Annotated in this window: 40 protein-coding genes, 1 tRNA gene, 1 other RNA gene and 3 pseudogenes (1 of these 45 only partly in view); 6 read left to right on the top strand and 39 right to left on the bottom strand. The window is 47.0% G+C overall.

Annotated features, from left to right (window positions below; all coding sequences use genetic code 11):
• Window positions 1–660 precede the first annotated feature (660 nt).
• From tnpB to pheA, 13 genes and pseudogenes are all read right to left on the bottom strand, one after another.
• Window positions 661–1779 carry an IS200/IS605 family element RNA-guided endonuclease TnpB gene (gene tnpB, locus DW965_RS10435; protein WP_117802548.1) on the bottom strand — a complete coding sequence of 373 codons (1119 nt, stop codon included), beginning with the start codon at window positions 1777–1779 and terminating at the stop codon, window positions 661–663.
• Between the two features lie 5 nt (window positions 1780–1784).
• Window positions 1785–2197 (bottom strand): annotated as a pseudogene (tnpA, locus tag DW965_RS10430) (IS200/IS605 family transposase).
• Window positions 2198–2520: 323 nt separating this feature from the next.
• Window positions 2521–4077: an ABC-F family ATP-binding cassette domain-containing protein gene (locus tag DW965_RS10425; protein WP_117802549.1), complete on the bottom strand. Its 1557-nt coding sequence runs from the start codon at window positions 4075–4077 to the stop codon at window positions 2521–2523.
• 258 nt (window positions 4078–4335) lie between these two features.
• Entirely contained in the window at window positions 4336–5214 is an 879-nt protein-coding gene (locus tag DW965_RS10420; RefSeq protein WP_243036585.1) for an HAD-IIA family hydrolase, read from the bottom strand.
• Window positions 5156–5884, bottom strand: a complete 729-nt coding sequence (locus DW965_RS10415; protein WP_117805100.1) for a glycerophosphodiester phosphodiesterase — start codon at window positions 5882–5884, stop codon at window positions 5156–5158. The genes DW965_RS10420 and DW965_RS10415 overlap by 59 nt, the downstream gene beginning before the upstream one ends.
• 320 nt (window positions 5885–6204) lie before the next feature.
• Window positions 6205–7623, bottom strand: coding sequence for an ABC transporter substrate-binding protein (locus DW965_RS10410; RefSeq protein ID WP_119198361.1), 1419 nt, complete (start codon window positions 7621–7623; stop codon window positions 6205–6207).
• A 53-nt stretch (window positions 7624–7676) separates the two neighbouring features.
• Complete coding sequence (locus tag DW965_RS10405) at window positions 7677–8489, bottom strand: carbohydrate ABC transporter permease (protein ID WP_416388118.1); 813 nt, start codon at window positions 8487–8489, stop codon at window positions 7677–7679.
• A 101-nt stretch (window positions 8490–8590) separates the two neighbouring features.
• On the bottom strand, window positions 8591–9418 hold the full coding sequence (locus DW965_RS10400) for a carbohydrate ABC transporter permease (protein WP_117802586.1): 828 nt from the start codon (window positions 9416–9418) through the stop codon (window positions 8591–8593).
• A gap of 55 nt (window positions 9419–9473) precedes the next feature.
• The gene (locus DW965_RS10395) at window positions 9474–10628 is read right to left on the bottom strand and encodes an ABC transporter ATP-binding protein (protein ID WP_117805076.1); all 1155 of its coding nucleotides are present in this window, start codon (window positions 10626–10628) and stop codon (window positions 9474–9476) included.
• A 611-nt stretch (window positions 10629–11239) separates the two neighbouring features.
• Complete coding sequence (locus DW965_RS10390; protein WP_119198359.1) at window positions 11240–13426, bottom strand: RNA degradosome polyphosphate kinase; 2187 nt, start codon at window positions 13424–13426, stop codon at window positions 11240–11242.
• Between the two features lie 13 nt (window positions 13427–13439).
• On the bottom strand, window positions 13440–14981 hold the full coding sequence (locus tag DW965_RS10385) for a Ppx/GppA phosphatase family protein (RefSeq protein ID WP_055228686.1): 1542 nt from the start codon (window positions 14979–14981) through the stop codon (window positions 13440–13442).
• Window positions 14982–15064: 83 nt separating this feature from the next.
• Window positions 15065–16393, bottom strand: a complete 1329-nt coding sequence (locus tag DW965_RS10380) for an ATP-binding protein (RefSeq protein WP_055228687.1) — start codon at window positions 16391–16393, stop codon at window positions 15065–15067.
• 76 nt (window positions 16394–16469) lie between these two features.
• Window positions 16470–17600: a prephenate dehydratase gene (gene pheA, locus DW965_RS10375; RefSeq protein WP_055222099.1), complete on the bottom strand. Its 1131-nt coding sequence runs from the start codon at window positions 17598–17600 to the stop codon at window positions 16470–16472.
• Between the two features lie 412 nt (window positions 17601–18012).
• Here pheA and pyrB point away from each other — a divergent pair, with 412 nt between their 5' ends.
• Window positions 18013–18933, top strand: a complete 921-nt coding sequence (gene pyrB, locus DW965_RS10370; RefSeq protein WP_022462762.1) for an aspartate carbamoyltransferase — start codon at window positions 18013–18015, stop codon at window positions 18931–18933.
• A 19-nt stretch (window positions 18934–18952) separates the two neighbouring features.
• Window positions 18953–19390: an aspartate carbamoyltransferase regulatory subunit gene (locus DW965_RS10365; protein WP_022462761.1), complete on the top strand. Its 438-nt coding sequence runs from the start codon at window positions 18953–18955 to the stop codon at window positions 19388–19390.
• Between the two features lie 60 nt (window positions 19391–19450).
• Here DW965_RS10365 and DW965_RS10360 read toward each other — a convergent pair whose 3' ends face one another.
• Together DW965_RS10360 and DW965_RS10355 are read right to left on the bottom strand one after the other, a co-directional pair.
• Complete coding sequence (locus DW965_RS10360) at window positions 19451–19990, bottom strand: MFS transporter (protein ID WP_119198358.1); 540 nt, start codon at window positions 19988–19990, stop codon at window positions 19451–19453.
• A complete protein-coding gene (locus tag DW965_RS10355) occupies window positions 19984–20631 on the bottom strand; it encodes an MFS transporter (protein ID WP_119198357.1) in 648 nt (215 codons plus the stop codon). The genes DW965_RS10360 and DW965_RS10355 overlap by 7 nt, the downstream gene beginning before the upstream one ends.
• A 194-nt stretch (window positions 20632–20825) precedes the next feature.
• Between DW965_RS10355 and DW965_RS10350 the strand changes: the two genes are divergently transcribed.
• Complete coding sequence (locus tag DW965_RS10350; protein WP_119198356.1) at window positions 20826–21110, top strand: autorepressor SdpR family transcription factor; 285 nt, start codon at window positions 20826–20828, stop codon at window positions 21108–21110.
• On the top strand, window positions 21094–21726 hold the full coding sequence (locus DW965_RS10345; RefSeq protein WP_119198355.1) for an SdpI family protein: 633 nt from the start codon (window positions 21094–21096) through the stop codon (window positions 21724–21726). Before DW965_RS10350 ends, DW965_RS10345 begins: the two co-directional genes overlap by 17 nt.
• 140 nt (window positions 21727–21866) lie before the next feature.
• Here DW965_RS10345 and nadC read toward each other — a convergent pair whose 3' ends face one another.
• The 4 genes from nadC to DW965_RS10325 form a co-directional block, all read right to left on the bottom strand.
• Window positions 21867–22721, bottom strand: coding sequence for a carboxylating nicotinate-nucleotide diphosphorylase (nadC, locus tag DW965_RS10340; protein WP_022462757.1), 855 nt, complete (start codon window positions 22719–22721; stop codon window positions 21867–21869).
• Window positions 22687–24063, bottom strand: a complete 1377-nt coding sequence (locus DW965_RS10335) for an L-aspartate oxidase (protein ID WP_117510300.1) — start codon at window positions 24061–24063, stop codon at window positions 22687–22689. Before DW965_RS10335 ends, nadC begins: the two co-directional genes overlap by 35 nt.
• Window positions 24064–24103: 40 nt before the next feature.
• Complete coding sequence (nadA, locus tag DW965_RS10330) at window positions 24104–25012, bottom strand: quinolinate synthase NadA (RefSeq protein ID WP_117510301.1); 909 nt, start codon at window positions 25010–25012, stop codon at window positions 24104–24106.
• A gap of 380 nt (window positions 25013–25392) precedes the next feature.
• A complete protein-coding gene (locus tag DW965_RS10325; protein WP_242991186.1) occupies window positions 25393–26607 on the bottom strand; it encodes an AI-2E family transporter in 1215 nt (404 codons plus the stop codon).
• 275 nt (window positions 26608–26882) lie between these two features.
• On the opposite strand from DW965_RS10325, the gene DW965_RS10320 reads away from it, so the two are divergent.
• Window positions 26883–28037, top strand: a complete 1155-nt coding sequence (locus DW965_RS10320; RefSeq protein WP_022462754.1) for a DUF4317 domain-containing protein — start codon at window positions 26883–26885, stop codon at window positions 28035–28037.
• Between the two features lie 94 nt (window positions 28038–28131).
• Here the strand turns inward: DW965_RS10320 and DW965_RS10315 are convergent, their stop codons facing one another.
• The 19 genes and pseudogenes from DW965_RS10315 to DW965_RS10230 all read right to left on the bottom strand — a co-directional run bounded on the left by DW965_RS10315 (window position 28132) and on the right by DW965_RS10230 (window position 46169).
• Complete coding sequence (locus DW965_RS10315; protein ID WP_022462753.1) at window positions 28132–28554, bottom strand: flavodoxin; 423 nt, start codon at window positions 28552–28554, stop codon at window positions 28132–28134.
• Window positions 28555–28645: 91 nt separating this feature from the next.
• Window positions 28646–29200 carry a DUF3793 family protein gene (locus DW965_RS10310; protein WP_055228382.1) on the bottom strand — a complete coding sequence of 185 codons (555 nt, stop codon included), beginning with the start codon at window positions 29198–29200 and terminating at the stop codon, window positions 28646–28648.
• Window positions 29201–29218: 18 nt separating this feature from the next.
• Complete coding sequence (locus DW965_RS10305; protein WP_022462751.1) at window positions 29219–29509, bottom strand: DUF2325 domain-containing protein; 291 nt, start codon at window positions 29507–29509, stop codon at window positions 29219–29221.
• A 364-nt stretch (window positions 29510–29873) separates the two neighbouring features.
• Window positions 29874–31961 (bottom strand): heavy metal translocating P-type ATPase, encoded by a 2088-nt coding sequence (locus tag DW965_RS10300; RefSeq protein ID WP_119198354.1) that lies wholly within the window; start codon window positions 31959–31961, stop codon window positions 29874–29876.
• Window positions 31962–32058: 97 nt separating this feature from the next.
• Window positions 32059–32370: a DUF6110 family protein gene (locus tag DW965_RS10295; protein ID WP_022462749.1), complete on the bottom strand. Its 312-nt coding sequence runs from the start codon at window positions 32368–32370 to the stop codon at window positions 32059–32061.
• Window positions 32371–32546: 176 nt separating this feature from the next.
• Window positions 32547–32708 carry a hypothetical protein gene (locus DW965_RS21295; RefSeq protein WP_330421108.1) on the bottom strand — a complete coding sequence of 54 codons (162 nt, stop codon included), beginning with the start codon at window positions 32706–32708 and terminating at the stop codon, window positions 32547–32549.
• Window positions 32681–33001: a transcriptional repressor gene (locus DW965_RS21290; RefSeq protein ID WP_330421107.1), complete on the bottom strand. Its 321-nt coding sequence runs from the start codon at window positions 32999–33001 to the stop codon at window positions 32681–32683. Before DW965_RS21290 ends, DW965_RS21295 begins: the two co-directional genes overlap by 28 nt.
• A gap of 33 nt (window positions 33002–33034) precedes the next feature.
• Window positions 33035–33169 (bottom strand): FeoB-associated Cys-rich membrane protein, encoded by a 135-nt coding sequence (locus DW965_RS10285; protein WP_022462747.1) that lies wholly within the window; start codon window positions 33167–33169, stop codon window positions 33035–33037.
• Between the two features lie 97 nt (window positions 33170–33266).
• Complete coding sequence (gene feoB, locus DW965_RS10280) at window positions 33267–35417, bottom strand: ferrous iron transport protein B (protein WP_022462746.1); 2151 nt, start codon at window positions 35415–35417, stop codon at window positions 33267–33269.
• A gap of 115 nt (window positions 35418–35532) precedes the next feature.
• Window positions 35533–35754 (bottom strand): FeoA family protein, encoded by a 222-nt coding sequence (locus DW965_RS10275; protein ID WP_022462745.1) that lies wholly within the window; start codon window positions 35752–35754, stop codon window positions 35533–35535.
• 19 nt (window positions 35755–35773) lie between these two features.
• Window positions 35774–35983, bottom strand: coding sequence for a FeoA family protein (locus tag DW965_RS10270; protein WP_022462744.1), 210 nt, complete (start codon window positions 35981–35983; stop codon window positions 35774–35776).
• A gap of 233 nt (window positions 35984–36216) precedes the next feature.
• Window positions 36217–38391 carry a M3 family oligoendopeptidase gene (locus DW965_RS10265; RefSeq protein WP_117802555.1) on the bottom strand — a complete coding sequence of 725 codons (2175 nt, stop codon included), beginning with the start codon at window positions 38389–38391 and terminating at the stop codon, window positions 36217–36219.
• 16 nt (window positions 38392–38407) lie between these two features.
• Window positions 38408–39004, bottom strand: coding sequence for a Maf family protein (locus tag DW965_RS10260; RefSeq protein ID WP_118666840.1), 597 nt, complete (start codon window positions 39002–39004; stop codon window positions 38408–38410).
• 180 nt (window positions 39005–39184) lie between these two features.
• Window positions 39185–39535, bottom strand: an RNA gene (gene rnpB, locus DW965_RS10255) — RNase P RNA component class A.
• A 91-nt stretch (window positions 39536–39626) separates the two neighbouring features.
• Window positions 39627–41282, bottom strand: a complete 1656-nt coding sequence (locus DW965_RS10250; RefSeq protein WP_055267351.1) for a nucleoside kinase — start codon at window positions 41280–41282, stop codon at window positions 39627–39629.
• Between the two features lie 117 nt (window positions 41283–41399).
• Window positions 41400–42098, bottom strand: a complete 699-nt coding sequence (locus tag DW965_RS10245; protein ID WP_117510306.1) for a tRNA (adenine(22)-N(1))-methyltransferase — start codon at window positions 42096–42098, stop codon at window positions 41400–41402.
• A 22-nt stretch (window positions 42099–42120) separates the two neighbouring features.
• Window positions 42121–43263 (bottom strand): RNA polymerase sigma factor RpoD, encoded by a 1143-nt coding sequence (gene rpoD / locus DW965_RS10240; protein WP_022462739.1) that lies wholly within the window; start codon window positions 43261–43263, stop codon window positions 42121–42123.
• Between the two features lie 105 nt (window positions 43264–43368).
• Window positions 43369–45146: pseudogene (dnaG, locus tag DW965_RS10235) on the bottom strand (DNA primase).
• A 16-nt stretch (window positions 45147–45162) separates the two neighbouring features.
• Window positions 45163–46169: pseudogene (locus DW965_RS10230) on the bottom strand (deoxyguanosinetriphosphate triphosphohydrolase).
• Window positions 46170–46372: 203 nt separating this feature from the next.
• Here DW965_RS10230 and DW965_RS10225 point away from each other — a divergent pair.
• Window positions 46373–46457 (top strand) — tRNA-Leu (locus DW965_RS10225).
• Window positions 46458–46582: 125 nt separating this feature from the next.
• Here the strand turns inward: DW965_RS10225 and ilvA are convergent.
• Window positions 46583–46919, bottom strand: partial view of a threonine ammonia-lyase gene (gene ilvA, locus DW965_RS10220; RefSeq protein ID WP_055219017.1) — the 3' portion only. It continues 875 nt past the right edge of the window; 337 of the gene's 1212 nt are visible here — the last part of the coding sequence; the start codon falls outside the window, past its right edge; the stop codon is at window positions 46583–46585.

The raw sequence follows: 46919 nt of genomic DNA, 5'->3' as shown, positions 1-46919 counted from the left end.
ATACTAGCTAATTTATCCCTTTTACTGTTTTAAAGGATCTTTCGATCGTTTTGAATTACTTATTCAGAACTTTCGAGGATGTGTTTCACTGTTTAATTATCAAGGATCTTTGCTGTTCCGACTCGGATCAGCTCATTTATTTTATCACAGAACTTTTCGTTTGTCAAGAACTTTTTTAATTTATTTTTTGAAGCTCTTTCGAACTTCTTTGCTGTTCTCTCGATCAGCAACTCGTTTATTTTAGCAAACTCATTTACTTTTGTCAAGAACTTTTTTCAAGTTTTTTGAAGCAGTTTTTGCAACCCGCGGCAGCCACCCGGCTCCGAACTAGGTTTTTCTGTTTCAAAGAAACTCATTCGCATCAGCTCTCGCTGACAGCTTAGTTATAATAACACCGCCCAAAGCAAAAGTCAACACCTTTTTTCGAATTTTCTTATTTTTAGAAAAATATAGTTAATTCTGTATATTCATTCTTTTATCTAACTACTTGTTAAATGCAAAAAATCAACAGAAAACACTTTCTGTGACATCCTCCACCACCTGTAGAGGTGGGGGCTTCCCTAACCTCGGTAGGTTTGGTTCTCGTTCGATAGCACCAATGTGCTAAGCATAGGCGAGCTATCCCCGTGTGTCCCACGGTTTTATTATATTACGTTACGGTCATGCCACTACCAGCCGCATTCCCTCATTTCTGATATTAACAGCCGCATTTACATCTCTGTCGTGATGGGTTCCGCACTGCGGACAATCCCACTCTCTGACCGCAAGTTTTCTTGTCTCTGCGTTCCTGTAACCACAAACTGAACAAATCTGACTGCTGGCGAAAAATTTGTCCACCTTCACAAGTTTTTTACCCTGTTCCTCAAGTTTGTATTTCAAGAACCCTGTGAACATTCCCCACCCGTTATCTGAAACAGATTTTCCAAAGTTCAGCATCTGTGACATTGCTTTCATATCTAGGGATTCTATACATACACAATCATAAGCATTTGCTAGCTGCCTTGACAGCTTATGCAGAAAATCCTTTCGTTGACTGGAAACCTTTTCGTGGAGTTTTGCCACCTTGATTCTCTGCTTGCTACGGTTGTTCGAACCTTTCTGCATTTTGGAAAGTCTGCGCTGCTCCCTCACTAATTTTTCCTCTACATTCCTGTAATACTTCGGATATGCAGGTTCATTCCCGTTGCTGTCACGATATAATTCATGCATGGAAAAATCTAACCCCAGAAAACTCTGCATCTCTTTTTCCTGTACTTGATTTTCATACTCAAAAAGAATACTTGCATAATATTTTCCGCCTGGTGTCTGGCTTACTGTTACAGATTTTAATTTGTATTCTTTCGGAACAGCTCTGTGTTGTTTTAACCGGACTTGGCCGGCTTTCGGCAATTTCAAATATCCATTCAATATGGCAATGTTTCCGTTGATACAGATCGTTGAATAGCTCTTTTTATTCTGTTTTTTAGATTTAAACTTTGGAAAACCTGTCTTCGGCTGTTTGAAAAAATTCTGAAATGCCGTATCAAGATGCCGAAGCGATTGTTGTAATGCGACACTGTCTACTTCCCTCAAAAATGCGTATGCTTCTGTTTTCTTCATTTCAGCCATTTCTTTTGCACAAACCGTGTAAGTTACCGCGGTTTTGTCCTCCTCATACTGCCTGATTTTTCTGGCAAGCCAATGGTTGTACACCATTCGGACACAGCCGAACGTTCTGGCAAACAAAACTTTCTGCACATCATCGGGGTATATTCTGAATTTATATGCTTTGTTTGCCATGTTGGTCACTTCCTTTTTCGATCCGTTTGTCCCTGACTTTCAATGTATTTTTTGATTACTTCCATCGGGCACCGCCCGTTGTGAGCAGGCAAAAACTCTGGCTCCAGAAATGTTCTTTCCATAATTTTTGCTTTATCTGTGGAAATTCTTTTTTCAGAAGTCTGCTGCTTGCACTTTTATATGCGTTTATGAACTTGCTTATTTCTGTATTTGGATGCGCCTTGAAAAGTATATGCACATGGTCTTTATCGTGATTCCATTCTTCAAGGGTGATATTGTAATTTGGAGCAATATACGCAAAGATCTCTTTTGCCCTGCCGGAAATTGCGTCATCAAAAACCTGTCTGCGGTACTTAACCACAAGAACAAGATGATAGTGCAGTAAAAACACTGAATGTGCATTATTATCCAAATCCATTGTATTTCGACCCCTTTCTGCCATTCGACTGATTCTATTATACCATGATTAGAACCCACTATCAAGAAGGTAACGGACGCAATTCATCTCCCACCTTAGAGGTCGGAGTCTTCTTGCTGAAAGAGGATAAAAGTCCGTTTTCTGCTGACTTTTCTTCTTATTATTAGTCAAGCGGATATTCGCAATCCGTTTCGCTACTTGCTCATAACCGAATAACTGCTTCGCAGCTTATCAGGAGTGACTTGTACCACTCCTGATACAACAAGTCCCAACCCACTGCTTATTGCTCCACGCAATGGAAGCAGGGGACTTGCTTGATTCGATTAAATCACTTTCGTCGTCCACTCCGAGCAGTCCCATACGCTGGTTGCCAGGCCATCATAAAATTCCGGCTCATGGCAGACCATAAGAACAGTTCCTTTGTACTCTTTCAGTGCGTTTTTTAACTCCTCTTTTGCGTCTACATCGAGATGGTTGGTCGGCTCATCGAGGACAAGAAGATTGGTTTCGCGATTGATCAGTTTACAGAGGCGAACTTTTGCCTGTTCTCCTCCTGAGAGCACACGCACCAGGCTTTCAATGTGCTGTGTGGTAAGACCGCATTTGGCAAGCGCCGCACGGACTTCATACTGAGTATAGGATGGAAATTCTTCCCAGATTTCCTGGATACAGCTGTTGGTGTTTCCTTTTGGCATTTCCTGCTCGAAATATCCGATTTCCAGATAGTCGCCAAGCTCCACGTCTCCGCCAAGGGACGGGATCAAACCGAGGATACTCTTTAAGAGTGTTGTTTTTCCAATTCCGTTGGCACCGGTGAGCACGATCTTTTCGCCACGCTCGATCGCAAAGGTCAACGGTCTGGAGAGCGGTTCTTCATAGCCGATCACAAGTTCTTTTGCAGTCACAACGAAGCGGCCCGAAGTGCGCGCAGTGCGGAAATGAAATTCCGGCTTTGGTTTTTCTTTCGCAAGCTCGATCACATCCATCTTATCCAGCTTCTTCTGCCGTGACATAGCCATGTTTCTGGTTGCCACACGGGCTTTGTTTCGTGCCACGAAATCCTTCAGTTCACTGATCTCCTGCTGCTGACGGTTATAGGCAGCTTCCTTCTGCGCTTTTTTGACCGCATAAACCTCCTGGAAGTGATCGTAATCACCAACATAACGATTCAGCTCTTTGTTTTCCATATGATAGATCAGATTGACAACACTGTTCAGGAATGGAATATCGTGAGAGATCAGAATGAAGGCATTTTCATACTCTTCAAGGTATCGTTTCAGCCAAGTGATATGTTCCACATCCAGGTAGTTGGTCGGCTCATCCAAAAGAAGGATGTCCGGTTTTTCCAAAAGTAATTTTGCCAGAAGTACCTTCGTTCTCTGTCCGCCGGAAAGTTCGGTGACATCGCGTTCGAGACCGATCTCTTCAAGACCAAGCGCACGGCCAATCTCTTCTATTCTGGAATCCAGAATATAAAAATCATGTGCATCCATCATCTCCTGGATCACGCCGAGTTCTTCCATCATTGCATTCAGCTCGTCCTCGGAGGCATCGCCCATGGAATCGCAGATCGTGTTCATCCGCTCTTCCATCTCGTACAACCAGGAAAAAGCACTTTTTAACACATCACGGATCGTCATACCTTTTTCCAGAACGGTATGCTGGTCCAGATAGCCGACACGGACGTTTTTTGCCCACTCAACCTTTCCCTCATCCGGCATCAGCTTTCCGGTGATGATGTTCATAAAGGTTGATTTTCCCTCGCCATTTGCACCTACCAGACCGATGTGCTCCCCCTTTAGCAGGCGGAACGATACATCTTCAAAAATCGCACGGTCGCCGAAGCCGTGGGACAGATGTTCTACATTTAAAATACTCATGCATAAATTCTCCTTCTTCTGTTGTATTGGAATTTTCCGATCTCCTGACCGTTTTCTTTTTCATATTATAGTCTGAATCATTATATAGGGAAATTCCCTCTTTTGGCAAGCTTTTTCTATACCGTCCCAGGCTTTTATCCCGTATCCGGAAAGTATCCTTTTCCGCAACAAAAAAGAAGAACTCCTTCGGAAAAAGGTTCTCCTCTCAGAATTCTTCTTTCTGTTTTTTTGTTCCAAAACCATAACCGTTTCGGAATTTTAAGAACATTTCTTTTTTTGTCCGTACACCCACTCCGAATACATTTCTTTTACGGATGGATACATATACTCCACAAGATACTGCGAGTTCTGCATTTCTTCACGTGTAGATTCGCCGGAAAGCACAAGTGCTGCAGAAATGCCCGCCATGTTGGCGCACGCAATGTCCGTATAGAGACGATCTCCCACAAGAACAGCCTCATCGCGCGTTCTGCCTGTCATATCAAGTGCCATCTCAACCATCCGTATGCCTGGTTTTCCGATATAAGTCGGCATACGCTGGATCGCATGACCGATCATCTCGCAGATGGAACCGCAATCCGGCACGTAGCCGAATTCAATCGGACAAACATAGTCCGGGTTCGTTGCAGCGTAATCGAGCTCCGGGCGCTCTGTCAACAGCCGACAGATATCCGTCAGTTTTTGATACGTCAGTTCATTGTCATAGCTTGCAAGCACACATGCAATTCCTTCTTTCTCCGGATCGTGGGTGGTACACACACCGAAGCTCTCCAATTCCCGGATCAGAGAGTCCGTTCCCAGCACATAGACGGGACGGGATCCATATTTCTGCTTCAGATAATGCGCTGTTGCAACAGAAGCCGTCAGAAAGTTCGCGCTTGTTGTCGGGATGCCCAGCTTTGCAAATTTTTTCCGGTAATCTGCTACGCTCATCGTCGTATTATTTGTGATAAACACATAATCTCCGCCGTACTCGGACAGTCCGTTTAAAACCGGTCTGCTCCCGGAATCAGACGGTTCCCCACGCAGATGGTTCCGTCGATATCCAAAAGGAACAGCTTTTTTTCTCCAATCGGTATCACTTCGCGTTGCGGCAGGAAACGGCCACATCCGGATAATTAGTGATGACTGCGTCAACACCGGCCTCCATCAGACGCTCGATCTCCGCCTTATCATTGACCGTCCACACATGCACCGCAAGATCGCTTTCCACATACTGCTGAAGAAAGTCTGCCATCTGCACATGAAAGGTTGCCGGATGAAGAGCTCCTGTTCCGATTTTTTTCGCATAATTCACGACATCATAAATAATATCTGCGTAGAGGATGCCGGTGCTGGCTTTCGGATCCAGTTCCAGAATTTTTGCAATGCTGTAATGGTTAAAGGAAGAATAAATCACGCGATCTTCCATCCCCATCTCTTTTGTCAGCTCGAGTACCTTTTTTTCCAGGTCTTTATACCAGAAAATACCGGTTTTCAGCTCTACATTGATCGTCATTCCCGTTGGTTTTAATGCTTCATATACTTCGCGAAGCGTCGGAATTTTTACATCCTGATACTCCGGATGTGTCTTATTAAAGTTCAGGATCTTTAATTCCGCAAGCGTATAATCTTTGACAAATCCGCTTCCGTCACTGACCCGGTCGATTTCCTCATCGTGGACAACAACCATCTCGCCATCTTTTGTCAGCTGTACATCCAGTTCCACACCGTCTGCTCCCTGCTCTGCTGCAAGAAGAAACGCTTCCAGTGTATTTTCCGGTGCATATGCACTGGCTCCTCTGTGTGCCCATACTTTTGTTTTCATCTCGTATCTGTCCTCCATTTTCCGTTCCCATTTCCAAATCTGCACTCTTTTCTATCTTTTGTCCCGACTGCAGCTTTTTTCCTTTTATCGTAAGCCTGAAAACAAGTGAAAAAAGCGGTGCTGATTTTTTTACATCTTCTGCGGGATTGCTATAGATTCGGAAGCGCGCCGGATTTTTGTCTCCGACGCATTTCCAGTCATATCTGAAAAATCATTTCCGTAACTCGGATCTTCCCCTTCATAGAAACCGTTCAAACACGCTTTGGGAACTCGTTTTTCTTCACTATAGGACGAAATCTTATTTTTGTAAAGCCTGTCTCTTATTCATTTACCAGATTATAGTCCTCGATGGAGCTGTTGATCTGGGAAGCCATTGATTCTACTGCTTTCTCCGGAGTCTCGTTTCCGTTGATCATATTCTCGATTTCTGTTTCCACAATCTGTCTTGCCTCCGGGAATACAGAGAGAAGTGCGCCGGCGTACTGCGGCTTGGAATCGTGCAGCTGGTCGATTGCGGTCTGGAACTGCGGATACTGTGCTACATTATCTTTAAAGGTCTGCTCCTCATCAGCAGCTGTTGTTACCGGGAAGTAACCCGTCTCGGCATTCCAGTATGCCTGAGATTCCGGGGAAATCAGGAATTTAATAAATTTCCAGGTAGCTGCTGCTTTCATATCATCGTTGTTGTTCAATGCCCAGAGAGAGGCTCCTCCGATGGAAACACCGCCCTCATCGCCGTCCTTGATTGTCGGGAAATATGCGGTTCCAACTTCGAAGCTTCCATTGACATCCTGTAAAATCTGCTTCAGAGATGCGGTAGAGCCAAGGGTGATCGCTGCTTTTCCGGAAGTAAAGTCTGTCGTTGCGGTATCACTTCCGGCACGGCCTACGTTTGGTGCAACGTCGGCATCGTTCAGGGCTTTCCACTCATTTAAGATGTTGAGCGCTCCGCCGTTGGAATCAAATTCAACTGCAGTAGCAGCGGCATCACGGCCATTTCCATTATCCGCATAGGAAAGTCCCTGTTTACAGAGCCACTGTTCGAAATACCATCCATAGATGGAGAGTGCCAGCGGTTCACCGGCTCCGCCCTTTGTTTTCAGATCATCACCGATAGCAAGAATTCCTTCCAGGCTTGTCGGAACCTCAGTGATCCCTGCTTTTTCAAACATATCTTTGTTGTAATACAGAATCGGTGTGGACGAATTGAATGGCATCGAGTACAGCTCATTGTTTACCGTATAATAAGCAGCGATATTCGGCTCGATCTGGGAAATGTCATAGCCATCTGCATTAATCAGCTCCTGCATCGGAATGACCCAGCCGGAATCAATCATAAAGCGTGTTCCGATATCATAAATCTGTACCAGGTCTGCTCCCATATTTCCGATCTGTGCACTTTTCAGTTTGTTAATCGTATCATCATATTCTCCCTGATAAACCGCCTCAACGGTAATGCCATCGGTATTCTCTTCATTGAATTTATTGACAAGATAATCCATTGCCTCGCCATTGACACCGCCCATGGAATGCCAGAAGGTAATCGTGGTTCCCTTCGTATCCTGGTTTAAATCCGGTGCTTCTGCGCCATCTGCCGTACTTCCTGCCTCTGTGCTGGCTGTGGTTTCATCTGTTGTCGCACTCTGTGCCTCACTCGTTGTTTTTCCGCCTCCGCATCCGGTAAGCGCCATAGCTGCCATAGAAGCCGCAAGAATCGATGCAATCACTTTTTTCTTCATTTTTTTCTCCTCGTTTTTCATACAGTTTTCTATTCTTTTTTCTGTCACAGGAATCAGCCCTTGACTGCTCCTGAAAACATTCCTTTGATTAAGGCCTTCTGGCCTACGATAAAGATGGAAATGGATGGAATGATAATCATTACCACGCCCGCCAGCATCAGGGTAATCGACTGTGCATCGACGCTGTTCAGCATACTGATACCAATCTGTACGGTACGCTTGCTGTCCGAACCTGTAACCAGCAGCGGCCACATGTACATATTCCATGCATTGATAAAGGTGTAAACCGCCATTGCTCCCATTGCTGACTTTGTCAGCGGCATCAGGATTTTTACGATAAACCGCAGATTCCCGCAGCCGTCCAGCTTCGCCGATTCATAAAGAGAAACCGGAAAAGTCATGTAGAACTGGCGGAACAGGAAAATTCCCATTGCAGAGGTAAGAGAAGGCAGAATCAGAACAATATAGGTATCGAGCAGTCCGAGACTTCCTACCGTCAGATAATTGGAAATAATGGTTGCCTCACCCGGCACCATCATGGTCGCCATGACCAGCATAAACAGAATATTTTTCCCTTTGAAATCCAGGAAAGAGAAGGCAAATGCCGCAAGAGAACACGTTACAATCTGACCCAGCGTAATGCTGCCCGCAACCAAAAATGAGTTCAGGACAAAGCGTACCAGCGGAATTTTATGAAATGCTTCCACGAAATTTTCCAGCGTCGGATGTTTTGGCACGATGTTCATTGCCATTGTGTAAAGCTCGCCGGACGGCATAAACGCTACACTGATGGTATAAAGCAGCGGAAACAGCATAAACAGACAAACGATCAGGTTCATGGTAACCAACGCTGTTTTCTGAAGCATTTTCTTTCTTTTTGCTTTTGCATTCATTGCCAGATGCAGTGCCTGCAGCTCCTCTGCAGAATAAGTTTTTGGTCCGGCAATCGTAGTTGCTATTGTAGACATCAGTATTTTACTCCTCTCTTTTCCATGCGGAACATAACCAGGGTAAGCGCCATGACAATCAGAAACAAAACAACGGACTGTGCGGCTGCGCTTCCAAACCGGTAATTAAAAAACGCATCACGGTATATCGAATATACAATCAGGTTCGTGGATTCTCCCGGTCCTCCCTGTGTCAGGATTTTCACCTGTCCGAATGACTGGAATGCCTGAATAATGTTAACAACCAGTGTGTAGAACATGATCGGAGAAAGCCCCGGCAGTGTCAGCTTAAAAAATTTCTGTACTGCATTCGCTCCATCTACAGAAGCACGCTCATAAATCGAATCATCAATGTTTCCAAGTCCCGCCGAAAAATACAGGAAATTGATGCCACTGTTCAGCCATGCCGTAAGGACAGCCACACAGATCAGCGCATATTTCGGATCACTGACCCAGTTAATGCTCACATGCAGCAATTTGTTTACGATACCGATCGTGGGATTTAAAATAATCTTGAAAATCATGGCGCCTGAGCTCGATGCTACTGCCATTGGGAGTGCATAGGAAGTACTGAATACCCGGATTCCCGGGAAAGCCTTGCTGCAAAGAACTGCTCCCAGAAGGCCAAGCGCCATACTTCCGACTACAACAATCGCCACAAATTCCAGTGTAACCCAGAGACCGTTGTAAAAGGATGGATTCGATAATAAGCTTTTATAGTTGTCCAGTCCCACATACAATTTCGCTTCTCCAAGCTTGTTTGTCTTATACAGGCTCAGATAAATGGTTTTAAAAAACGGATAAAACAGAAAGATGCTAAAGATCACCATACTCGGGATTAGATACATATAAACTTCTGCTTTTTTACACTTTTCGATTACTTTTTTCACTTCTTGCTCCTTCTTATGCTGTTGCACGTTCTTCTTTTTCAACCGGCAGAGATAAAATATTTTCTTCTGTAAACGGATCAAAGATCTGTGCTTTCTCCATATCTGCATACAATGTAATGCTTTCCTTTACAGTAACCGGCACCTCGGAAGGCACTCTTGCTGTAATCAGATTTTTTCCGGTATTCATATGCAGATACGCTTCTGCACCGATCATCTCCCGCAGGTCAACAAATGCCTTCAACTGATTCTCTTCGTAACAGATCCGATGTGCGGAAGCGGTTGTTTCGTCCTGTAAATCCTCCGGTCTCAGACCTAAGATCACCATTTTTCCGAGATAAGCGCGACGAAGCACCATTTCGTTCTCTCCTTTTGCACGAAGGGTAACTCCTCCGTCTGCCTCCAGATAAACCGCTCCGTTTCTTTCCGTCACCATCGTTTCCATAAAATTCATACTCGGAGCTCCGATAAAACCGGCCACAAATTTGTTTGCCGGATGGCGGTAAATCTGCCCCGGTGTATCCGCCTGCTGCACAACACCGTCTTTCATAACAATAATTTTTGTACCAAGCGTCATCGCCTCCGTCTGGTCATGTGTAACATAAATCACCGTCGTTTTCAGTTCCTTATGTAATTTTGCCAGCTCCACCCGCATCTGTGCCCGCAGCTTCGCATCCAGATTCGAAAGCGGCTCATCCATTAAAAATGCTTTCGGCCGTCTCATAATTGCGCTTCCAATCGCAACTCTTTGTTTCTGACCGCCGGAAAGGGCTGCCGGTCTCCGGTCAAGTAAATGCTCAATTCCAAGCATTTTAGCTGCCTCATGTACCTTTTTATCAACTTCATCCTTGGGCTGTTTCCGGATTTTCAGAGAAAACGCCATGTTTTCATATACCGTCATATTCGGATAAAGCGCGTAGTTCTGAAATACCATCGAAAGATCGCGATCCTTTGCTTCTACATAATTACAAAGCTGTCCATCAATCCAAAGCTCCCCGCTCGTAATCTCCTCAAGACCGGCAATCATCCGAAGCGTCGTCGATTTTCCGCAGCCGGAAGGTCCAACAAAAATCACAAACTCCCGATCCGGTATTTCAAGCGAAAAATCCTGAACCGCATAATGTTCCTTATCATAAGATTTACAGACATTCTTCAACACAATATTTGACATTCGTTTTTCTTCCTCCTCGTCTTGTCGAGATTCATTATACCTTTCCTTCCGTAAAGCCCACTACCACCGCTTTGTAAAATACCCGTTAATAAAATAACCGGTTACTTTACAAAAAATGTCCACATTTTCCCTTATCTCCGTCTCCATCCCCTTCTTTTCCAGCCACTCTTCCAGATCACTCTTTGTAAAATCCCCGAAAATCACCCGCAAAACCAATTTTCAAAACAAATTCTGAATAGCCATTCCTTTTCCCAATACCCAACAGATTATTTTTGACACAAAAAAACGCCGCAACTCTCAAAGCTGCAGCTCTTTCTCATCACAACATACCATATTCTTCTTTCATGTCAACGCAGTGGGCGCTCCCGCTCCCACATCCGTGTCCGTCCTTCACACAGCCCCGTAACGCACACAAGGGTGATGCGCATTTGCAGGGAGCGTGTAATTCTTAGGTTCTGGCATTTTGCGTTATGCGCCAAAAATCAACTGTCTGAGCGACAGCGAGTTTTGATTTTTGGCGCATGGTTTTAGCAAAATGACAGAGCCTTAGAATTACTAGCTCCCGAAACCGCGCATCACCCTTGTGTGCGTTACGGGGCGTCCGTCCAAACCTATTCCACCGGTTCCGCCGGCACAAACACCCTGCTGTTTTCCTGTTCTTTTGGTTTTTCCGCTCTTTCCGTTGCCTCCCTGCAGAAATACTCCTGTGAATTCACCAGCGTCTTTCCGCGCTTATCCGGCTTTGTATACGTTCCGTCTGCCTGTAAAATACTGGCTTTCACATTATCCTTCATCTGGATATCAAGAATATGCATTACTTCTTTCTTGATCTGCTCATCCTCAACCGGGAACACAATCTCCACCCGTTTTTCCAGATTTCGCGGCATCCAGTCCGCGCTTCCCATAAACACCTCTTCATTTCCACCACTGTAGAAGTAGAAAATCCGCGCATGTTCCAGGAAATTGCCGACAATCGAGCGAACGGTAATATTCTCGCTGACACCCGGGATTCCAACCTTCAGACAACAGATTCCCCGGATAATCAGGTCAATCTTTACTCCGGCTGCCGAAGCACTGTAAAGCGCCGCAATAATATCGCGGTCGCATAACGAGTTCATCTTCGCAATAATATGCGCTTTCTGTCCCTTCTTCGCGTGTTCCTCCTCCATAGCAATCAGATGCAGGAATCTGTCTTTCATCCAGAGTGGCGCAACCACCAGTTTGTTCCAGTGATCCGGCTCCGAATAGCCCGAAAGCATGTTAAATACTGCTGTTGCATCCTCACCGATCTTTGCATTGCATGTCAACAGGCCACAGTCCGTATACAGCTTTGCCGTAGAATCGTTATAGTTTCCCGTGCCAAGATGTACATATCTGCGAATGCCTGTCTCCTCGCGCCGAACCACCAGTGTAATCTTACTGTGTGTTTTCAGTCCCAGAAGACCATAAATCACATGGCATCCCGCCTTTTCCAGCATCTTCGCCCAGACAATATTGTTTTCTTCGTCGAACCGTGCCTTTAATTCCACCAGTACGGAAACCTGTTTGCCATTTTCCGCCGCCTGAGCCAGTGCTGCAATAATCGGAGAATTGCCGCTCACACGGTACAGTGTCTGTTTGATCGCCAGTACATCCGGATCCTTTGCTGCCTGTTGTACAAATTGCACGACCGGATCAAACGTCATATAAGGATGATGCAGCAGGATGTCGCCTTTTCGGATGTTTGTAAAAATGTCATCCTCATTCATCAGCGCCGGAACTGCCGCCGGAATATATTTCGGAATTTTATACTCATCAAAGCCGTCGAGCCCATACATTTTCATTAAAAACGTCAAATCGAGCGGTCCCGGAATCCGGAACAGGTCGTCTTCATCGATGTCAAACTCTTTTTCCAGCATCTTCAGGAGCCGCTTATCCATCTTATCTTCCACTTCCAGACGGATCACTTCGCCCCACTGACGTTTTTTAAGCTGCTTCTGGATCTCTTTTAACAGGTCCGAAGCCTCATCCTCATCGATCGAAAGATCTGCATTTCGCATAACACGGTACGGATGCGCGCAGACCACATCGTAGCTTAAGAACAGCTTTCCAATGTTCCGCTCGATGATCTCCTCCAGAAGAATCACATACCGCTGTCCCGTCTTTTCATCCTGCGGAAGCAGAATAAAACGCGGCAGTACCGAAGGAACCTGAACCGTCGCAAATTCCAGTTCTTTCTCCTTTTCCTTCTCCTTGCCTTTCTTCTCTTTCTTATCCTCCGCACGGCTCAGAAGCGAATCCTCTTTCTTATGCACCAGTGCACCGATATTCAATGTTTTGTTCCGGATCAACGGGAACGGGCGGGCCGAATCCATGGCCATCGGGGTCAGAACCGGGTAAATGTTTTCCTCAAAATAGGAATCCACATACTCCGCCTGCTCCTTCGTCAGCTTCTCGTGCTCACTGATAATCGTAAGGCCAACGTGCTCCAGAGACGGAACCGCCGAGCGATTGTACGTATTGTACTGCAGCTGCACTAGCTCATGCGTCCGTTTGCTGATCTCGGTAAGCTGCTCCTTCGCATCCATGCCGGACAGATCCTTTTTCGTATAGTTTGCATGCACCTGGTCTTTTAGTGAAGCCACACGGACCATATAAAACTCATCCAGATTGGAGGAGGTAATGCTGATAAATTTCAGACGTTCAAACAGCGGAATACTCTTATCCCGCGCCTCGTTTAAAACACGCTCGTCGAAGCTGATCCAGCTCAATTCCCGGTTTCGAAAATATTCCGGTTTCTTATATGGTGTTACATCCATCTTGTTCGCCTCCTTACATCTGCCGTTTCATCTTAATAATCGGCTGTATGCTGAATACCTCATTGAAAAAATCTAATTTATCCTGGCACAGTCCCTGCTCCAGTGTGAAATCACGGTCAACCGTCAGAGACAAATGCAGTTCTCTCTCCTTTAAGACAGCGCGGATCGACTGGATTTTCTGCAGGTGACTCCGATCTAGTGCATTCGCCAGACGGACGATTGCTGTCAACTCCGATACGGTCAGATACTGTTCTGCACTAAGCGACGATTCCATCACCAGCTCATCGTAGGATGGAAGCACTGCCGTATTGTATTTTGCAATCAGTGCGACCATCTCCCGTTCAATATGGGACAGTCCGATGATTTCGTTTGACATGATAATATTATAGGAAGAATCCGCGACATTATTAAGGCTGATGTATTTTCCGACATCGTGCAGCATCACCGCCATCCGAAGCAGCAGCCGCTCGCGTTCTTTCATGCCGTGCATCTTTTTCGTCGCATCAAACATGGCAAGCGCCGTCATCTCCAGATTCTGGACGTGCGGCCGGTTTACTGCATACCGTTTTCCGATGTTTTTTGCCGCCATCAGAATATCATTTTCAAAGTTGTGGCTTCCTTTTTGCAGTTTCATCTGCTCCGCATATTCGTATGCGATGCCGCGCGTCATATGCACGCCCGGGATCCATACATGCTCTGCCTCCATCATGTCAATCAGACATTTGTAGATCACGGCGGACGGGTACATCAGCGAAGCATTCTCCAGCGGGATGCCAAGCTTGACAGCCAGCTCCATCGGTGACTGACGGATGATCTTTTCATACCAGGTGTTGAAATTCTCACGGGAAATGATTTTTGTCGTTTTCTCCTCGATATTCTGGTAGACACTGTCGGTGAAAACATCGCCGATCAGCATGATATTTTCGATTTTGCGGTCTTTCAGATACATCTTCTTGAAGCTCGACACTTCATTCCAGATCAGTTCCTCGACCATCTCCTCGTAGTGTTCCGTCTCGCTCTGGATTCCGGCGAGGCGCTCACGGACACGAAGACTACCCATACGGATATTCTGTGTCGTCACAAGGGCGTCCTTATCAAACAGGGAAATCTGAAAACTGCCGCCGTCGAGGTCGAGAATCGCAGTTCCCTTTTCAATGACCTTGTTGAAATTGTCCTCCATCGCCGCAAGCGCCTTGTAGCCAAGGAAACGTTGCTCCGAGTTAGAGAGAACCGTGACGGAAAGACCGGTCAGCTGACGGATTTTTCCAAGGACATAGAGGCTGTTCGCCGCCTCACTGATTGCGCTCGAAGCCATGGCGCGGTAAGCATCCACGCGGTAGCCCTCCATGATCCGCACGAAATCTGCGAGCACGCGGCAGAGCTCCTCTTCCATTTCCGGGCGGATTTTCCCCAGCGTGTACGTATCTTTTCCAAGCTCCATCCGATGGCAGATCTTATCCACGCTTCGGATACCCTGCTTTTTGGAGATCTCGAAAATCTCCAGAATGACGTCGTAGCTGCCGATATCAATGGCAGCAAATGTGGAATACTGCATATACGCTTCTCCTCTTTCTTTTTCAAAGGATATCCCAAAAATCCCGCTCCCAATACCAAGCGGACTTTTTGACCTTTTTCTTTTTACTGTTTTCCGAGCAGATAATCGATAAACTGCTGTGCGGTACGGCCGGAAAGACCGCCGTGGGACAGTTCCCATTTATTTGCTTCTGCTAAAAGCTCTTCCTCGCTTAACTTCACGCCGTAGCGGTCTGCCAGAACGGAAACGATCTTCTGGAACTCTTTCTTATCCGGCGCACCGAAATAGATGCTGACACCGAAGCGGTATACCAGGGACAACTTCTCCTGTACCGTATCGGAGGTGTGCATATCCTGTCTCGTTCCCTCTTTGTCGCTGTAGTTCTCCTTGATCAGGTGGCGGCGGTTGGAGGTCGCATAGATGAGGATATTGTCCGGGCGTTTTTCCAGACCTCCCTCGATCACAGCTTTCAGGTATTTGTACTCGATCTCAAACTCCTCGAAAGAAAGATCGTCCATGTAGATAATGAATTTATAATTTCTGTTTTTGATCTGCGCAATCAGCTCGTTCAGATCCTGGAATTGATGCTTGTAAACCTCGATCATACGAAGTCCCTGATCGTAATACTCATTCAGGATACCTTTAATGCTGGAGGATTTTCCGGTTCCGGCATCACCAAAAAGCAGGCAGTTGTTGGCTTTTTTGCCCTCGACGAACGCTTTCGTGTTGTCGATCAGCTTCTGCTTTGGAATTTCGTAGCCGACAAGGTCGGAAAGGCGCACATCCGGGATGTTGGTGATCGGGATGATCTCAACATTTTCGCCAACGTGTGCGATGCGGAATGCTTTGTGCAGTCCCAGTTTTCCTACTCCAAAGTCTTTGTAGAACTGAATCATATCATCCATAAATTCGTCGACAGATTCTGCTTTTGCAAGACGGATGGCCAGTTCGCAGATGCGGTCGCGGACTTCTTTGTTGAACAGCTTGTTCGGGCTGTCGGTGTTCTCGTAATCGCTGATGACGGAAGCATCGCCGGATTCGAAAATTTCGTCGAAAACACAGATATCGAAATCGAACAGCTCTTTGAAACGGACAAAATCATGTTTTGCCATCTGGTTGATGCTTCCCTCGACTTTTCCGACAATCTCGCAGGAGGTAGAAAATGCATTTTCTTTGTTGACCAGAAGATATGTCAGATAATCGTGCCAGAGATTTCCGGAGAAGCCGTAGCGGTTTGCCATCTCGACAAGGCGGTTCAGTGCCTCATAAAACTGCGGCTCATATGCGCTCATATTCTCACGGAACCGGCGGTCCTTCAGGGAAATCTGAGCATTGACCAGTTTTTTGTAGGTCTCCACCAGTATCGTCATATCGCGCAGTACCTCCCCCTCTGCGAAATCGCGGTAGAGGATACATTCTTCTATTCTAATCATCTTTTGTCTCTTCCTTCCTGTCATTTTTCATTTTATTTATGCGAAAAGGCCGCTTGGTACGGCCCTCTCTTCTGGATTAATAATTTCCGAAAATCCGGAATTTCGCGGATTCTGCCTGCAATCCGCGCAGTGCGTTTTTGACTGCCGGATCGCTTAAGTTCCCCTCGAAATCCACGAAGAAACGGTACTCCCATTTCCGCTGCGGAATCGGGCGGGACTCGATTTTGGTCATGTTCAGATCGTTGTAAATAAAATGTGCCAGTGCGTTGTAAAGAGAACCGCTCTGATGCGGCAGTTCCATGCATACGCTGATTTTCTGTGCATCTTTTACAAAGCGTTTCTGCCCAGAAATGATAACAAAGCGTGTCGTATTTCCCTGGGCATCAAAAATACCTTCTTTTAAGATCTGCAGTCCGAAATGCTCTGCAGCGTACGGACTTCCGACGGCTGCCATCGTAAGATCACCGCTCTCGGATACTTCTTTTGCAGCGGCGGCTGTATTGAGACGCTCTTCCGTCTTCCAGTTTTCATTGGAATCCAGGAAACGGCGGCACTGCGCCAGCGCCTGCGGATGGGAAATCACGGTGCGGATCTCCTCAGCCTTTGCTCCCGGCAGTGCCATCAGCACATGCTCCACCGGCAATTCCTGCTCACCGACGATGTAGTGCGGATATTCCACCAGAAGATCATAAATATCGGATACAATGCCTGCTGTGGAGTTCTCGATCGGAAGCACGGCATAATCGGCTTCGCCCCTCGTAATCGCCTCCATCGCCTCTTTCCAGGTATCTACGTGAAAGCTTGTAATCGTATCATCGAAAAATTCTTTCATCGCACCGAAACTGTAGGCGCCCTCCACACCCTGGAAAACAACTCTTTTGCCGTGTGTCGGGAGGTGGTCAACCTGCGTGTAATCGGTCATCTCCTCGCCGCCGTTTTCTGTCAGCAGCTGATACTGACGCTTCCGGCTGATCGACATGATCTGCTGGAACAGCTCCTGGATGCCTTTTATATTGAATGCATTTGTTCCCTCGCCTGTCAGCTTTTCCAGCTTCTGGCGCTCACGTTCCGCATCAAAAACGGCTTTTCCTGTCTCTATCTTGTACTGCGCAACCTCCGCCGTCAGCGCCATCCGGTGCTGGAACAGGCGGACGATCTCGTCATCGGTGGCATCGATCTCGTCGCGGATTTTTCCTAAGTCTAGCATATCTGGTCCTCCTGATACTCTGCATTTGTTGCAGATATCAATATTTTACTCCATCTCCGTTTAATTTACAAGAAAAGATCTTCCGAAATTCGGCTTTTGTACAATCTTTTTCCTTTTTGACTGCTATTTCACTTTATTTTTTCACATTTCATATTACTCTGCTTTTCGACCTTTTTCCTGCCATTTTTTATCTTGCATTTATCCTGTTTTTGTGTTAAGGTGGAACACAGAAAAAATAAGTTACTGTTCACTCAGCAGGGAAACACCTGCTGTTTCGCTGCGTAAGAAAGTGATTCAGGCGTGAGCAGCCCTCCTTTTGCGAAGCAAAACTTTAAATGAGGGCTGCGAATGTTACCGTTCGCAGGGACCTGTGAACGGTAACAAAAATAAGGATCTTCATAGGAGGTAATATATGCGACACTTAATGAGTCCCCTTGATTTCTCGGTCGAAGAACTGGATCAGTTAATGGATCTGGCGAACGATATTGAAAAGAACCCGGAGAAATATGCACATGCCTGCGATGGCAAAAGACTTGCTACTTTATTTTATGAACCAAGCACACGCACCCGTCTCAGCTTTGAGGCTGCCATGATGAATCTTGGCGGTACTGTTCTTGGTTTTTCTTCTGCCAATTCTTCTTCCGCTTCCAAAGGTGAAAGCGTAGCCGACACCATCCGCGTGGTATCCTGCTTTGCAAATATTTGTGCCATGCGTCATCCGAAAGAAGGCGCTCCGCTCGTTGCATCGATGTACTCCCGTATTCCTGTGATCAACGCAGGTGATGGCGGACATCAGCATCCGACGCAGACTCTTACCGATCTTCTCACCATCCGTTCTTTAAAGGGTCGCCTGAACAATCTTACCATCGGCTTCTGCGGTGATCTTAAATTCGGCAGAACGGTTCATTCCCTGATTGAAGCGCTGGTTCGTTATACCGGCATTAAAATTGTATTAATCTCCCCGGAGGAGCTTCGTCTCCCGGATTACATCCGTGATGATGTGCTGCGGGCGAACAATGTTCCGTTTGAGGAAGTTATTAAAATGGAAGATGTTCTCCCGAAGCTGGATGTTCTTTATATGACCCGTGTCCAGAAAGAACGTTTCTTCAACGAGGATGATTACATCCGCATGAAGGATTTCTATATTCTGGATCAGTCCAAAATGGATCTTGCTTCTCCGGAAATGCTGGTTCTGCATCCGCTGCCGCGTGTCAATGAGATCTCCGTTGACGTGGATAATGACCCGCGCGCTGCTTACTTTAAACAGGTTCAGTACGGTGTTTATGCACGTATGGCCCTGATTCTGACGCTGCTGAACATCAAAGTCGATTAAGAAAGGAGCATCTTTCGCTATGCTGAACGTAGGACGTATTGAAGAGGGCTTCGTGCTCGACCATATTAAAGCAGGAAAGGCTATGACCATTTACCATGATCTGGGACTGGACAAGCTGGACTGTACCGTAGCCATTATTAAAAATGCCAAAAGTGAAAAAATGGGAAAAAAGGACATTCTGAAAGTTGAGTGTTCGGTTGATAAGATGGATCTTGACATCTTAGGCTTTATCGATCACAATATCACTGTCAATGTCATTAAAGACGGCGAGATTACGGAGAAAAAAGAACTTCATCTGCCGAAACAGGTGGTTGATGTGATTAAATGTAAAAACCCGCGCTGTATCACCTCTATTGAGCAGGGATTAAAACATGTCTTTATCCTGGCTGACCCGGAAAAAGAGGTTTACCGTTGCAAATACTGTGATGAGAAGTATACAGGAAACAGAAATAAATAAGAGCTGTACGGCAAAGCGCCCGGAACCACGTTCGGTTTCGGGCGCTTTCTTTTATCTTTCCTATGCAGTTTTTGCTTCTTTCGAACCGAGGCACACAATCAGCCAGCCGATGAAGGCCGCAAGAGATGCGCAGATCAGCATCGCGCCAACACCGGCTGCATCGATAAGCCAGCCGCCAAACAGGGAGCTCATTACATTTCCTGCGGTGATGGTCATTGCCATATATGCCTGTCCTTTAATCGAATCCTGCGGCTCCATGATGCCGTCCACGTAATAGACGCAGGCGACGTTGATCAGCGCCCAGCCGAACATCTGGAACGGCTGAGCAGCGTAGTATGTCGGAATATTAAAGGCCAGGAAGGTTCCTATGCTTTTCAGGACAAAAAACAGGCCGGAGAGGCGGAACCAGAAAACACTGCTCTTCTTTTTCAGCAGATAGCCGAACAGAAACATCGTTGGCAGCTCGGAAACTGCAGAGATGGTCATCGCATTTCCCATCTCACCGCTGCCACCACCTTTTGCCATTGCAATCTGATAATTGAAGCTGTTAATCAGGCTATGTGACATAAAGATCAGAATGCAGCCAAGCAGTACTACCACGAGGACGGATACCGTTTCAGAAAATCGACCGGACCGGCTGCTCCTGTCTCTTCTTTTTCTGCTTCTGCTTTTTTCCTGTCCTTTTTAAACGGAAAGTGAAATACACAGATGAGGAAAAGAATGTTCAGCGCGATAGCCCAGATCGGAATCATGTCTGCTCCAAAGGATGCGGTCAGTCGGCCGAGCAGCCATGATGCAATCGCATATGCAACGGAACCCATGCCGCGCCCGATTCCGTAATCAAGTTCCTCTCCCTGGCGGATCGTCTCCATACCAAGAGAATTAACGAACGGAATCATCAGCATCAGCATCGTAATGCTTGCGCCGTACAGCAGTGTCCTTACCACCATAGAACTGCTTTCTGCCGTTGCAGCAAGGGAAATGACAAGAACAAGCTGAATCAGGTTCGCTCCAAGGAGCATTGTTCGTACGGACGGGCTTTCCGGCCGATCTGCGTAGGATGCCAACGCAGGCTGCAGAACCGCTGACACGATACAGCCAACTGCCGTCAGAAGGCCAATTTGTGTGTTTGTGAAGCCTTTTTCAAGAAGATAGACGCTGGCATACCCCATCAGTGCCGCGTATCCCATCCAGTAGCAGCCCTGAATCGTGCCATAGCGCACGGACAGGTGTTTTTTCATGTTTTTGTCCCCCTTTTTCTACAACTTTTCCCTTATCGTAGCGTATTCTGCAGAAAATAGCAACTCAAAATCAACAATAAAACTATTTAGATTTTTTTCGAAATGCTTATTGACTTTTCACTTTCCCTGTGATAAAAAGTATTTAGATAAATTTCTAATTAAGTTGCATTCATACTGTCGGAAAGGAGGTTTCCATGGCATTCGCAGAAACGTTTAAAGCTCTCTCCGATCCTGTCCGGCGAAGGATTCTGGAGCTTCTGAAAAACGGAAGACTTTCTGCAGGGGAGATCGGATCGCACTTTGATATGACAGGTGCAACCATCTCCTACCATCTCGGTATTCTGAAAAAAGCAGGCCTTGTGCTGGAATTCCGGGAGAAAAATTTTATTTATTATGAACTCAACACTTCCGTCCTGGAAGAAATCATGCTCTGGATTTCAGAGCTCAAAGGAGGCACTTCTGATGTGGAAAAAATATAAAACAACACTGATTCTGACAACACTCATTTCTCTTTTCCCGATGGTGATCGGACTTCTGCTCTGGAATCGCATGCCGGACACCATTGCCACCCATTTTGGCACAAACAATGTTCCAAACGGCTGGAGCAGTAAAACGATGGCAGTGATCGGTATCCCTCTGTTTCTTGCCGCTCTGCAGATTTTTACCGCTGTTCTCACTTTTTCTGATCCGAAGCGGCAGAACATCGGTCCAAAGATGATCCGTCTTGTTCTGTGGATCATACCTGTAACCTCTCTGATCGTCTGCTGCTCCATCTACGCAAACGCAGTCGGCATCGCAGTTGATATCGGTTTTGTTAGCAATGGGATTGTCGGCCTTCTCTTTATTCTCATCGGCAATTACATGCCAAAATGCAAACAGAACTACACAACCGGCATCAAGGTTCCATGGACACTTCACAGTCAGGAAAACTGGAACCGCACTCACCGCCTCGCCGGCTGGATTTGGATCATCGGCGGCGTTGCCATGATCGTAAACAGCTTTCTGCAGCTTGAATGGATTTTATTTCTCACGATCGCAGCGCTGGTTTTGATTCCGATCGGATATTCCTTTCTCCTGTTTAAAAAAGGAATCTAACCCGGAGAATTTTTTATAAGAAAATTCAACGAAGTTTCCTGTTTAAAAAAGCTTCTGTTCTTCCCTTTTTCCGGGAGGAACAGAAGCTTTTTTATTTCGCGATTTTTATATCTATAAGGAAATGATTCCTATTTTTATACTTATTCTATTGGATGCAGATTTTTCAATGATACATCAAGAATCGGTGCAGAATGCGTCAGTGCACCGCTGGAAACATAGTCTACGCCGGTGTCGAGGATAGTGGCGATATTTTCTTTTGTCACATTTCCGGAGCACTCGGTTTTTGCTCTGCCGTTGATGACGGCTACCGCCTCTTTCATCTGCGCCGGAGTCATATTGTCGAGCATGATAATGTCGGCACCTGCATCTGCTGCTTCGCGGACCATATCGAGGTTTTCACACTCGACTTCAATCTTACGCACAAACGGAGCATAATCGCGTGCCATCTCGATCGCTTTTGTGACACTGCCTGCAGCTCCAATATGGTTGTCCTTTAACAGAACGCCGTCGGACAGATTGTAGCGGTGATTCTGGCCGCCACCGATTTTGACTGCATATTTTTCAAAAATACGCATATTCGGGGTCGTTTTTCTGGTATCGAGAAGGGTCGTTTTGGAACCTTCGAGCAGCTTCGCAACGCTTCTCGTATACGTTGCGATTCCGCTCATCCGCTGCAGATAATTGAGCGCGGTTCTCTCACCGGACAGCAGAACACGGATATCGCCGTTTACGGTTGCGAGCAGATCGCCTTTTTTGACTTCATCGCCGTCTTTCACATACGGAATAATCTCGGTTTTCTCATCGAGCAGCGTAAATACTCTTGCAAATACTTCCATACCGGCAATGACGCCGTCCTGTTTGCAGAGAAGCTGTACCGTTCCCTGGCAGGCTTCTGGCATGACAGCATTCGTGGTTACATCTTCACTGGAGATATCTTCCTGCAGCGCCAACAGCAGCAGATTATCCACATTTAGTGTTCTTGTGATTGGATTCATATTTGTCTTCCTTTCTGATCGCATCCCAGATGCTCTCTTTGCAGCGTTCTGCATATTCTTCCATATCCTGGTAATCTTCTTTTCTAATATCGTACCGTTTTGCAAGGAGCTTCCATTCATCTTCCTTCGGCTCCGTTGCCGTTTCTTTGCGGTCTGCGTTCTCTACAAGACCCTCTGCGGCCCATTCGGCAGCCATCTTCTTTGCCGCGCGCTCTGCGAATACAAGGCTCTCCAGCAGAGAATTGCTTGCCAGACGGTTTGCACCGTGCACGCCGTTGCAGCTCGTCTCACCTGCTGCATACAGATGATCCATCGTCGTTTCGCTATTGCTGTCTACCTTGACGCCACCCATAAAGTAATGCTGGGCCGGTACAACCGGGATCGGTTCTTTTGTGATATCATATCCCTCTTCCAGACATTTCTGGTAAATATTCGGGAACCGTTCTTTTACATCAAGCGGAATCGTTTTCAGGGAAAGCCATACGTGCTTCGTGTGATCCTTTTCCATCTGGCGGTGAATCTCACGGGATACCACGTCACGCGGCTGCAACTCATTGGTGAAACGCTCACCGTTTTTATCGAGCAAAACAGCGCCCTCTCCGCGGACAGATTCGGAAATCAGAAAACGGCGGCCTTTCTTTTGGGAATACAGCGTTGTTGGATGAATCTGTACGTAATTGACATTTTTCAGTGCTACGTTCCTGTGGATTGCAATTGCAAGTGCATCTCCGGTCAGATGCGGGAAGTTCGTGGAATTATCGTAAATTCCGCCGATGCCACCGCATGCCCAGATCACATCCCTGGCATAAACCGGAATCAGCTTTCCTTCTTCATCCCGGATCAAAACACCCTCGCAGACATTTTTGCAGGAAAGAATATCACACATTTCCGTGTGCGCAAGAAGCGTCACGTTCGGCAGCTTTTTTACCTGCGCGAGAAGCTTGCTCGTAATCTCCTTTCCGGTTACATCGTCGTGGAACAAGATGCGATTGGTAGAATGTGCGCCTTCTTTCGTATAGCAGAGTTCCCCGTTTTCATCGCGGCGGAAATCCACACCCCAGGCGATGAGCTGATTGATGACATTTCGGGAAGAACGGATCATAATGTCGACGGATTCCGGCGTATTTTCATAGTGGCCGGCATGCATCGTATCCTCATAGAACGCATCGTAATCGTCTTCGTTTTTCAGAACACAGATACCGCCCTGTGCGAGGAAGGAGTCGCTGTCCTCGGTATCTGCTTTTGTTATCATCAGAATATCGGCTTCCTGGGGCAGATGAAGTGCCGCAAAACATCCTGCCACACCGCATCCTACAATCACTGCATCATAATACTTTTTCATTTCATTTCCTCTTTTCCGCTTCTGCGTTCTGCTTATTTTGTTACTTTGCAAGCTCGAGCATTCTTAACAGCGGCGCATGTGCGTCTGAAATTTCCTGTTCGCTTAACAGAACTTCATTCTCCTCATTTTCCAGTGCTTCTATTAATTTGTCCAATGTCACTTTTTTCATATTTGGGCAGATCTGCGTATTTCCCACTGCATAAAACTTCTTATCCGGGCAGCGCTTTTTCAGCTCTGCGAAAACGCCAAGCTCGGTTGCAACGAGAAACTCGGTATTTTTACTTGCCTCGGCATATTTGATGATGCCTGCGGTGCTTCCGACGTAATCGGCAAGTGCAACGACTTCACTTCTGCACTCCGGGTGAACGAGAAGCTTTGCCTGCGGACGCGCTTCCTTTGCAGCCTTTGCAGCTTCTGGACGGATGGCAGCATGTACGTGACAGAAACCGTCATTTAAGATGATATGTTTCTCCGGCACCTGCTCAGCCACATAGGTACCAAGATGCTCGTCTGGGATAAAGAAGATGTCGTGGTTCGGCAGTTCTTTTACAATTTTTACTGCATTGGAGGATGTGACACAGACGTCGGAATGACTTTTTAATTCCGCGGTGGAATTGACATAGCATACGACAGCCACATCCGGGTACTCTTTCCGGACTTCCTCGATTTTTTCAATCGCTGCCATGTGAGCCATCGGGCAGTCGGCATGCAGATCCGGGAGCAGTACTTTTTTGCCCGGGTTTAAGATTTTGGCGCTCTCACCCATGAAACGAACGCCGCAGAGAACGATGACACTGGCGTCCACTTTCGTCGCCATGTCGCTTAAGTAATACGAATCCCCGATGTAATCGGCAATTTCCTGCACCTCATCCGGCACGTAATAGTGTGCCATGATAACGGCATTTTTTTCTTTCTTTAATGTTTCCAGCTTTTCTCTTCTGGTATCCATTGGTTTTGTTTCCTTCCTATTTTTACTATAACGATTCAGAACCCTGAATAGTGATATTTTTTTAACACTTTAGCGCTTAGTATACCACAACTTTTGTCATGTGACAAGACAGTTGTAATATCCATTGTCCATTTTTTTCATGCCTTTTCCCTTCCCCGTGCTCTATAATAGGAAGTACTTGTCTAAGACATGAAAATCTGTGACGCAGTAATTCACGTTCTGCTGCGCTGAATTTTTGCATTATTTTCCGGGATTGCTATAAAAACACCCGGAAGTTTGACGGTTGAATAATGATCTACAAAAAAAAACGGCCACAATACCCATATTTACTGGGTTTGTAACCGTTTTATCACCATACAGCTGTCAAAGACGGGATTCTATCATTTCACCTCTGGTATCTCACTATTTACCATTTCTTCCGCCGTATCTTCTTCTATTTCTGTCTTTGTCACCTGTTTGATATGCTTTTTTTTCAGATGCAGATATACGAATTCCCGAAAAATAGTATAGAACACGGAAAGCAACGGAATAAAAACAAGCATACCTATAATTCCCATAAGATTTCCGCCGATCGTAACTGCTGCAAGAACCCAAATCGATGGAAGCCCTACAGACTCACCCACAACATGAGGATAGATCAGATTTCCCTCGATCTGCTGCAGCACCAGAAATACTATAATAAATAAAATTGCCTGTTTCGGATTTACCATAAAGATCAAAAAGCTTCCCACTGCACACCCGATGAAGGCTCCGAAAATCGGGATCAATGCCGTAAACGCAATTAAAACTCCGATCAAAAGTGCATATGGCATCCTCAAAATGCTCAATATCACAACAAACATACAGCCAAGGATCACGGCTTCCAGACACTGACCTGTAAGAAAATTTGCAAATGTCTGATAAGTCAGAGAGCAGACTTTAAGAAAAGCATCTGCTTTTTCCTTTGGAAGAAAAGCGAAAAATACTTTTCGAATCTGCACCTGCAGCGTTTCCTTCTGAAAAAGGACATAGCAGGCAAAGGAAAATGCAACAAAAAAGGCTGCCAATCCACTAACTATGGAACCCACTGCTGACATTGTGATATTCATCATATTTCCTGCACCATTTCCAAGCAGGCTTATCCCCCACTTGATCGCCTGATCCGGATTAAACTGTACCTGATCTACAAGCTTCATGATTTCCTGGTTATTATGGGAAAACTCCCGGATCCAGCTTTGCATCTGCGGAATAAAATCAGCGATACTCATCATCAGGGTTCCTATTGTCCGCGTAAGCTGCGGAATCACACCAAACATCACCAGTACAATCACGCCAACCGCAAATACGATCGTGAGGAACAGGCTTATCGGTCTTGCCAGTTTTTCGACGATCTTATTTTCTTTTTTTGCCCTTCCAAAAATTTTCTTTTCCAAAAAGCTCATTGGCACGTTGGTCACAAATGCGATCGCTCCGCCAAGTACAAATGGAAATACGATCCCCCATATTGCTTTCAACACATCGAGTACCACATTAAACTTCCACAGTGCGACCACAAGAAATGCTGTAAACACAATAAGTTCCCGGATTTTTTTTACAGATTTTTTACTTATATCCACTATCATTCTCCTCTTTTTCTTAATTTCATGCGTATCCATTTAAGTAGCTGAATAATCGGAAAACTTGCAAACGCAAATTTTCAAACTCAAATTACTCCCCTTTATTAGACCTAATCGTATAACAGAATCGGTACCTCTGTCAAGATTTTTGAAATTATATTTAAAGTATAATAAGATATAGTCGCTATTTTCTTTCTTGCCTTTTCCCTTCCCTATGGTCTATAATAGAAAGTACTTGTCTAAGATACGAAATTGCTGATAAAGGAGCATTCTATATGAACAAAAAGGAAATTGCCGAAATTAAAAAACTGTTTACCCCATCCCACTGTGCGATCACGCGAATCTGCGGATGCTATGTGGATGCGGAAAAGAATATTAAGACAAAATTAAAAGAAGCGTTTCTCTCTCTCGAAGAGGAAGAAATGTTTAAGTATTTTAAGATTTTTAAAAGCACCCTCTCCGGTACCATCGGAAAGAATCTGCTGAATATGGAGTTCCCGCTCTCCCAGGAAAGTGAGGGCGGCACACAGGAGTTTCTCTTAAAACTCCGCAACAGTGAGCTGAAGGACGAAGCGCTGATTGATGAATTTTATGAAAAGGTGATGGCGGATTATCTCTATCCGGAAAACTACTATATTATTCTGATCCATGGTGCCTACGATGTACCGGGACGCGCTTCTGATAATCTGGATATGGACGATGCTTCCGATTACGTCTATGAATTTATCCTCTGCAGCATCTGCCCGGTAAAACTCGACAAACCGGGTCTCTGCTACAATGTGTCCCACAATACGATTGAAAACCGCGTGCAGGACTGGGTGGTCGGCGCACCGGAAAACGGTTTTCTCTTCCCGGCCTTCACAGACCGCAACACGGATATCCACAATCTGCTGTATTTCACGAAAAACGCAGAGATGGATCAGCCGGACTTTCTCGACCACTTCCTGGGCTGTCAGGCGCCGCTTTCCGCGAAATCTCAGAAAGAAACGTTTCAGTCTATTATAGAAGAAACTCTCGATTCCGCCTGTGATTTTTCTACTGTTATGACCATTCAGGAGAACTTAAATACCATGATTGAAGAGCGGAAAGACGATCCGGAACCGGTGGTGCTCGATAAACACGAGGTAAAACGTCTGCTCGCCAGCAGCGGCGTACCGAATGAACAGCTTGACGAGTTCGACGAGAAGTACGAATCCATTGCGGATGAGAAAGCAAGCTTCGTTGCCTCGAACGTGGCCAGTACACGGAACTACGAGATCCGCACCCCGGATGTTATCATCAAAGTCAGCCCGGAAAAGGCCCAGCTCATCGAAACCCGTACGATCGACGGAACACCGTATATTCTGATCGAGGCAGCCGATGAAGTGGAAATCAACGGAATTCTTTTAAAACCGTCACGGCCATCCGATGCGGATGATACCGAATTTTAACAGCCAAATGACAGCGAGTCTTTCTCCCTGTCCGAAAAAAAAGCGGCAGTCCCAGACAAAAGGGCTGCCGCTTTTTCTTCCTTTTTATTTATGCTTAGCAGAGTGCTTTTCCAAGTGCAATGCATGCTGCCTCAGCTTCATCATCTGGCGCGTCTGCGCAGATCACGCTGTCGCATACCAGCTCGGCGCCATCATTTTTGCAGCTTTCTTCCCAGGTGCGCATCCACTCGCCGTCTCCCCATCCATAGGAACCGAACAGAGCGATTTTCTTTCCGGAGAGTTTGGATTCACATGCGGAGAACATTGGCTCGAACTCGGTATCTTCCAGCTCTTCTGCCCCCATAGCCGGGCATCCGAAAGCGATTGCATCGTATGCATCTACATCATCCGCAGAGAAATCTGCGCAAGTCAGAACAGAAACTTCTGCGCCTGCCTCTTTTGCTCCCTCTGCTACTTTCTGTGCCATCATTTCTGTGTTGCCGGTTCCACTCCAATAAACTACTGCTACTTTGCTCATGTTTCAAATCCTTCTTTCTTTATTTTCTGATTCCGGGGGATTTTTCTTTCCCCGATCCTACTGCCCTTTTTATGGTATGCAGGATTTTATGTTAAACAGCTACGGTGAGCTGTAAAACGCTTCTTCCCTGCTTCCAGAGACGCAGATACACGTTTCTGCATTTCTGATAGCGCTGAAATGTTTTCTGTGTTTCGCACTCATTGCAATAGACCTTCCAGCATCCCTTGCATTTATAATTGTGGCCTTTGTTCTCAATAAAACCGATCACATCACCGAGCGGATAGTTGAGAAACACACCGATCTCATGCGGAAATCCTTCTTTACACTCTGCTACCCGGGTTTTCAGGCGATTCAGTGCATAGGCAATGTCTGTATTTTCATATCCATAGGATTTTAAAAACGCTGCATTCTCCGGATTTTCCAGCTCCTTCTGGAGAAGCCCTTCACGGTACACATAGACCAGTGCTCTCGTCTCATGCTCCCGCAATACAAAGATGTGAATTCCTTTTGGTTCCAGACAGGCACTCCAGTATGAAATCTGATCTTCCAGTTCTTCTTTGGATGAAAATGTCATATTACATAAATTTGCGGCTTTGATGGAAGCCAGCGTTGCCGAACAGTGTTCGATCAGAAATCTCTCAATCATGCCTTTTACGTCTCCTTCTTACATTGCTGCTGCGCAGTGCTCATCTAATACCGAGCGAAGTGCGGTGGCACTGCTGGTATGGATTCTTGCGATCGGAATATTGTTTTTCTTTGCTTCCTGGGAAGCAGTGATGACCATTTTGTGGGATACGGTGTTGGTAAAGAGAATCATCAGATCCGGATTCCCAATTTTTTTCTTAACGGAGCCATGCTCTTTCGGGAACACCTTTGCTTTACATCCATAGTCTTTACAGATATCTGTATATTGACACACCATTCTTTCATTTCCACCGATAATTACGACACTCATCTTCTCTACCTGCCTTTCTGTTGTTATCTTATGCTACTTGAAATTAGTTTATTCTAACTCCTGTGTTTTAAGAAAGAATCCCTCTACCGGGATCCCGTATGATTTTTGGTTTTATCCGTTGTACTTTAATTAGCTACATCTAACTGTTGGGTATATCATACCGTTTTTGTCGGATTTTGTCAAGGATATCCTGCAAATTTTTCCGGCTTTTCTTGAGAAAATTGTATCATTTTCTTTTTCACATCACGCTGGTGAAAGAATATTCGCAATGGAAGCAGAGACTTTCCCTGCTTTTGTTAAAAAGCCGCTGGAATCTTAAGAAGAAGACTCCAGCGGCTTTCCCGTTGCTATTCTGTTCTGTTTTTTATACCGGCTCGTCCAGCAGGTTACCCATACTCTTTAAGCCAATGTAAAGAGTAGATGTATTGTGAAGCAGTGCGGAAGTGGTTGGCTGTAAAATGCCGCCCACGCCGAGCAGAATCAGTCCGGCATTGAACGTAACGATAAAGCGGTAATTCTTATGAATCCGTTTCATCAGACGGTTGCTCAGCATACGAAGCACCAGAATTTCTGCCAGATCGTCTGCGGCAACGGTGATATCCGCGATCTCACGCGCAATCTCTGCGCCCTCGCTGATGGCGATTCCAACGTCTGCGGCAGAAAGTGCCGGTGAATCGTTAATACCGTCACCGATCATAATGACTTTACGTCCCTCTGCTTTTTCTTTCTCCACAAAGTTTGCCTTATCCTCCGGCAGTACCTCAGCATAGTACTCGTCCACGCCGACCTTCTTCGCGATCGCTTTTGCCGTGCGCTCGCTGTCTCCGGTCATCATGACGATCTTTTTCAGACCTGCTTTTTTCAGCTGACGGATAATTTCGGCCGCCTCCGGACGAAGCGGATCCTCAATGCAGATAACTGCTGCAAGTACACCTTCTAAGGCAAGATAGAGATGAGAATACTCCTCCGGCAGATGACGGAACTTCTCTTCCATTCCTTCCGGAATGATACTGTTCTCATCCTCAAATACGAAGTGATAACTTCCAATAATCGCTTTTTCGCCATTGATCGTTGTAGAAATACCGTGTGCAACGATATATTCTACTTTGGAGTGCATCTCCTCGTGATCCAGATGTTTCTCTTTTGCCGCGTCTACTACGGCTTTTGCCATGGAATGCGGAAAATGCTCTTCCAGGCAGGCTGCGATGCGCAGAAGCTCATCCGGGCTCTTTGTTTCGCTGAAGGATACCACCTCTGCTACGGTCGGCTGCGCTTTTGTCAGTGTTCCGGTCTTATCGAAAACGATCGTATCCGCTTCCGCCACAGCCTCCAGGAATTTACCGCCCTTTACGGTGATCTTGTGCTGGTTTGCCTCGCGGATTGCAGAGAGAACGGAAATAGGCATGGCAAGTTTTAACGCACAGGAGAAGTCTACCATCAGAATAGAGAGTGCTTTCGTTGCATTTCTGGTCAGAAGATACGTCAACGCCGTTCCGCCAAGGGAATACGGTACAAGACGGTCTGCCAGATGCTCTGCCTTGCTCTCCAGTCCGGATTTCAGTTTCTCGGACTCTTCGATCATCGCGGTAATCTTCTCGTAACGGCTGGATCCGCCGGTCTGCTTCACAAGAATGGTAAGCTCGCCCTCCTCAAGAACCGTTCCCGCATAGACAACGGAACCTAAGGTACGGCGTACCGGAACAGATTCTCCGGTCAGAGAAGCCTGGTTTACCATACCCTCGCCGTTGGATACCTCGCCGTCGAATGGAATCAGATTTCCCATATGTACGACAATCTCGTCGCCCGCAACAATTTTTTCAGACGGAACGAGAATTTCCTGGCCGTCTTTTTTCAGCCATACCTTTCCGACGTTCAGCGACATGCTGCGTGCCAGATCTCCGACGGATTTTTTATGCGTCCATTCCTCAAGCAGCTCTCCTACGCCGAGCAGGAACATGACAGAGCCTGCGGTTCCATAGTCGCCGCGGAGCATCGAAACACCGATTGCGGTTGCATCAAGAACCGGAACTTCGATCTTTCCCTGTGCCAGTGTCTGGATTCCTTTCCAGATATATTTTACGGAAACAACCGTAGTATAGATGGCACGGATCGGTGCCAGAAGAAGCCATTTTCTTCCAAAGTGGTAAATCACTTTGCTGATCAGCTTTTCCTGATATTCGTTGTTTAACGCTCTGCCGGAGCTCTCAAGCAGTCCGGTCGGCAGCTCTACTTCCTCGTAGTGGAAGAGCTGTATCATCCGAATCACAGCGGCTCGTTCTCCCTCGTAACAGATCACGGCATCGCCGGTTCTGTCATATACCTTCGCGAAAGATACCTGGTTCTGATTCTGCAGATAGTACAGCAGTGTCTCTGCCTGTACGGAGGACATGCGCTTCTGTGCCAGATGGATTCGGATTCTGCCTCTGCTTTCGTGTTTAATATAAAATTTCAAATCTTATGCCTCCTAGAAAAACACCTGCAGAGAATTCTGCAGGCGTTTTGTTTTTTCCGTATGAATACGACGTAAATCAGATGTTGCTGTGTACAGCTTATGCCTCAACCGTATCCTCTGCTTCTGCTTCAACAGCTTCCTCTGCTGTCTCTTCAGCTACATCCTCTACTGCCTCTTCTGCTGCTTCACGCTCTTCGTTGATCTGTTTTGCGTCAGCATAGATGTCCTCCGCATTCTCCTGGATGGTCGTTACCGTATCCATAACAACTTTCTTTGCACGAAGAACAGCTGCGGTGCAGTTGGTGTAAAGTTTTTTCGCATCCTTGCTGGACAGTGCTTTGATACCTGCTGTTCCGAATAATACTCCTGCTGCGAAAAGTCCTGGATGTTTTAAATCTTTGATTGTCATATTACATTTCCTCCTATTGTTAAAATAAATTTTTCCTGAATTTTACATCTTCCCCCGCTGTGGTTCACAGTATAGCACTCACCTGCTCGGTTAGACAATACGTACAGTTCTTTTTGATAATTATTTTCATTAAAACAGGGAAAACGGAAGGAATTTTCACCCGTTTTCCCCGTTTTTCAGCCTTCCACCGCTGAAACAATCACATTTTCAATATCCTGATTCTGAATATAGCCCTTTGCCTTCAGTCCGGATTTCATCACGTCCATCCACATCTCTCCGCTTAAGCGGCAGATGGTATGATCGCTCAGTTCTACGGTACAGCCTGATCTTTGAAGCATTCTTCTCCACAGGCAATCTTGTAAAAATTTTTGCGGCTGATTGCACCGATGCTCTCCAGTGTATTCACCATGCGATACACCGTAGCAGGCCCGATGCTGCTGTCTTTCTGCAGAGCTTTATAGTAAATTTCTTTACAGCAGGAGCACTCCTCTTCCAGGATAATATCGAGCAGAATCCGTCTCTGTCTGGTTATTCTGCATCCCTGTTCCCGGAGCTTCTGAATAATCAGTTCTCGCTTCATCTGTGTTCTGTGATAATTTCTGGCTTCATGCTTTGTCTGTTCCTGCGGCATACGTTCTACCTCCTGATGATGATTCCTGTCCTGTCAGTCGCAATGTCCCTTGCACTGCCCGCAGTTACCACCACAGCTTCCCTTGCCACTTTTTTTATCTTTAATCATACTGCGTACTGCAAGTCCTACCAGACCAACAACGACTACAAGTGTGATAAAAGTTCCCATAGAAACAACTCCTTTCTTTTCAAAAGAGTCCGCATCCTGCAGCGGATGCCGGATACGGACTCTTCATCAGATACATGTTCTCTATCTGTCACAGCAATTATTTGCTGAACATTTTGTTGGTGGAAACGCTCAGAGTTGCGCTCTCTTTGTAAGGTCTTACCAGCAGATATACAAATCCAATGATGAGCAGAACAGCAACTACCGTTCCGATTCCAAAACCGCCGCCGATGAACAGGTTACCGATCTGATAAATGCACAGGGATACAACATAGGCAAGCAGTGTCTGATATCCGATTGCAGTAAAAAACCATTTGGTATTGTTCATCTCACGTTTGATTGCACCCATTGCTGCGAAGCACGGTGCGCACAGAAGGTTGAATACCAGGAAGGAATAAGCTGCTACCGTAGATAAGCTTCCTGCGAGCTGTCCCCAGATCTCGGCACCGTCTTCTGCAACTTCACCAAAGCCGAACAGGATACCGAAGGTACCAACAACGTTCTCTTTTGCGATCAATCCGGAAACAGCTGCAACAGCCATCTTCCAGTCGCCCCATCCAAGAGGTGCAAACAGAGGAGCGATCACGCTTCCGATGGAAGCCAGGATACTGTCATTTAACTGCTCAGCTTCCAGCATTCCGAAGGATCCGTCAACCCATCCGAAGTTCATCAGGAACCACAGAACGATGGTAGACATCAGGATGATCGTACCGGCTTTTTTGATGAAAGACCAGCCACGCTCCCACATGCTGCGGAGAACGTTGCTTACCGTCGGCCAGTGGTAAGCCGGAAGCTCCATAACAAACGGAGCCGGATCGCCAGCGAACAGTTTTGTTTTTTTCAGGATGATACCGGAGCAGATGATTGCTGCGATACCAACGAAGTAAGCACTTGGTGCAACCCAGGAAGCTCCATTAAACAGAGCGCCTGCGATCAGGGCGATGATTGGAAGTTTTGCTCCACAAGGTACAAACGTTGTTGTCATGATGGTCATTTTACGGTCACGGTCATTCTCGATGGTACGGGAAGCCATGATACCAGGAACACCGCAACCACTTCCGATCAGCATCGGAATGAAGGATTTTCCGGAAAGTCCAAATTTACGGAAGATACGGTCCATGATGAATGCAACACGCGCCATGTAACCGCAGGACTCCAGAAATGCCAGGAACAGGAACAGTACCAGCATCTGCGGTACGAATCCAAGTACGGCACCAACACCGGCAACAATACCATCCAGGATCAGACCCTGCAGCCAGTCAGCGCAGTGGATCGCGTTCAGCAGATTTTCAATGGCCGGCGGAATGATCTCTCCAAAGAGTACATCGTTGGTCCAGTCCGTTACAAAAGTACCTACTGTTGTGACAGATACATAATATACAACCCACATAACAACTGCAAAGATCGGAAGTGCCAGCCAGCGGTTAGTTACGATCCGGTCGATCTTATCCGATGTTGTCATGGCGTTTTTCTTGTTCTTTGTGACACAGTCACCGATGATGCTGGAAATATAAACGTAACGCTCGTTTGTAATAATACTCTCGGTATCGTCATCAAATTTGTCTTCCAGCTGTTTGATCTCGGCAGATACATCCGGAACGGATTTCATCTGCTCTGTGATCTTATCATCTTTCTCCAGAAGTTTGATTGCAAAGAAGCGTTTCTGCTCATTTACAATATCACTTCCGAGTTTGCTCTCAACGGTGCGGATGACTGCCTCCACATCCTTGTCAAACTCATGAACTGGTACAGCAGCACCTTTTTTCTGTGCAATCTGCACTGCTTTATCAGCAGCTTCTTTGATTCCGGTTCCTTTCAGCGCAGAGATGGTTACAACTTCACAGCCCAGCTTTTTCGCCAGTTTGTCGATATGTATTTTGTCTCCGTTCTTTTCAACAATATCCATCATATTGACAGCCATGATCACCGGAATACCAAGTTCCATGATCTGTGTGGACAGATACAGGTTACGCTCAATGTTGGTACCATCTACGATGTTCAGAATCGCATCTGGTCTTTCATTAATCAGGTAATTTCTGGCTACCACTTCCTCCAGTGTATACGGAGATAAAGAATAGATACCCGGAAGGTCCATGATGGTGACATCTTTGTGGCCTTTGAGCTTTCCTTCTTTTTTCTCGACGGTTACACCTGGCCAGTTTCCTACGAACTGGTTGGAGCCTGTCAGTGCATTGAACAATGTTGTCTTACCGCAGTTCGGGTTTCCTGCGAGTGCAATCTTAATTGCCATTTTTTCCATGCCCCTCTTTCTTTGATTTTTACTGATTTTAATAACTTCACAAGCCTTACCAATATTGGCTACAGCTTGCTTTTGTTAGCATCCGCTAACAAGCAGACAAAAAAATTTACTCTACTTCAATCATTTCGGCATCTGCTTTTCTTAAGGATAATTCGTATCCTCTGACGGTTACTTCGACCGGATCGCCGAGCGGAGCAACTTTGCGCACGAATACGTCAACACCCTTGGTGATTCCCATATCCATGATTCTTCTTTTGACCGGACCGGAACCGTTGAGTTTTACAACTTTAACGGTTTCTCCTACGGAAGTCTCTTTTAAAGTCTTCATCTTCTCTCCTTCTTTCCTATCAAATCAGGATTTTGGCTGCCATATCTTTTCCAACGGCTACCCTGGAATCTTTCACATTCACGATGAGATTGCCGTCGATTTCCGATACGACTGTCACGTTTCCGCCAACGACGAAGCCAAGATTTTCAAGAAATCTTCTGGTTTCTTCTTTTCCGCCGACTTTTCTGATTGTGTAACATTCGCCTGGATTTGCCATCGTTAAAGGCATAGTCAATTACCTCCTGTGTATGATAATGAGTTTCATCTCTATTTCAGTTGTTAGTATATGCTAACGTACGTTAGATGTCAACTGCTTTTTTACTATTTTTTTGTATTTTTTTCTGAAATTTACTCCGTTACTGAGAAAAAGCCTTCGTTAAGAGCCCTGTTTTTTTGAAAAATAAGGCAGAACAGAGAAATTTCGTATCTCCCTGTTCTGCCCTTTTTGCTTTCCATTTCTTTTTAGAAACGGTACATCATCTTATGCCATTTTGCACCGCCATGTGTCGAGTCGGAAAGTTCAATATATTCGTATCCGATCCTTTTGTAGAATGGAATCATATGATCCTTGCACGTAAGAACAACGGCTTTTTTGTCACGCTCTCCTGCGCTTTTTACCATATGACGCATCAGTGCTTCTCCAATGCCCTGTTTCTGGAACTTCGGATTGACGTCCAGTCCGAAAATCATCTGATAATCACCGTCCGGGTTGTGCAGCGTGGCGTCATGGTAGAGTGCATCCGCCAGATAATCGGTATCCGCACAGCAGCCATTGCAGAAGCCTGCGATTTCGCCGTCTTCAGTTTCCGCTACAAAAAAGCTGTTTTTGCAGGTTTTGTACCGCTCCATGAAGTCTTCATAACCTGCCGCCTCGGCAGCCGGGAAACATAGCGCCTCCACCTCGGCTACCTTTTTCAGATCTTCCTCTTTTACCGGACGGATCGTATACTTTACTTTTCGTTTTAAATAGGGCTTCAGTCCCGCAACGACTTCTTCCACCGTTCCATCCACGAACGGATTCTTCAGTCCGGCCAGCTCCAGCAGTGCAAAATATCCCTTGCTTCCGCCTGCTTGGCAGAGACGGTAATAATCGTCCCACGCCTTTTCCGGCTCTTTTTTGGAACGCTCAAAGAACTGGAAAGCACAGATCTGTGCCAGCGCATAATCAATATAGTAGAACGGGTTCACAAAGATATGCTGCTTCTGCATCCAGAAACCGCCCTCCTCGAGGAACTTGTGGCCGTCATAATTTCTCCATGGCATATAGGTCAGCTCTAACTGATGCCAGATCGCACGGCGCTCCTTGGCCGTCATGCCGATATTTTCAAATACCTTATGCTGGAACTCATCCACACATACCATGTACGGAATCACTTCCAGCGCGCTCATCAGGTGCGCATAACGGTAATCATCTGCTTTCTCTCCAAAGAATGCATTCATCCAGGGGTATGCGAAATGCTCCATTGTCATCGAGTGAATCTCCGCCACCTCGCTTGTCGGGAATACCATATCCATAAACGGAATCTGTTTTGCCGCCGTATACGCCTCGAATGCATGGCCCGCCTCATGAGTCAGAACATCAACGTCCGCGCTCGTACCATTAAAGTTGGAGAAGATGAACGGCGCCTTGAACGTATTCAGAAATGTGCAGTAACCGCCTGTCTGTTTTCCCGGCTTCGTCTCCAGGTCAAACAGCTCATGCTCCACCATAAAATCAAAGAACTCACCCGTCTCTTTCGACAGCTCATGGTACATCTTCTGCGCCTTCGCAACCAGTTCCTCCGTCGTTCCTTCCGGAACCGCATTTCCTTCCGGGAAAATCAGCTCCTCATCGTAATAATGCAGCCGGTCCACTCTAAGCCGTTTCTCCTGCTCCTTCCGAAGCTCCAGGCAGAGCGGTACAATCTTCTCCTTCACCTGCGCACGGAACTTTGCAACATCCTCCGCCGTATAATCGTATCTTCCATAGCTCAGGTAAATAAATTCAATGTAAGAAGAAAATCCCAGCTTCTTCGCAATTTTATCGCGCAGCGGAACCATCTTGTCATACAGCGCATCCAGCTCCCCGGAAATCTCTTCATACAAATCTCCCCATGCCGTCATCGCCTCTTTCCGCATCTGGCGGTCCGTACTCTGCATCGCCTTCAGCAGTCCATAAAAATTACACGTTTCGCCCTTAAATTCCGTCGAAGCATTCGCCGTAATTTTACTGTACTGCTGCGTCAGATTCGCCTCTTCGATCAGATCCTCCACGATACAGTCGTCCGCTAATTTTTGGCCAACCTCCATATTCTTCACAAAAAATTCCCCGAACTCCTCTGCAAACTCTTTGATAAACGGAGACTCCAGAATCACCTTCTCTGCCTTTTGTATCAGCAGATGGATCGCCGGAATCGTCTCATTCCAGAACTGAACCTCTCCTTCATAAAACGAATCTCTGGTGTCCACCGTATATCTTACCTGCGCCACTTCCGCCATTGTCGCCCAGGCATCCTCGCGCGTTTTTTCTTCCATAAAAAGTCCGCGCAGCTCCTCATATGATTTTGCCTCTTTGAGCGCCTTCGTATACGCTCTTACTTTTTCCTGCTCTGCCTCCATGTCCGGCCTTACGTATTCAATTTCCGAAAACTTTTTCATCTTCTCTTACCTCCTTCTATTCCAGAACGCCCAGATTTTTCAACTCATGATAAACCCGGGACGCCGGCAGTCCCATCACATTATAATAGTCTCCCTGGATTCCTTTCACAAACTTTGTCCCAAACACCGTCTGAATTCCGTATCCTCCAGCCTTATCCGACCACACAGGAGCCTCCCCCTCTTTCTCAAGAGCAAGATACCCGTTTATCTCCTCCTCTGTCATCGCATAAAACTCTACATCTGTACGGTCACAGAACGATACCACACGCTTTGCGTCCCCCTCTGTTACCGCAATCGTAACTCCAGTATACACCTGATGCACCCTTCCCTGCAACTGCTGCATCATGCTTCTGGCATGTTCTATCCCTTTCGGCTTGCCAAGGATCTCCCCTTCAAAAGCCACAACCGTATCCGCCCCGATCACAACGGCATCCCCTTCGGTAATCTCCGCAACATCCAGACATTTCAGCCGTGAAAGCTCCTCCACAACCATCTCCGGTTCCGCAGACGTCACAACTTCTTCCGCCCCTGAAGCCTGAACCTTACACCGTATTCCCAACATCTCCATCAACTCTCTTCTTCTGGGTGACCCCGAAGCCAATATCACTTTCATCCTGCTGTCTCCTTTATTTTTTCTTTCATGACATGCATTTTTTTCACACCATGCAGCGGTCCGCGGGAATGTGCGGCTTGCGCCAGATGGCCGGATAAAATAAGTACGCCGAACAAACACAATCCACTCGTGTCCGTTCCCGGCGTACTTATTTTATCCAGATGCCTGAATTTCCGTCTTATGCAAAGCAAAACGATAAGCCGGGTTATGTCGTGTGTAATCATCTATCCAATGGAACTGTCGCCAGTCCCCTTAAGCGACCCACCTGAAAACATGACGGGCAGCCATATACGTTTTCTATTCGGTCTTGCTTCGGATGGGGTTTACATGGCTTTCTCTGTTACCAGAGAAACGGTAGTCTCTTACACTGCCTTTCCACCCTTACCAGAAAAAACCTGGCGGTATCTCTCTGTTGCACTATCCCTGGAGTCGCCTCCGCCGGACGTTATCCGGCATCCTGCCCTGCGAAGCCCGGACTTTCCTCACCTGGCCCCTTTCGGTCCTGCCAGCCGCGATTACATATCTTACTTTGTCAAAAACGGAACATCAGACAGTTAATAATCATATCACAAACTTTCTCTGTTGTCCATCCCCCAAATCACAGATCCCGCAAAGCAGCCTCTCATACATCAAAACAGCTTCCGCCCACAAACTCCCGCAGAATCGAATTCTTTGGAATATCCTCAATCGGCACTCCGACAAAATAATCCAAAAACTTCAGCAGCCGCTTTGCTTCCTGGTACTCCGGCTCTCCCTCCTCAATCTGGAACAAAAGCGGCTCCGCATACAGCTTCAGCACCGAAAGCTCATACACCAGCGCTGAATTGAACATCACATCCGCCTTCTCCTGATTCGGGAAAATATTACGATCTTCCCCGCGGCGCACCGACGGCCACATCGCAATCGTCTCCTTCGCCGATGTCGCCCGTGTCCGGCTGTCACGCACCATACGCCGGATCAGCCGGCCGTCCGTCGTTGGAATCCGGTTGTGCTCATCCACATTGATCTGCGTCAGCGCACTGATATAAATCCGGAATTTACTTTCCGAAGGAAGCGACCATGTCAGTTTTTCATTCAGCCCGTGAATCCCCTCCAGCACCAGCACATCGGTCTCCTTCATCTGAATAAAATTCCCCTTGTACTCGCGCTTGCCCGTCTTAAAATTAAAATACGGCAGTTCCACACGCTCTCCGTTCAAAAGTGCTGTCATATCCCGATTCAAAAGCTCGATATCCAGTGCTTCCAGGCATTCAAAATCATAATCGCCGTTTTCATCCCTCGGCGTATCTACCCGGTTCACATAGTAATTATCAAGGCTGATCGGATGCGGCGTCAGACCATGCGCCGAAAGCTGGATCGACAGCCGGTTGCAGAACGTCGTCTTTCCGGAGGAAGACGGACCCGCAATCAGCACAAATTTAACCTGCTTTCTTTCCGCAATCTGCTCCGCAATCTTCGCGATTTTCTGCTCCTGCAGCGCCTCCGCAATCAGCATCATCTGCTGAATATTGCCCTTCGTGATGCGTTCATTTAAGTCGGCAACCGTGGAAATTCCCATCTGCTCACCCCAGCGCTCCGATTCCCGCTGCACCTGGAACACCTTCGGGGAGAGATTCGCCGCCGGCACCGTCTCCGGCGCCTTTTTCTCCGGCATCTGCAGCACAAAGCCGTCATCGTATAAATAGAGATCAAAATACTTCAGATAACTCGTATCATACGTCATAAATCCATAATAATAGTCTTCAAAATCCCCGAGACTGTACAGATTCACACGGGAGACACGGCGGTAACGGAACAAGCGGTCTTTATCCGTCATGCCATGCAGCCGGAACCGTTCTCTCGCCTCGTGCGTATCGACACTCCGCTTATAAATCGGCACCGCCTTTTCCACCTGTTCATGCATATACGCTTTTACTTCGTCCAAAAACGCCTGATTCAGCGTGATATCGCCGTCCACCGTATAGAAAAAGCCCGAACCCGCCGAAAAATGCAGCATCACATGGCGGATCTTATCGTAGCCTCCCACATGATACACCGCTTTTACCAGCAGAAGAGAAAGACTCCTCTGATACGTTTTATGTCCGATCTCATCCTCCGTTGTCACAAATTCCAGTTCACAGTCTTTTTTCAGCTGTTTGTGCAGCTCCCGCAGCCGTCCGTCCACTTTCACAAGGACAATCGGCGCGTCCATTGTTTTTTCAAAATCCTTTGCAATCTCATAATAAGAGCAATTTTCCGGATATTCGTATCCTTTTCCATCAATTGTTACCTGAATCAATTGTAATTCCTCCTTCTTGCAAAACTTTCTGAAAATTCAGAAGTGACAGAAAAGGCGCGCCCGAAAATTACAACTGCTGAAATTTTCAGACACGCCCCTCTTGTGCAAACGCTGTCGTTACATCGTATGGAAACGCGCAAGCGCAGATTCCAGTACTGCCTCTTTTTCTTTTAATTCCCAAAGGCGTTGTGCTGCCTTTTCACTGGAGTGATCCGAAAGCTGGCGGATCAGCGTCTGGTTCTGCTCCTGCTGTTTCAGAAGGTATTCCCTCAGCACCGGATTTTCCTTTTCCAGAAGGCGCGGTCCATAGAAAAGCTCCTCCGCCTTCAGATTCTCCTTTTCCCCTGGCACTGCCCGCAGAATCGGATAATATTTTCCATCCTCCTCTACAAAATTCTCCTGTGCAAGGAAAAATCCGTGTTCCAGAAGCCATGCACGCACGCGGTCGATATCCGACTGCGGCTCCAGGATCAGCTCCCGAAAACCGGACAGCAACGGCTCACCTTCGCTTAAAATTCTTACGGTAAGCCCGCCGCCCATGCCCGCGATGAGAAGAGAATCACCCTCTCCCGCACGCAGGGCATGGAGTCCGTCGGAAAGTCTTGTTTCTATGTAGTCCCCCATCTGGTACTGCGCAATATGCTCCCTGGCCCGCTCCAGCGGTCCGCGGTTCACATCCATGGCGATTGCGGAGGAAATTTTTTGCTGTTCCAGCAGCGCAATCGGCACATAACCGTGATCCGTTCCCACATCGACCAGGCAGCCGCCCGGGGTGACAAACTCCGCTACCGCGGAAAGTCTTTTTGATAACTGCATGTCTTTTCTCCTGATCGAAAACTTAGTCCAGATAATCTTTAAGTTTTCTGGAACGACTCGGATGGCGGAGCTTTCGAAGCGCTTTCGCCTCGATCTGACGGATACGCTCTCTTGTAACATTAAACTCTTTACCAACCTCTTCGAGGGTTCTCGCACGGCCATCGTCAAGTCCGAAACGGAGACGCAGAACCTTCTGCTCACGGTCGGTCAGTGTGCTTAAGACATCCTCCAGCTGCTCTTTCAGCATCGTGAATGCTGCCGCATCTGCCGGTACCGGCACATTGTCATCCTGGATGAAGTCACCGAGGTGGCTGTCCTCCTCCTCGCCGATCGGAGTCTCAAGAGAAACCGGCTCCTGGGAAATTTTCAGGATCTCGCGGACACGCTCCACAGACATATGCATCTCCTCTGCGATCTCTTCCGGCGTAGGTTCGCGGCCTAACTCCTGCAGTAACTGACGGGAAACGCGGATCAGCTTGTTGATCGTTTCTACCATATGAACCGGAATACGGATTGTTCTCGCCTGATCTGCAATCGCTCTTGTGATCGCCTGGCGGATCCACCACGTTGCATACGTAGAGAATTTGTATCCTTTGCGGTAGTCAAATTTTTCCACCGCTTTAATAAGACCTAAGTTACCTTCCTGAATCAGATCCAGAAACAGCATACCACGGCCGACGTAACGTTTTGCAATCGAAACAACAAGACGAAGGTTTGCCTCTGCCAGACGTTTTTTTGCTTCCTCATCTCCCTCTTCCATTCTCTGTGCCAGCTTAATCTCTTCCTCTGCAGAAAGAAGCGGCACTTTACCGATCTCTTTTAAGTACATGCGGACCGGGTCCTCAATGCTGACGCCTTCCGGAACGGAAAGGTCGATGTTCTCCATATCGATCTCTTCTTCTTCGGAAAGGTCGATGTCATCGTCGTCCAGAAGGAGAAGATCACGGTCTGCCGCATTTGGATCCTCGGTCATGTCTGAGAGACGCAGTACATCGATGCCGCTTGCCTCCAGGTATTCAAATACCTTCTCCATCTGCTCTGCGTCCAGCGGCATATCGCGGAAAAAGTCGTTGATTTCCTGATATTCCAGGACGCTCTTTTTCTTTTTGCCGTATGCTACCAGCTCTTTTAATTTTTCCATAAATTTTGCTTTATCGAACTCCATTGACTGTCCATCCTTCCATAGCTTGTATATATTCTGTCCCTGCCCTGCGAAATTAAACACGCAGAACAGAAGATTCCAGGGTTTTTCTTTGGTATCCAGGCCTCCTTAAAAAGCGAAATCCGGAAGTTCCCCTGCTTTCCACCGCTCCAGGCTCTTTTTGTCCGCCATCAGCTTCTGCAGCGCCGCCATATCGGTCACATTCATATGTGCCGACTGATACGCAATGCTGTTTTCTTTCATATTGCAGATCACATCATGCAGCGCGCGCCGTTTTTCCTCCTCTGTCTCCAGCGGGATTCTGGCATTAAAAAGGCCTGCAACTTCTTTCTGCTCCTCGGAATCAACAAACTGATTCAAAAGCTTTGCCGGATTCACCCCGCCCTCGTGATACTGCAGCACAATCATCTCTGCAATCTGGCGGTAAAGAGGTGTGGTAAAATCCTCCGGCGTAATATATTTTTCCAGCTTTCCAATGAGCGCCGGATAAGAGGTCATCCATGTCAGCATCAGCTTCTGTGCTTTTTCGACACCGCCCTCTTTCTCTTTTTTGTTTGCGGCTGTATTCCGCGGCTTGACACGCTCCGTCCTTCCGGCTCCTGATAGTGCCATCTGACCGACCTGCTTTCGCAGTACTTCGACGGCAATCCCGTATTTTCCCGCCACTGCCTCAAGATAACTGTTCCGCTCAATCTCATCCTCGATTGCAACAAGACGACGCACCGCCTCATGCAGGAAATCGGATTTGCCCTGCGGGTCGGCAAGGTCGAAATCGCGTTCCTTCATGCGGATCTCATACAAAACGCTGTTCTCCGCCTCTTCCAGACGTTTTTCGAACGCTTCGCAGCCCTCGTGCTGGATAAACTCATCCGGGTCCTTATACGGTCTCAAATTGACGACACGCGTTGTAAGACCAACCCCTTTGAGCATCGGAATCGCACGAAGCGCCGCTTTGACGCCTGCCTCATCGCTGTCATAGATCACAAGAACCTCGTTGGTATACCGCTTCATCAGCCCCGCCTGCAGCGATGTGAGCGCTGTTCCAAGAGAAGCTACCGCGTTATTGAATCCTGCCTGGTGCATGGAAATTACATCCATATAGCCCTCGCAGATAATCAGATTTTTTCTCCGTGAAGAGCGCGCCAGATGCAGCCCGTAGAGATTGCGGCTCTTATCGAAAATCTTTGTCTCCGGCGAGTTCAGGTATTTCGGCTTTCCATCCCCCATCACACGGCCTCCGAAGCCGATGACACGGCTGTTGGCATCCATGATCGGGTAAATGACACGGTTCCAGAACTTGTCCTGCATGCCATGCACCTCGTCCGCCAGAAAAAGGCCCGACTGACGCAGGATTTCATCGTCATACCCTTTTTCTTTTAAGAAACGGTACAGCAGGCTTCCATACTTATCTGAATAGCCAAGGCCAAATTTTCGAATCGTATCATCCGAAAGGCCGCGCCCCTTCAGGTAATCGTAGCCCTGCTTTCCGCGCTCGGTGTGAAGCTGGTAATAATAGAATTTCGCCGCCTGCTTGTTGATCTCAAGCAGCGTATTCTTTAAATCCGCCTGCTCCTTTGCTTCTTTCGAATACTCCATCTGCGGAAGCTCCACCCCGGCCCGGTCCGCCAGAAATTTCAAAGCTTCCACAAACGTAAAGTTTCATATTCCATCAAAAACGTAAAAACATTTCCTCCGGCTCCGCATCCGAAGCAGTAATACATCTGCTTTCCTGGGCTGACGGAAAAGGAAGGGGACTTCTCATTGTGGAACGGGCAGAGCCCGAAGTAAGAGCTTCCTCTTCTTGTCAACTTTACGTAGCCGGATATCACATCTACGATGTCATTTTTCATACGAATCTCTTCCACTAAATCATCGGAATATCGCATTTTTTCCTCCCTGTATCTAATAAACCGCCCAGGCTTTCGGCACGAACAGCTCCTCGTATTTGTGCATGGAATACTGATCGGTCATACCGGCAATGTAGTCGCATACCACCTGTGTCTTGTCCTCGCCGCACCCGATCAGATTCCGGTACTCGCGGGACATCTGTTCCGGGTGCTCCTGGTAGTAGGTGTAGAGGGAAATCAGCATCTTTTTTGCCTTCTCCTCCTCTTTTTTCGCCTCCGGGTTGCGGTAGACGTTCGCGAACATCAACTCCCGCAGCATGCGCATGCCCTCGGCAATCTCCGCCGACTGGCGCACATACTCCGTTCCGCGGCTCTGCTCCACAATGTCGTGGATCAGCGTATTGAGCCGCTCGCGGCATGTATCGCCAAGGACGACGCGATCGTAATCGGGATGTCATCCTCGCTTAAAATGCCGGCACGGATGGCATCGTCCATATCGTGGTGGATGTAGGCGATCTTGTCGCAGAGACGCACAACCTGTCCCTCCAGGGTCGACGGCTTTCCCGCCGTGCGGTGGTTCAGAATTCCATCCCGCACTTCCCAGGTCAGGTTCAGGCCCTGTCCTTCCTTTTCTAGAACCTCCACGACACGGACGCTCTGTTCCGCGTGGCGGAAGCCCCCGGGATGCACCGCATTGAGCGCCGCTTCCCCGGAATGGCCAAACGGCGTGTGTCCGAGATCGTGGCCAAGCGCAATGGCTTCGGTCAGATCCTCATTCAGATTCAGCGCCCGCGCAATCGTGCGGGCAATCTGGGACACCTCGAGTGTGTGCGTCAGGCGGGTCCGGTAATGATCGCCCTGCGCAGCGAGAAACACCTGTGTTTTGTCTTTCATCCTGCGAAAGGCTTTGGAGTGGAGAATCCGGTCCCGGTCTCTCTGGTAGACGGTGCGGATGTCACACTCCGGTTCATATCGGTCCCTTCCTCTGGAATTCCGGCTGTGCGCCGCATAAGGACTCAGCTCCTGAAATTCCCGTTCTTCAAACGATTCTCTCAAGTTCAAACGAAGACCACCTCTTTCCCGGTAATATGCCTGTAACAGTTCTTTTCATTGTCCTCCTATTTCCTATATTCGGTGCCCGATTCCGATTTCCTTTTTTATTTTTCAAATTTTTCAAATTTTTTCAAAAAAAGTGTTGACGGCTTACAACTCTGGTGCTATAATACATCTTGTCGTCAGCGAGATGACAAAAACTTAAAGAACATGCGGAAGTGCTGGAATTGGCAGACAGGCCAGACTAAGGATCTGGTGGTCATTGCGATCGTGTGGGTTCAAGTCCCATCTTCCGCAGAATGAAAACCCTTGTGCATGCAAGGGTTTTTTCCTGCTCAAAAAAAATCAGAGGAAATTCCTTTCCGGATCCCTCTGATTTCTTATTTTTCTTTTTTTCAGAATTTTCTCTGCAATTTCTGTTTTTACAGGTTCGGTCTTACAATCTTCGGTGTATAGCCAGCCTCTTCCAGTGCTTTGACAATACGGTTCTTGTGATCGGTGCCGAATGCCTCCATTGTGATGCGGAGCTCTACTGCAGCACTTCTGTTCGTTGTGAAGAACTGGTTGTGGTCCAGTTTGATGACGTTTCCGTTCTCGTTTGCAATCACCTGGGAAACGCGTACCAGCTCGCCTGGTTTATCCGGCAGAAGAACGGATACAGTAAAGATACGGTCTCTCTGGATCAGTCCGTTCTGGATCACGGAAGACATGGTGATGACGTCCATATTTCCGCCGCTTAAGATCGAAACAATCTTTTTG

Source organism: Blautia sp. AM47-4, assembly GCF_003479865.1.
GTDB lineage: Bacteria > Bacillota > Clostridia > Lachnospirales > Lachnospiraceae > Fusicatenibacter > Fusicatenibacter saccharivorans.
The sequence above is the reverse complement of the archived record's forward strand: the minus strand, read 5'-3'. Positions and strand labels throughout refer to the sequence as shown.

Coding starts and splice junctions, on each gene's coding strand:
- tnpB (WP_117802548.1), bottom strand. CDS start 1,779: ATGGCAAACAAAGCATATAAATTCAGAATATACCCCGATGATGTGCAG.
- DW965_RS10425 (WP_117802549.1), bottom strand. CDS start 4,077: ATGAGTATTTTAAATGTAGAACATCTGTCCCACGGCTTCGGCGACCGT.
- DW965_RS10415 (WP_117805100.1), bottom strand. CDS start 5,884: ATGAAAACAAAAGTATGGGCACACAGAGGAGCCAGTGCATATGCACCG.
- DW965_RS10410 (WP_119198361.1), bottom strand. CDS start 7,623: ATGAAGAAAAAAGTGATTGCATCGATTCTTGCGGCTTCTATGGCAGCT.
- DW965_RS10405 (WP_416388118.1), bottom strand. CDS start 8,489: ATGCTTCAGAAAACAGCGTTGGTTACCATGAACCTGATCGTTTGTCTG.
- DW965_RS10400 (WP_117802586.1), bottom strand. CDS start 9,418: ATGTATCTAATCCCGAGTATGGTGATCTTTAGCATCTTTCTGTTTTAT.
- DW965_RS10395 (WP_117805076.1), bottom strand. CDS start 10,628: ATGTCAAATATTGTGTTGAAGAATGTCTGTAAATCTTATGATAAGGAA.
- DW965_RS10390 (WP_119198359.1), bottom strand. CDS start 13,426: ATGGATGTAACACCATATAAGAAACCGGAATATTTTCGAAACCGGGAA.
- DW965_RS10385 (WP_055228686.1), bottom strand. CDS start 14,981: ATGCAGTATTCCACATTTGCTGCCATTGATATCGGCAGCTACGACGTC.
- DW965_RS10380 (WP_055228687.1), bottom strand. CDS start 16,393: ATGATTAGAATAGAAGAATGTATCCTCTACCGCGATTTCGCAGAGGGG.
- pheA (WP_055222099.1), bottom strand. CDS start 17,600: ATGCTAGACTTAGGAAAAATCCGCGACGAGATCGATGCCACCGATGAC.
- pyrB (WP_022462762.1), top strand. CDS start 18,013: ATGCGACACTTAATGAGTCCCCTTGATTTCTCGGTCGAAGAACTGGAT.
- DW965_RS10365 (WP_022462761.1), top strand. CDS start 18,953: ATGCTGAACGTAGGACGTATTGAAGAGGGCTTCGTGCTCGACCATATT.
- DW965_RS10355 (WP_119198357.1), bottom strand. CDS start 20,631: ATGAAAAAACACCTGTCCGTGCGCTATGGCACGATTCAGGGCTGCTAC.
- DW965_RS10350 (WP_119198356.1), top strand. CDS start 20,826: ATGGCATTCGCAGAAACGTTTAAAGCTCTCTCCGATCCTGTCCGGCGA.
- DW965_RS10345 (WP_119198355.1), top strand. CDS start 21,094: ATGTGGAAAAAATATAAAACAACACTGATTCTGACAACACTCATTTCT.
- nadC (WP_022462757.1), bottom strand. CDS start 22,721: ATGAATCCAATCACAAGAACACTAAATGTGGATAATCTGCTGCTGTTG.
- DW965_RS10335 (WP_117510300.1), bottom strand. CDS start 24,063: ATGAAAAAGTATTATGATGCAGTGATTGTAGGATGCGGTGTGGCAGGA.
- nadA (WP_117510301.1), bottom strand. CDS start 25,012: ATGGATACCAGAAGAGAAAAGCTGGAAACATTAAAGAAAGAAAAAAAT.
- DW965_RS10320 (WP_022462754.1), top strand. CDS start 26,883: ATGAACAAAAAGGAAATTGCCGAAATTAAAAAACTGTTTACCCCATCC.
- DW965_RS10315 (WP_022462753.1), bottom strand. CDS start 28,554: ATGAGCAAAGTAGCAGTAGTTTATTGGAGTGGAACCGGCAACACAGAA.
- DW965_RS10310 (WP_055228382.1), bottom strand. CDS start 29,200: ATGATTGAGAGATTTCTGATCGAACACTGTTCGGCAACGCTGGCTTCC.
- DW965_RS10305 (WP_022462751.1), bottom strand. CDS start 29,509: ATGAGTGTCGTAATTATCGGTGGAAATGAAAGAATGGTGTGTCAATAT.
- DW965_RS10295 (WP_022462749.1), bottom strand. CDS start 32,370: ATGACAATCAAAGATTTAAAACATCCAGGACTTTTCGCAGCAGGAGTA.
- DW965_RS21295 (WP_330421108.1), bottom strand. CDS start 32,708: ATGCTTCAAAGATCAGGCTGTACCGTAGAACTGAGCGATCATACCATC.
- DW965_RS21290 (WP_330421107.1), bottom strand. CDS start 33,001: ATGCCGCAGGAACAGACAAAGCATGAAGCCAGAAATTATCACAGAACA.
- DW965_RS10285 (WP_022462747.1), bottom strand. CDS start 33,169: ATGGGAACTTTTATCACACTTGTAGTCGTTGTTGGTCTGGTAGGACTT.
- feoB (WP_022462746.1), bottom strand. CDS start 35,417: ATGGCAATTAAGATTGCACTCGCAGGAAACCCGAACTGCGGTAAGACA.
- DW965_RS10275 (WP_022462745.1), bottom strand. CDS start 35,754: ATGAAGACTTTAAAAGAGACTTCCGTAGGAGAAACCGTTAAAGTTGTA.
- DW965_RS10270 (WP_022462744.1), bottom strand. CDS start 35,983: ATGCCTTTAACGATGGCAAATCCAGGCGAATGTTACACAATCAGAAAA.
- DW965_RS10265 (WP_117802555.1), bottom strand. CDS start 38,391: ATGAAAAAGTTTTCGGAAATTGAATACGTAAGGCCGGACATGGAGGCA.
- DW965_RS10260 (WP_118666840.1), bottom strand. CDS start 39,004: ATGAAAGTGATATTGGCTTCGGGGTCACCCAGAAGAAGAGAGTTGATG.
- DW965_RS10245 (WP_117510306.1), bottom strand. CDS start 42,098: ATGCAGTTATCAAAAAGACTTTCCGCGGTAGCGGAGTTTGTCACCCCG.
- rpoD (WP_022462739.1), bottom strand. CDS start 43,263: ATGGAGTTCGATAAAGCAAAATTTATGGAAAAATTAAAAGAGCTGGTA.